Genomic DNA, 57,671 nt, shown 5'->3' with positions numbered 1-57,671 from the left:
CGCGTTTCTCAACGAAGGGCATTTTTTCCGTCATCTGAAAAAGATGCGCGCGCTCTATCAGACCCGCCGCGACTGGATGATTGCCGCCCTGCGTGAGGTCTATGGCGATCTGTTTTTCACCGAGCAAAACGACGGCGGGATGCATATTGTCGCGTTCCTCGCAAAGGGAAGCGCTGACCGGGAGATCGCCCGCTGCTGGCAGGAACAGCAATTGCAGGTCAATGCGCTTTCGGCGTGGTATCACGGATCAGGAAAACGCTACGGGCTGGTGATGGGCTATAACAATGTGCGGTCGTATCAGGAGGCGCTGGATTTGCTGGAAAGGCCGAAACGGCAGACGCTGGAACTGTTGAGCTGAAAACCACCGGGTGGCGGCTGCGCCTTCCCCGGCCTACGGTCTCCTGTAGGCCCGGTAAGCGTAGCGCCACCAGGCAACCCTATGCTCACACATCATATCGCGATAACCCGACGTCCTTGAGCTGCTCGTCGCTCATCTGGCTCAGAATACGGCGGGTACGGTTGATGCGATACCAGTTACGCAGCGTTTTCGCTACCCAGACAAACGCGATAAACGGACGTTTTGAACGATTCTCGTAGAATTCCATGATGCTCTCCTCGCTATGCCAGTGGGGTTATCATCATGGAAAACGGCCAGTACAATACAGATTCAAAAACTGCTTTTGTTTACCATACAGATCCGCTAAAACGGTATCTGCATGGTGGTTTATTCATCCATCTGTACTGGTTTAATGCTCTGTATGGTGAAAACAAAGGATACAGCATGACGCGCTATCAACATCTGGCCAACCTCCTGGCGGAACGCATTGAACAAGGGCTGTATCGCAGCGGCGAACGTCTGCCGTCGGTACGCACGCTGAGCCAGGAGCACGGCGTGAGCATCAGCACCATACAGCAGGCCTACCAGATCCTCGAAAACCTCCAGCTGATCACGCCTCAGCCGCGCTCCGGCTATTTCGTCTCGAAACGCAAAGCCCAGCCGCCCGTCCCGGCGATGACCCGTCCGGTGCAGCGCCCGGTGGACGTTACCCAGTGGGATGAGGTGATGATGCTGCTGGACGCCCGCGCCGACAAAGAGATGATCTCCTTTGGCGGCGGCTCGCCGGACATTAACCAGCCGAGCCTGAAGCCCCTGTGGCGCGAGATGAGCCGCATCGCGCAGCATAACCCCGGCGAGATGCTGAGCTATGACGTGCTCGACGGGCGCCTGGAGCTGCGCGAGCAAATCGCCCGCCTGATGCTGGACGGCGGCTCCACCGTCGCGGCAAACGAAATTGTCATTACCAACGGCTGCCACGGCGCGCTGTCGATCGCCCTGCTCTCGGTGTGCAAACCGGGGGATATCGTGGCGGTGGAATCGCCGTCGTTTCACGGCACCATGCAGATGCTGCGCGGCTTTGACATCAAGGCCATTGAAATTCCCACCGATCCTGAAACCGGGATCAGCATCGAAGCGTTGGAGCTGGCGCTGGAGCAGTGGCCGATCAAGGCGGTGATCCTGGTGCCAAACTGCAATAACCCGCTCGGGTTTATCATGCCGGAGGCGCGGAAGAAGCAGGTCTTAGCCCTGGCACAGCGGCACGATATCGTGATTGTTGAGGATGATATCTACGGCGAGCTGGCGGCGGAGTATCCGCGTCCGCGCACCATTCATTCTATGGACATTGATGGTCGCGTGCTGTTATGCAGTTCGTTTACCAAGACCGTGGCGCCGGGCCTGCGCGTCGGCTGGATTGTGCCGGGGCGCTATTACGATCGGGTGATGCACATGAAGTACGCCGCGGGCGGGTTTAACGTGCCGGGCACGCAGATGGCGGTGGCGGCGTTTATCCGCGACGGCCATTACCATCGCCACGTGCGGCGTATGCGCCAGATTTATCAGCAGAATATGGAGACCTACACCTGCTGGGTGCGGCAGTATTTTCCGGCAGAGATATGCGTCACCCGCCCGCAGGGCAGCTTCCTGCTGTGGGTTGAGCTGCCGGAGACGGTCGATATGGTGTGCGTCAGCAAGCAGCTGTGCCGGCTGAAGATCCAGGCCGCGGCCGGGTCGCTGTTTTCCGCCTCCGGGAAGTACCGCAACTGCCTGCGGATCAACGTAGCGCTGCCGCCGACAGACAAAAATCGCGAGGCATTAAAAAAGATGGGTGAAGCGATTGTGATTGCGATGGAGGAGTAGTGCGGCATTTTGCCCTCACCCCGCCCCTCTCCCACAGGGAGAGGGAGAAAACCGCTCCCGCCCCCCGGCAAAATCAACAACTCAGAACTTCCACGAAACGCTGCCCACAATGCTGCGTTCTGCACCGAAGTAGCAGTAAGAGAGAGAGTTACAGGCCGCGACGTAGCTTCTGTCCGTCAGGTTATTGACGTTCAACTGCGCGCTCACGCCCGTGAGCCCCACTTTCGACAGGTCATACCCCACGGTCATATCCACCAGCGTGTACGACGGAAGCGTATGGGTGTTCTGGCGATCGCTGGCGATCCCGTTGACATAGCGCACGCCGGAGCCGACGGTCAGGCCGTCCAGCAGGCCGGTTTTGACGTCGTAGCTCAGCCAGGCGCTGGCCATGTTACGCGGGGCATAAACGGCGCGCTTGCCCTCCTCTTCCGGGCTGCTCTTCTTGTAGCGAATATCCGTGTAGGTGTACGCCGCCTGCATACGCAGGCTGTCGGTCAGCTGACCAATCGCCTCCAGCTCAACGCCTTCGGATTCGATTTCACCAATGGAACGGTACGGATCGGTCGGCTCCTCTTTAGTGGCAATGTTCTTCTGGTTGATGCGGAACACCGAGGCGCTGAACTGGCTGTTCATCCCCTCTGGCTCATACTTTACGCCCGCTTCCCACTGCTTGCCCTTCATCGGATCCAGGATATTGCCCTGCTCGTCGGCAAAGCTGGTCGGCGTAAAGGCGGTAGAGTAACTGACGTACGGCGCAACGCCGTTATCAAACAGATACAGCAGCGCCGCGCGGCTGCTGAAGTTGTTTTTATCCAGATCGCTGCGGGTGTGGTTAAAGTTGTCGACGTTCGACACGCTCACCTGGTCGTAACGCCCGCCCAGCGTCAGGCGCCAGCGGTCAATGGACATCTGATCCTGTAGGTAGTAGCCGGTCTGGCGCAGCTTGTGTTTTTCCCTGCTGTACTGGGTGATGTAGTCCGGCTTCGCGCCGTAAACAGGATGGAAAGCGTCAATCGGCGGGAAGCCGCCGTAGTAGCCGGTGACGTTGTTGGTGCGGTCCTGATAGTCCATGCCGATCAGCACGCGGTGGTTCACCTCCCCGGTGTCGAAGCTGCCGTCGACCTGGTTATCCAGGGTGATGGCGTTCATCTTCTCGTCAGAGCCGGAATAGCCGCGATTCAGCTCGGTGTCATTCAGCCAGCCTGCGGCATACACCTGGTTCAGCTCGACTTTGGTGTGCAGGTAGCGCAGCTTCTGGCGCACAGACCAGCCGCTGTCAAACAGGTGCTCGATGTTATAGCCGACCATGTTTTCCCGACGATCGTACTTGTCGTAATCGTCCTCGCCCTCGAAGAAGGTGTTGGAGATTTTCTTACCGCTGTGCGGTACAACGGTGCCCTCATATGGCAGGCCGGAGTGGCTGCCGCCTTCCGGATCGCGGTGCAGGTAGGCCATCAGATCCAGACGGGTGTTGTCGGTGATACGCCAGGTCAGGCTCGGCATCAGGGCGTAACGCTCTTCTTTGAGCGGATCGAACTGGGAATCAGCATAGCGGGTCATCCCGCTGAGGCGCACCGCCACGCGGTCGTTATCATCAACCGGGCCGGTCACGTCGAACATCGCCCCACGCTGGTTATTGTTACCGGCGAAGAGCTTAATCTCCCCGCCAGGATCGAACGATGGCTTACGGGAGGTGAGCGCCACAATCCCGCCCGGCGATGAGCGGCCATAGAGCACGGAGGCCGGACCGCGCACGACTTCGATACTGTCCAGGAACCACGGGTCAACCACCAGCGAGCTGTGGGAATTGGTGTCGCCCATCATCTTCAGGCCGTCGAGGTAGACGTTGTCCAGACTGCCGTCCGAGAAGCCGCGCAGCACCATGTAGTCAAAGCGGTTTGACGCCCCGATCTGGTTGCTGTAGACCCCCGGCGTGTAGCTCACGGCCTGACGCACGCTGGTTGCGCCCTGCTCTTCGAACTGCTCGCGCGTGACGATAGAGACCGACTGCGGGGTTTCAATATCCGGTGTTTCAAGCTTGGTGGCCGCAGACTGCATCTGCGAGGTCACCACCACGGTGTCAGTTTTTTGGGCATCCTGCGCCAGTAAAGGAAAAGCGACGCTACCGGTAACCCATCCCACCAGCAGTGCCAGACGCGATTTAGCAAACATAACCCTCTCCAGAGATATTTCTTATTGTTAATAAGAATTATTACCTTTTTGAGAGTGCAAACGGCTATGCGTACAGCCAGGTTACGTATGCGCGATGCTAAACCGCACGGGATGCATTCGCGCGACAGGAGAAATTACGTTAGCGGAGTTTGCGCACGTCACCCGGTGAAATCCCGTAATGACGACGAAACGCGGTGGCGAAGTTGGTGGCATGCTGATACCCGCACATCCACGCCGCCTGCTGCACGCTGTGGCCTTCCAGCAGATAGCGGCGCGCCAGCGCAAGGCGACAGTTGCGGAGATAGTCGAAGAGGGTGCAGCCATAGCGCTGACGGAACTTGCTACGCAGGCTGCTTGGGCTCATTGCAGCCAGGGCTGCCAGCTGCGCGAGAGTATGATCCCGTTCAGGAGACTGTTCCAGCAGGCTCCGCACGCGTTCAAGACGCGCATGCTCAGGGCGGCTTGGGCAAGGCTGCTGGCGCTGGTTGAGGCCATGGCCGAGCAGCTGATACATCAGCCCCTCAAGCAACAGCTTGCGTGAGAGCACGCTTCCCCCCTGCCGCTGCGCATGCAGAATACCTGACATCACAAACTCGGGAACCTGCCAGACAAACGCGGGTGCATTCAGGCTTTGCCATTCCAGAAGCAATGACTCAAGCAAGGCTTCACGTCCGGCATCGTGCGGGTACACGCCAAACGAGAGCGTTTTCAGCGTGCTGTCGGCATCGTGACGCGCGCTCATTACCTGATCTTCACTCAGACGTGAGCTGAACGCCATGCCCGGGCGGACGGGATAATTGATACCATTGAGCGTGAGCGTCACGCACCCTTCCAGCACCACCAGCATATAGAGCGGGCTGCTGTGGCGAGAGGTGGTTTCATAGGGCTGTAATACACGTACGTCGGAATGGGTCAGCGAAATGCCGGACGAGAGCATCATCTCTTCAACATTCCCCTGCAACACGGGGCTACCGCTGACCTGAGCCTCTTTTAACTGGGGGAAACGGTAGTCGATGCCATAGCGCTCGCCGAATACCTGAAAATCTTCAACAAAAAATATGCGTTTCGCTGATCTATTTTCACTCTGGAGCATCATTCGGGGCCTGCATCGGGAAAGGACAGGCAAAACAGTACCATCCATTTGCAATGGCAGCAATCACCGGGCGCAGACACTATTACGCTCCGGACAAAGCCGGAGCGAAGGCATATATTTCCTTGCGAGAGATATATTTATGCTTCCTGCCACTCAGCAAAAACCTCTTTATGGTTTTTGGTCAGGACAACTTTATTATCTTCGACTTTATCAACCCAGCCGAGAGGAATAAAATGGTGCTTGCCGCCCGATTCCGGATCGCTCTTCGCAAGCTTGATACGCTCACCATCAAGATGGTCCACAACCCCGACGTGCGTTCCGCAGCTGGCGACAACCTGAGTGTGATCCTTAATTGCGCTTTTATCTACCATAATTATTCTCCTGTTTCGGTTATTTGCCTGTTGCACGAAATTAACTGTAGCGCATAAATTAAGGCTTAAACGCCCTATTAGCATTTTGAAACATCATTGACAGAACCGAATATTCATTCTACTTAACGCCGAAATGAAAAAATAAGAATGAGATGAATTATTACCGACTGATTATTTCCCGTTCATAATTAACTTATCGCAACCAACGAGGAGGTATTTATGACGATTCGCAACAATCGGACAGAAATTTCGCTGGCTCTTGGTGAAGCGGTTTTAGACATCGTGCAAAAAGGCCATGAAGTATCGCGAGAAAATCTCGCCCAGGCGATGAAAATCAAAGCGGAGAAAGAGCGCGACGATGAGCGGCTTCTTAACTACTGGAAGGCGTGTAATATGCTGGTTTGAACGTAGCGGCGTTTAGGCTGACTAAACGCCGCCTCATGTTACTCGTCGAAGTACCAGTACCCCTGGTTAATCAGCCCGGTGAGTTCGTCCACAAACGCCGGATTATTCAGCGCCTCGCCCAGCTCGGCCTGGCCGAGCTCGGTGTAGCGGCACAGCGCGTCTGCCCCGTTCACATCCGCCGTTTCCAGCTGTTCACTGTTGATAAAGAAGCTGCCGTTAACGTTCAGCACGCGCAGGCCGCTCAGGCGCGACAGCGTTTCGCCGCCCTGAAGCGCGTCCAGCACCTCTTCTGCGGAATACGGCGGCTCGGCGGCGGCAATATCCAGCTCGTGACGTGGCGTGGAGACGAAGCTGCCAAACCATTTCGTGAAATCATCCGGCTTGCTAATCATGTCGATCATCATCTCGCGAATGCGATCAAGCTCGTACTGCTCCACGCGGCCCGGGTGTTCGCGGCAGGTCAGATCCGGATCGCTGTAGTGTTCGCCGCCCAGATCGTTCTCCAGCGCATAGTCGGCAAAGCTGCTGATCAGATCGCGACCGTTCGGCCCGCGAAAACCGACAGAGTAGTTGAGCGCGGTTTCATGGGTGAAGCCGTCATGCGGGAATCCAGGCGGAATGTAGAGGATATCGCCCGGCGCCAGATCTTCGTCGATGATCGGCTCAAAAGGATCGACATGTAGCAGAGCCGGATGCGGGCAGAACTGACGCATCGGCAGCTTGTCACCCACGCGCCAGCGGCGGCTGCCCATCCCCTGGATGATAAACACATCGTACTGATCGATATGCGGCCCAACGCCGCCGCCCGGGACAGAAAAGGAGATCATCAGGTCATCGAGACGCCAGTCCGGCAGGACGCGGAACGGACGCACCAGCTCTGCGGCGGGCTTATGCCAGTGGTTCACCGCCTGCGCCAGCAGGGACCAGCCGGTTTCACCGAGGTTATCGAAATGCTCAAACGGGCCATTGCTCGCCTGCCACTTGCCGTTAGCGTGGCTTACCAGGCGGCTATCGACTTCCGGCTCCATCGCCAGACCCGCCAGTTCATCAGGGGTAATGGGGTCGACAAAATTCGGGAAGGCATTTTTCAGTACAACGGGTTGTTTTTGCCAGTATTTTTCAAGAAATTCCGGCCAGTTCAGGTTCAGTTGATACGCCATGGTTAGCACCAGTGAGAGGGTAAACAGGCGCGATTATAGGTAAGAAAGCAGAGGGGGAACTTGTCATGGGTCAATCGAGCGCGTGTAGGTCGGGTAAGGCGAAGCCGTCACCCGACGCACACGCGGGCTAAAACTTAATCCAGGTTCAGCTCGTCATAATGGGTGATCAGTTTGCCCACGATGCCGTAGTCCAGCGCTTCCGCCGGTGACATCCAGAAGTTACGGTCGGTGTCTTTCTTCACTTTCTCCAGCGGCTGGCCGGTGGCGTCGGCAATCAGCTTGTTCACGCGTTCCAGCATGCGGATGATCTCCCGCGCTTCGATCTCAATATCCGTTGCCTGACCGCGCACGCCGCCCAGCGGCTGGTGGATCATAAAGCGGGTATTAGGCAGCGAGTAGCGGTGCTCTTTTTTCGCCGCCAGGAAGATGGTGATCCCGGCGCTTGCCACCCAGCCGGTGCCAATAACGTGTACTTCCGGACGGATAAACTTAATGAAGTCGTGGATGGTATCGCCCGCTTCTACATGGCCGCCCTGGCTGTTGATGTACAGCTTGATCGGATCGTTACTGACGCTTTGCAGCAGGATCATCTGAGTGATGACTTTCTGGGCCAGCTCCTGGTTGATTTCACCGGAGATGACAATCGAACGGGATTCCAGCAGTTTTTGCTGTAGAGCGCCCGCGCCGTTTGTTCCTTCCGCTTTTTCTTTATCGTCACTGCTTTTCAGTGTGTAGTGCATCGTTATGTCCTCAGCTTGTCGCGCTCAAAATCAGAGTGTAGCCTGTTTTACCCGTCGGCGTCCTCACACAAAACATCGCGTGTCGTGCGCTGGCTCCGCCCCCGGAAAGGTCTCTAAAAACAGCGCTCCACTCCTAACTAATTCGCCACATTTTTATTACACTTTCATATCATCTTCATATTGGTAAATGATAATAATAATTAATGTGTTAGTATGAATGAGGATAGCAAACAGTCGCTTACGTTCAAAAAGGCGCTATTTTATTGTCGATGATTTACTGATCACACACCGGGGCGGTGAATGGAACACATTGTTTATGTGGTTGATGACGATGACACAGTCAGACAGTCCGTTGTCAGGCTGCTGGAATCCGCGGATATGCACGCCCTTGGCTTTTCCTCAGCAGAAGCCTTTCTCAGCCATCCCTTTGAGGATCTGCCCTCCTGCGTGATCCTCGATATGCAGATGCCCACGATAACCGGATTTGATGTCGCAGATGCGCTGAAAGCCAGCGGGCGGGAAATACCGATCATCTTTCTCACCGGTCACGGCACCATCCCTATGTCCGTCCGGGCGATCAAAGGCGGAGCCTACGAATTTCTCACTAAGCCCGTTGAATCCAGCGCGCTCATCGGCTCCATCGAATCCGCGCTCAGACTGGCACAGCACAACGCCGCCCGCGTCAAAGAGCACTACGCCCTGAAGCAGCGCCACATGTCCCTCACGCCGCGCGAGCATGAGGTGCTTGAGCTGGCCATCAGCGGCAAGCTCAACAAGCAGATCGCCGCCGAGCTGGGCGTCAGTGAGATCACGGTGAAAGTGCACCGCCGCCGGGTAATGGAGAAAATGCAGGTCCGCTCCGTGGCCGAACTGGTCAGGGCCGTCGAGCGCCTGACCAAACATCAACCAGTGGAATAACCGTTACTCCTCCTGTCCGGCAAGCGGCAACGCGAAGGTAAATACCGTGCCGTACGGCTCTCTGCGGCGCGCGCTCAGTTTCCCCCGGTGCCGTTCAATGATGCTGGCGCTGATGGTCAGCCCCATCCCCATTCCCTGCGCTTTGGTCGAATAGAACGAGTCAAAGATCCGCTCGGTGAGCTCCGGCTCAATGCCGCTGCCGGTATCGGCGATCTCAAAGATCACCTTCCCCTCGCCGCAGTTCGCGGTGGAGATCGTGATGCTGCACGGGCGATCCGTCACTTCCGCCATCGCTTCCATCGCATTCATCACCAGGTTAAGCAGCACCTGCTGGATCTGCACGCTGTCGCCGATGATAAAGCTGTCGTCAGCGTTCAGAAGATAATCAACGCTTATGTGTCGCAGCTCAAGTTCGCTGCGTGAAAGCATAATGATGTGGTGGATCAGGAAGTGCAGATCAATACGCGTAAACGTGGGGTCCTGCTTGCGCGTCAGAGACTGAATGCTGCGAATGATCTCCCCTGCCCGCTCGCCCTCGGCGGCGATCTCCTCCAGCCCCTCGCGCACTTTGTCCAGCCGCGCCGGATCGCGGTTGAGCCAGCGCAGGCTCGCGCCGGCGTTCGAGACAATCGACATCAGCGGCTGGTTGATCTCGTGCGCGATCGAGGAGGTCAGTTGCCCGACGGTGGTGGCCCGTGAGACTCGCGCCAGATCCGCCTGCGCCACCCGCATCGCATCTTCCGCCGCCCGCTGGCTGGTGATGTCGGTAATGATGCCGTAATACTCATTCACTTCGCTGCCGACGCCGACCGGATCGCCAATCCCGAGGATGTAGCGAACGGAGCCGTCGGTGCGGATAATGCGAAACTCCGCGCGCATCGACAGCCCGTCGCGCACGCTCTGGTTAACGAGGGTGCTGATCCGGCCATAATCGTCCTCATGCACGAAGGTTAAAAACTCCGCCATTGAGATCATCTTTTGCTGCTCCGGCAGGCCAAGGATACGGGCGTACTCTTCAGACATAAACATCAGATCCTGCACCAGCTCCCAGCGCCAACTGCCGGTATGGCTGATCTGCTCGCCCAGCATCAGTGAGGTCTGGCTGGCGCGCAGCTCTTTCTCCACCCGTCGGCGCTGGATGTTTTCCGCCAGCAGCTCGGCGTAAAGCCGCGCCGTCTCCAGCGAAACCGCCGCCTGCGCGCCCAGCAGGCTGACCACGCGCGAATGTTCGGCGGTAAACACTTCCGGCATCAGGCGGTTTTCCAGATACAGCACCCCCACCAGCCGCGCCTGTTTGAACATCGGGACACACATCACGGCGGCGCCGGACGTCACCAGATACGGATCCTGGCTGAACGGGTGGAACTCCTCCGGTTTGCCGGTGCGGATCTCCTGCCCGGTGCGGATCACTGCGGCCAGCACCGACAGCGGCATGTCCGTCGCCATCGGTGACGCCTTCAGGATGCGCACCCGCACCCCGTCGGTACTGGTCCAGGCACTGGCCTCGATCTCCGGGATGTGATTATCGCTAACGCGCAGCAGCAGGCCACGCTGCGCCCCGGCCCGTTCAAGCAGCAGCGTCATCAGGTTTTCAATTAAACGCTCGAGGTTAATTTCTTCGGACAAGGCGCGTGAGGCTTTGATGACGCTCTGTAAATCGCGGATCACCTCGTTCTGGGCGAAGGCCGCCGTGTCATACGCGCGGCTCTGCCCGGAGGCCAGCAGATGCGGGAAATCCTGCTCCAGCTGGCGCACCTTGGCCTGCGCCCCGGCGCGCCCCCAGGCGGCAATCGCGCCGCGGAAATGGGCGTCGGAGGCGGTCGGGTAGCCGCAGGCCAGCGAGAAACGCCCTGCCAGCTCGTGCGCCAGGGCATTGATCGGGTTAAAGCCACCCTCCCGCGAGAGCCGCACCGCTTTTTCATACTGCTCCAGCGCGATGCTGTTCATGCCGTCCAGACGGACGATTTCGGCGTAAATCAGCGCTTCTTTATCGGCAAACGTGCCCGAATTGATCCGCGCCCAGAGGGCAATTTTGTCGTAATGGTGATGAATACTGCGGCGATAATCCGCCGAGAAGGTCTCCGGCGTGAGCTGACGGGAGAGCGCCAGCGCGCTGTAAAAATGGTAATCCAGCAGATGAATATGACCCGGCGCGGACCACGCATACCAGCCCGCCCTCTCTAAATCCGCCTGTGCGTCGGCGTATTCGCCGCAGGAAAAGTGCGCCATCCCGCGATAGAGCCAGTACCAGAACAGCATAGTCGAGGTCTGCTCGGGCGCCTGCTCCGGCGGCGCGGGCAGCAGATCGTCAGGCAGCGCCTGGGCGGCGCTCCATGGGCCCGTCACCGGCGTGCGTAAAAACTCCACGTAGCGGCGCTGAATGTGCAGAACGGTTTCAATGTCCTGATAATCCGTTTTGCGTACAAAGGCCAGACCGCGATCGATGCTGGTCAGCACGCCATCCAGATGATCGCCCCGGGAGAGGAAGTTAATGATCTGATGACAGGCCGCGAAACAGGCCATCGTCATGTCGCCGTGGGTCACCGCCGAGGTAAAGCAGGCCTTTGCGCACTCGATAGTGTACGACAGCGGCTGGGTCCAGACGCTGAGCTGGTCGAGCGGCAGCAGAGTTTTGGCTTCATAGGCATCATAGCCGTGGCGGTTCACCAGCTCACGAGCCAGCGTGCCGTACTCAAATCCGAGACGGTATTCGGCGTAGCGGTGACCAATCAGCACGCCAAACCAGGCCATCGCCGTGGTGGAGGCGCCGGTGATGCCGTGATCGAGCGTGAGGTGCATCATCCGGCACAGGAGTAAAAAGTGCAGGCGCGGGCAGGTAAAGCTGGCGAAAATACTGGCGCTGTAAAGCAGGTTCATCACCGCTTCGGTCTCTGCGTTCTCCATCAGCTTAAGCTGAGAAAACGGGTTCAGCGGCGCGTCGGCGGTGCGTTGACAGAACTGCTGCCAGGCCTCGTCACATTCGGCATTTTCCGGGTAGCGGCTGATCTGGATCCCGAACACGCCCAGCCAGCATAACGACGCCTCCAGCGCCAGTCGGATCTCCGACTGGCGCATATACACTTCCGCCAGCAGGTTGGCGGCCAGCGCTTTCTCCGTCAGCCCGCCCGGTGAACCGAGGATCGCATCGCACAGCGCACGCGTACGCTCCAGGTGCCCGAGCGCAAACTCACAGCCCGCCTCTTCGATATCCAGCATAAAGTCCGAGACCGGGCCCGCATTCCCCAGCGCTCTGGCGGTCTGGATATAGCTTAAGGCGGAAAGGTAATCGCCGGTACGCTTCGCACGCCGCGCGGCCTGAAGGCTCAGCTCCCGGAATCGCTGCCGCTGGGGTGCAGGCTGGATGCAGTCCAGCGCGGCGCTGACGTGGTGAACCGCGCGGAACAGCAGTTCGTTGCCCGCCGTCTGCCGTGCGGCATCCGCCAGCAGGCTGGCGGTGGTCAGGTGCAGATGGCTTTTCTCGCCCTCATCCAGCAGGGCAAAGGCGGCTTCCTGCACCCGATCGTGAGTAAAAGCGTACTCTTTCTCCGTCAGCACAATCAGCTGAGCAGTAACCGCCGGGTGAAGCGCGTAGCGGATTTCCGCCGCCGACCGCCCCACCACGCGGCACAGCATCTCCAGCTCGCCCGTGCAGCCGAGGCAGGCGATGCAGCCCAGCAGGCGGCGCGTCTCGACGGGCATCTCCTTGAGCTGTTCAAGTACCAGCGTCACCACGTTTTCGGTGTAGTGCCGGGCGCGGATGGCCTGGAGATCGTAATGCCATTTCCCCTGATATTTGTTGTGCACCACCAGTCCGTCATCGACGATGCGACGGAAAAACTCCTGCACGAACAGCGGGTTGCCGCCGGTTTTTTCATGGATCAGCGTGGCAAGATCGGCGGTGCCCGTACTGCGGGCATGAAAAATCCCCCCGAGCCAGCGCGCCACGGCCTTCACCGACAGCGGCTGCGGCACAATCGTCGTGGCGTATTGCGCCGCCTCCGGCAGGCTCGCCAGCGCGGTCTGCAAGGTGGGATCGGAAAGCGAACTGAGATCGCGGTGCGCCACCACCACCAGCAGCGGGATGGCGCCGCAGGCGCGCAGCAGGTGATCGAGCGTTTGCAGGCTGGCGGCGTCGATCCACTGCACATCATCCAGCAGCAGCACCAGCGGCGCGCCCTGGGTGGCGAAGGTTTTCACCAGCGCCAGCACCATATGGCTGAAGCGCGCCCGCGCGTCGATGGAAAAGGTATCCGCGGAGAAACGCGGTTTGTTCTCAAGGAGTAAATTCAGCTCCGGCACCAGGCTGACGGCCAGCTCCTCGAAGCCTTCCAGCGCGCGCGACAGACGGATTTTCCACGTCGCCACCTCCCCGGCTGGCAGCCCGAGCAGGTGCAGCGTGAGCGTCCGAAACGCCGAACTCAGCACGCCGTAGGGCAGCGTGGGAGAATATTGATCGACCTTGCCCACCGCCAGCAGCACCTTGCGCTGTTGCAGCGATTTCAGCGTGGTGGCGATCACGGAAGATTTGCCGATCCCCGAAGGCCCCCCAATCGTCACCAGTTCCGGCGCACCGCTCTGGCTGACCCGCTCAAACGCGGCGATGACGTCGCTGGCCTGCGGATGCGCAGAGAAAAGCGAATCGGCAAGATGGATCGCCGGAGAGCGATCCTGCTGGCCGGGAATAAAGTCGACGATCTCACCTTCGGCGGTCAGCGTCGCCTGGCAGCGCCTGAGGTCGGCAATCAGCCCGTCGACGGTCTGATAGCGATTCTCCGGATTCTTCTCCAGCAGCTTAAGGATAATGGTCGACAGCATGCCGGGTACGTCCGGGCGCACCCGCCCCGGCGCAAGCGGCTCAGAGGCAATGTGGTAATGCGCCCAGTTGGTCTGGTCATCAGCGCTCAGTTCAAACGGCAATCGCCCGGTCAGAAGTTCATAAAGCACGATACCCAGACTGTAGAGATCGCTCCGGCTGTCGACGGCGCGCCGGGTACGCGTGGTGTGTTCCGGTGACATGTAGGCGGGCGTGCCGCCAGACGCGGCAAGCCGGGACTGGGAGAACGCGTCGGAGGTGCCGCAGGAAAGACCGAAGCTGCAAAGACGGCAGGTGGCGTCGTGATGAACGAAGAACGCCCCGGGTTTGATATCGCCGTGGATCAGGTTGTGCAGATGCATCTGGCGCAGGGGACCGCAGATGCGGATCGCCATTTCGATAAAGCGGGCGATCCCGGAAATCGCCTTACCTGCCCGGCACGCCAGCAGTTCAAAGCAGAACGGCGCGTAGACCAGCGCAAAACGTCCGCGGTACTGGGTTGAAGCGACGGGCCGGATAGCCCAGCCGTCATGAAGCCGGTCGCGCAGGGCAAACTCGTTTTTCAGCAGCCGCGTTGCCCGCTCCTCTTCTTCATCGCTGACCGCGGTGGCAATAATAAACGAACCGCCGGACTGGGGATGCCGCCCGTTCATCCAGGAGATGCCGCCCTCCTGCGCCAGCACGGTAAAAATGACATCCTCTTTCAGAACAAAAGCCCGCCCTTCATGGAGACTTCCCCGGGCGGGCCAAAATGCAGGCGACGTATGTTCGTTCATCCGCGATCCTTATTGTCGGCGGGTCAGCTCCCGATGAATATGATCCAGCAGAATATCGATGTTAATCGGCTTACGCAAAAATGCAGCGGCGCCCAGACTGAGTGCATACCGCTGCATATTTTCATCAGCATGACCGGAGATAAACAGTATTGGCGGTGGCGGCGTGGCCAGCAACCGCAGCTTCTCAAACAGCTCGATGCCGTTCATGCCGCGTAGCTTGATGTCGGTGATCACCAGCGACGCGCCGGACAGGGCGAGAGGGTGGCTCAAAAACACCTCTGCCGAATCGAAGGTATCGGTAGCATACCCTTCCGATTGCAGCAGGTTACTGAGCCCGCTGCGAACAGAGCGTTCGTCATCAATGATGGCAATGCGCCACGGCAGCGTCATGCTGTCTTTCCTCAAACAAATCGTTACGCGTCGCGGCTTTCCTTCGCGGGCGCGGGGGGCGCAGTACCGCTGATTTTCGGTACGCATTCATGACGAAACCAGGCCAGGGTCAGCGGTTCGCGGCTCACCAGACGACGCCCGATGGGGATCAGCTGTTCACCCACCAGCATGCCGAACAGGCCTAGCAGCGCGACGACCGGCGGCGCCGGGGAATGTACGTCGAGCAGGGCGTAAAGTACCCCAGCCGCGGCCCCGCACACCAGCGAAATAATCCAGGCCTTCATGATGACGCTCCGGTCGGGTGTTGAACGTGGGGAACCGTCACCTGCACGGCAGCCGGATTATCGCGGGATAAAAGATGACGCATCGCCTGTTCACCCGCCAGCATCCCCAGCAGGCCAATCAGCGCCAGCGCTGGCGGCGCGGGGGAGCGCACCTTCAGCACGGCATACATCAGGCCAATCAACACGCCTGCCGCAAGGGATATCAGCCCAGTACTCATTGTGAACTCCAGAGAAAGAGGCAGCGGCGAGCCGGATGAGGGACCAGCCCGCCGACGGGACTTAGCGAGCCGGAACCGGCGCTAAGGTGCGGTGCTCGCTCTTCTGGCGAGACGGCGCTTTGTGCACCATGGTGTAGGCGTAATCCACGCCCATGCCGTAGGCGCCGGAGTGCTCGCGCACGATATCCATCACCGCGGTGTAGGTCTCTTTGCGCGCCCAGTCACGCTGCCACTCCAGCATCACCTGCTGCCAGGTCACCGGGATCACGCCCGCCTGGATCATGCGCTGCATCGCGAAGTCGTGGGCTTCTTTGGAGGTGCCGCCGGAGGCGTCCGCCACCATATAAATTTCGTAGTCGCCTTCCAGCATCGCGCACAGGGCAAAGCTGTTGTTGCACACTTCGGTCCACAGACCGGCGACAACCACTTTCTTCTTGCCGTTGGCCTTCAGCGCGTCACGCACTTTCTGGTCGTCCCAGGAGTTCATGGAGGTACGCTCCAGAATGTCCTGGCCCGGGAACACGTCCAGCAGTTCCGGATAGGTATTGCCGGAGAAGCTTTCAGTCTCAACGGTGGTGATGATGGTTGGGATGTTGAACACCTTAGCCGCTTTCGCCAGCGCCACGGTGTTGTTTTTCAGCACCTGGCGGTCAATCGACTGCACGCCAAACGCCATCTGAGGCTGGTGGTCGATGAAAATGATCTGACAGTTGGCAGGGGTTAAGACTTCGAGCTTAGAAGTGGTCATAAGATTATCCAGTGAGGTTAAAGGTTAAAATCGCCGCGAACAGCACGCCGATAAAATCGCGTTCATCCTATGACCCACAGCGCTGTGGTGTAATTATCTCTTCGTATAGTTAACCTTAGGTATAGTTATACTTTGGTATACCTATCCTATTGTATAACTGGATCTTTGCCGAAACCGGTTCCCATAATCCTGACCATTCCCCTCTTAGTCTGGAGCTCTTATGGTTACCCTCGGTAAAGCCGATCTCATTCTGGTTAACGGCCAGTTTCACACCGTCGATCGCGAGAATCCTCTCGCAGAAGCCGTTGCCGTGCGCGACGGAAAATTTCTGGAAGTGGGTACCGTCGCCGAGGTGATGCAACACCACTGCGACGGCACTAAGGTGGTCGACTTAAAAGGCCACACCGCCATCCCCGGCCTGAACGACTCGCACCTGCACCTGATCCGCGGCGGGCTGAACTACAACCTCGAGCTGCGCTGGGAAGGCGTGCCGTCGCTCGCCGACGCCCTGCGGATGCTGAAAGAGCAGGCGCTGCGCACCCCGTCGCCGCAGTGGGTGCGCGTGGTGGGCGGCTGGACCGAGTTCCAGTTTGCCGAGCGCCGCATGCCGACGCTGGACGAGATTAACGACGCCGCGCCGGACACCCCGGTCTTCATTCTGCACCTGTACGACCGCGCTCTGCTCAACCGCGCCGCGCTGAAGGTGGTCGGCTACACCAAAGAGACGCCAAACCCGCCGGGCGGCGAGATCCAGCGCGACGCCAACGGTAACCCGACCGGGATGCTGATTGCCCGTCCGAACGCCATGATCCTCTACGCCACGCTGGCCAAAGGGCCGAAGCTGCCGCTGGAGCAGCAGGTGAACTCCACCCGCCAGTTCATGCGTGAGCTGAACCGTCTGGGGCTGACCAGCGCCATCGACGCGGGCGGCGGCTTCCAGAACTACCCGGAAGATTACGAGGTGATTGCCGAGCTGCACGAGAAAAAGCAGATGACCATCCGCATCGCCTACAACCTGTTTACCCAGCGCCCGAGCCACGAGCTGGAAGACTTTGAAAAATGGACCGACATGCTCACGCCGGGCCAGGGCAGCGACTTCTTCCGCCACAACGGCGCGGGCGAGATGCTGGTCTTCTCCGCCGCCGATTTTGAAGACTTCCTCGAGCCGCGCCCGGACCTTGCGCCGGGCATGGAGGACGAGCTGGAGCGCGTGGTGCGCCATCTGGTGGAGCACCGCTGGCCGTTCCGCCTGCACGCCACCTATAACGAATCCATCAGCCGCATGCTGGACGTCTTCGAGAAGGTGAACCGCGACATTCCGTTCAACGGCCTGCACTGGTTCTTCGACCATGCGGAAACCGTCACCCAGGCCAACATCGACCGCATCAAAGCGCTCGGCGGCGGCATTGCCGTCCAGCACCGCATGGCCTTCCAGGGCGAGTATTTTGCCGAGCGTTACGGCATCGAAGCCACCCGCCACACGCCGCCGGTGGCAAAAATGCTCGAGACCGGCGTGCCGGTGGGATTAGGCACCGATGCCACCCGCGTGGCGAGTTACAATCCGTGGACCGCGCTCTACTGGCTGGTCTCCGGCCGCACCGTCGGCGGGATGCAGATGTACGACCACAGCGCCCGCCTGGGTCGCGATACCGCCCTGATGCTCTGGACCCAGGGCAGCGCGTGGTTCTCCAGCGAGCAGAACCAGAAGGGGCAGATCAAGGTCGGCCAGCTCGCCGACCTGGCGGTGCTCAGCAAAGATTACTTCCGCGTGCCGGAGGAGGAGATCAAGAGCATCGAGTCCGTACTCACCGTGGTGAACGGCGATATCGTCTATGCCGCAGGCACCTTTGGCCCGCTCGCGCCGCCGGCCATTCCGGTCCTGCCCGAGTGGTCCCCGGTGGTGAAGGTGCCGGGCCACTACCGCAGCGCGCCGCCGCAGGCCGCACGAGTGGGTATGAGTGTGGTTCACCACTGTAGCGGCCCGTGCGGGGTTCACAGCCACCAGCATGACTTTGCCCGCACGTCAGCGATGCCGGTATCCGACGATAACGCTTTCTGGGGGGCGCTGGGTTGCAGCTGCTTTGCATTCTGATGAAACAAAATGACGCTTCGTCCCGGATCGATCCGGGGCTGTTCTTTCTGCGCCTGACCGGCAGCCTGCTGCTGCTTTACGTGCACGGCCTGCCGAAGGTGCTGCACTTCAGCGAAGAGCTGACGCGCATCGAAGATCCGTTTGGTTTCGGGCCGTATGCCAGTCTGATCCCGGCGATCGTCGCCGAGGTGATCTGCCCGCTGTTTATCATTGCGGGGGTTTACACCCGCCTGGCGTGCCTGCCGATTATCGCCGTGCTGCTGGTGGCGATGCTGGCGGTTCATCCGAACTGGTCGATTGCCGAAGGGCAGTTTGGCTGGCTGCTGCTGATTATCTTCACCACCCTTGCCCTCACCGGGCCGGGCCAGTGGCGAGTGCAGCGTAAAACAACGGAGAGGTTCGCATGACCCAGGTAAACGACGTTCGCGACGCACACGTCGAGACGACGCCCGCCCCGGCGGTTTCACCCTGGCAGCCGCTGAGCCAGCCGGTGTTCCGCATGCTGTGGATCGCCACGGTGGTCTCTAACGTCGGCTCATGGATGAGCGACGTCGGCATCAACTGGAGCATGCTGACGCTCAGCGCCGATCCGCTGGATATCGCGCTGGTGCAGGCGGCGAGCAGCCTGCCGATGTTCCTTTTCGCCCTGCCGTCCGGGGTGATGGCGGACATCGTTGACCGACGTAAATACCTGCTCTTCTCCCAGCTGTGGGTGTTCATCGCCGCCGCCGGGCTGACGCTGCTCTCCTTCACCGGACACGTCACCCCTACCGTTCTGCTGGTGGCGACGTTTCTGCTGAGCGTGGGCGCGGCGATGAGCTCGCCGCCGTTCCAGGCCGTGGTGCCCGATCTGGTGAGCAAGCCGGAACTGGGCGCCGCCGTGGCGCTGAACTCGCTCGGGGTGAACATCAGCCGGGCGATTGGCCCTGCGCTGGGCGGTTTTCTGCTCTCGCTCGCCGGGCCGTGGATGGTGTTTGCCCTGAACGCGCTCTCCGTGGTCGGCGTGGCGTGGGTGCTGTGGCGCTGGCGTCCGGCGCCGTCCGTGCAGCGTTTGCCACCAGAGCACTTCTTCTCCGCGGTGCGCTCCGGCATTCGCTACGTGCACGCCGCGCCGGTGCTGCGCAACGTGCTGGTGCGCACCGTGGCGTTCTTCGTTTTCGGCAGCGCGGGCTGGGCATTACTGCCGCTGGTGGCGCGCCGCGAGCTGGGCTTAGGCCCGGCGGGCTATGGCGTGATGCTGGCGTGCATTGGCCTGGGCGCTATTGCCGGGGCCATCCTGCTGCCGCGCCTGCGCCAGCGGCTGAATGCCGACCGTCTGATGGTAGCCGCGAGCCTGGTCTTTGCCCTCACCATGCTGGCGCTGGCGTTCGTGCGCCACGTCTGGCTGCTCAACCTGTTTGAGTTTTTTACCGGCTTCGCGTGGATTGCGGTGCTCTCGACGCTGAACCTCGGCGCGCAGCGCAGCGCCGCCCGCTGGGTTAAGGCCCGCGCACTGGCGGTCTACCTGACGGTGTTCTTCGGCTCGATGACCGCAGGCAGCGCCATCTGGGGGCAGATTGCCTCTCAGTTCGGCACCCCGACCTCGCTGGTGGTCGCCACGCTGGGGATGGTGCTGGCAAGCGCCACCGTGTTCCGCTGGAAGCTGGAGAAAGATCCTGATTTAAACCTCGACCTGAGCGGCCAGCCGCTGGACGGCGAGGAGATCGACCTGCCGAACGAGCGCGGCCCGGTGCTGGTCTCGCACGAGTACATCATTGACCCGCACAACGCGAAAGCGTTTTTGCAGGCGGTCCACGAGCTGCGCCGGGTGCGACGCCGCGCCGGGGCGATGAGCTGGGCGGTGTACGAGGATATCGAGCGCCCCGGCCTGTTTATCGAGACCTTCCTGATGGGCTCGTGGATTGAGCATCTGCGCCAGCAGGAGCGCCACACCATGAATGACCTCCTGCTGCAGAGCCGCGTTCTGGCTTTTCATCAGGGCACAACATCACCGGCCATTCGCTACCTGGTCGCGCCGGTATAACCCTAACCATCACCTGTACAGGAACACACTATGGCAACGTTTAAGGCAAAAGACGGCACGCAGATTTACTACAAAGACTGCGGCGCGGGCAAACCGGTTCTCTTCAGCCACGGCTGGCCGCTGGACGGCGACATGTGGGACAGCCAGCTGAACTACCTGGCCGAGCGCGGCTTCCGCGCCATCGCCTTTGACCGTCGCGGCTTTGGCCGCTCGGATCAGCCGTGGAACGGCTACGACTACGACACCTTTGCGTCCGACATTAACGACCTGATCACCACCCTGGACCTCCAGGACGTGACGCTGGTGGGCTTCTCCATGGGGGGCGGCGACGTGACCCGCTACATCAACAACTACGGCAGCGCGCGCGTGGCCGGTCTGGCGCTGCTGGGCGCGGTCACTCCGATCTTTGGTAAATCTGAGACCTTCCCGCAGGGTGTGGATCAGAGCGTGTTCGACGGCATTCGCGACGGGCTGCGTAAAGATCGCGCCCAGTTCATCAGCGACTTCGCCACCCCGTTCTACGGCATCAACGCCGGGCAGACCGTTTCCGCCGGTGCCCTGACCCAGACGCTGAACATCGCCCTGCTGGCGTCCCTGAAGGGCACCATCGACTGCGTGACCGCGTTCGGCGAAACAGACTTCCGCCCGGATATGGCGAAAATCGACGTGCCGACGCTGGTGATCCACGGCAGCAACGACCAGATCGTGCCGTTTGAAAGCACCGGCAAGCTGGCGGCAGAGATGATCAAAAACGCCACGCTGAAGGTGTACGACAACGCGCCGCACGGCTTCGCGCTGACCCACCAGGATCAGCTCAACGAAGATCTGCTGGCGTTTGTGAAGGTGCTGTAATGTCGTCCAGGGGCATGTTGATCCGGCATGCCCTTATAGATCACTGTTTTAGGTAGTTATTCACTCAGGCTTACAATCCCGTAAAATTCATTCGCCAGGTTACTGAAGCCTGTAATTTTACTGGAGAGCATATGGACGCAGTTGAGCAAGACGTCAGATTCGAATGGGCAGACTTTTATCAGGATTTTGCCTCTCAGCTACTGACCTGGCGAAATCGAAGAGAGGAGTTGGTGGCGGGTATTCACCGCATTGCTGCTGAGATTGGTAGTATGTCACACCTACAGGACAAGCCCGCTAATGGCGTCCCCCATCCTTTGAAAGACATTTGTCCTTTCACCACTATGGGCTTGTTTAATCGCTCGCTTACCGTTACCAACCGAAGAAATATCGCAGCCAGCCTGGCAAAACTGATAGGCGTACGCGAAAAGGTTCCTGAATCGTTCGACGGTATTCCGCTACTGAACAATCAGAAATCATGGTTCTTTGGCTATGAGAAATCACGTAAGCCTGAAGACATCGATACGCTGTGGGAAATGTTTTCTCAGGCAATCTCCTTCGCCGACACCCCAAACGCCGATCCCGCTGACTTCCTCTTTTCTTATGACGCCGCATCTAACGTGCGCAATGTGGGCTGGAACCTGACGATGGGATTGTACTGGCTACGCCCCTGGTTCTACCCTACGCTGGATAGCCAGTCTCAGTACTACATCCAGAAAGTCCTGAACATTAAAATCATTAAAAAAGGTGCCAAAGGGCGCTGTAGCGGACACAACTATCAGACCGTAGCCCTGGCGCTCAAAAAGGCTTTTACCCAGCCAAACTATCCGGTTCACTCCTTCCCTGAACTCTCTCTGGCGGCATGGAATATCGATTTGCAACAGTCAAATGATGAAGTCGAGCGGCTGACATGGAAAGCGTATTTGCTCAATAAGATCAAGGTGCTGTGCTTACGAAAAGACAGCCCCTTTTTCTCTTTGAGGGAGTTAAAAGAGGCCTATCTGGATGAGATTAAGGCGGATTATCCCAATAACAATACTATTGAATCATCCATTTCATATTATCTGCAAAAACTACGTGACGATGATGAACTGGAGTTTCAGACCCCCGGCAATTATGAATACCTCAACTTCGATAAAGGTGAATTGCAGAGCATCACCGAGGAAACGGTTGAAGAGAACGTGCCCGCGGAAATCCCCCACAAGCCTTACACGATAAGCAATTTGATCGATGAGGGCTGCTTTTTAGAAGAGGAAAAAATCCAATTCATCCTTCAGCGGTTACAGGCCAAAAAAAACCTGATCCTTCAGGGCCCGCCGGGAACCGGTAAAACCTGGCTTGCGCGCCGTCTGGCGTATTGTCTGATGGGCGAGGAAACCTCTAAGCGCATCAGCGCGGTGCAGTTCCACCCTACCCTCTCCTACGAAGACTTTATTCGAGGCTGGCGTCCTAACAATGAAGGACGTTTAGCACTGGTAGACGGGCCTTTTCTCCATGCAATCGACAAAGCAGTAAACGATCCGACAACTAAGTACGTGGTCATTATTGAGGAGATTAACCGGGGCAATCCTGCGCAAATTTTTGGCGAAACGCTGACGCTGATGGAGGCGGATAAACGTACGCCGAACGAGGCGCTTGAGCTCTCATATCGATCTGATATGGATGAAAAAACCTACATTCCTGAAAACCTGTATATCATCGGGACGATGAATATCGCTGACCGCTCGCTTGCTCTGCTAGACCTGGCATTACGGCGCCGCTTTGCGTTTATTGATCTAAAGCCCGAGTTTAACGACGCGTGGAAAAAATGGGTTAACCAACGGTTTAATGTGAGCCTGGAAACATTAGCCCTTATCGAATCCAAATTAACCGCGTTAAATGAAAAATTGTCCAGGGATGCGGCCCTGGGACCTCAATTTTGTATCGGGCATAGCTATGTTACCCCACCTGCGGGGTTGAAAATTGACGACGGGATGGCCTGGTACGAGCAGGTTGTCGAAACCGAAATCTGCCCTTTACTTGCCGAATACTGGTTTGATGCGCCGGAGAAAGTCCAGGATTCCAGAAAGGAACTTCTCAGCGTATGACCGATCTTGCTGAACGTGACGATACGCAGGCTCGGGCAGCTGTTTCGCGTATTCCTTTGCGGAATATCTGGCTATTGATGCTGTACGCCTCCAGTCTGTTTCGCCACCACGGGCGCAGCATGGTTGCCGCTGAAAACAACCCGGAGGAGATCCCGGCGCTGGTGGCCAGGATCCTGCTTCACGAAGTGGAGCAGCGGCTGTTAAGGCATTTAAGTATGGGATACCAAACTCGCCGCGCCACGCTTAACAGGGTAAGGGGACGCATTGATGTTCTGCGCACAACCAGTCGACAATTGCTTGAGCGGGCACAGGTAGCCTGCCAGTTTCAGGAAATGACGCTGGACACACCACGAAATCGCTATGTTCGCTCTGCGTTAGAGCACCTTGTTCCGCTGCTCAGCAACGGCCCGCTGGCTGCGCAATGTCGCGCAATGGCAATCAATTTGCGTCGTCGTGGTATTGAGGGGGGTATTCCCAGTAAAGGTGAACTGCCGTCAATCACACGTTTTGGCCGCCACGATGCGGCGGATAAAGCCATGGTCGATGCCGCGAAGCTGGCATTTGAATTATGGCTACCAACCCAAACTGCGGGGCAAAAACTGTTGCCAACGCCGTCTAATGATCCTTACTGGATGCGCAAGCTGTTCGAGAAAAGTATGGCGGGTTTCTATCACTTCCATCTTCCCAAAAAAGACTGGACAGTCGCTGCCGGAAAAGAGTTGAAATGGGGATTAACGTCTCAAAGTGCAGGGAGCGAAAGTATTTTCCCAACCATGAACTCGGACATTATTCTTGAGCACAAGCAACCTGCACAGCGCGTCATCATCGACACCAAATTCAATAACATTCTGACTAAAGGCTGGTATCGCGATAAGAGCTTGCGCAGCGGTTATATCTACCAGATTTATACCTATCTGCGAACTCAGGAGAACCGAACAGATCCATTATCTCTCCGTTCAGCTGGATTATTACTTCATCCAGCCGTCGATGTAATGCTCTACGAATTCGTTGAGGTACAGGGGCATAAAATCCACTTTGCCACCGTAGATTTAGCAGCAGATGCCGCCACAATGACTCAGCAATTATTGAAATTAGCGCGTGATTGCTGTGGGATAACTGACGTGAATTAAGTTCTGAAGTGGACGCCTGCATGACAGGCGCCCATTTCTCTTAGTTCGCCGGAGCCGGACGCTCCAGCCGCTCATTCTCTGCACGGCTATTTTCTACATGATGCCGACGCTCCGCCAGCAGCCGACAAACCTCCGCATGCTTCTCCTCGGTAAAGGTAAAGCGCGACATAAACCCCATTCGGATCAGCGAGCCTATCGCCGGTAACAAACAAATGCCGAAGAACAGCCCCGACAGCACGCTATCGCTCTGGGCCTGCGCCTGCGGCACATAGTCGATCATCGTCAGAAACACGCCGATTAACCCGCCGCCCACCGCCACCGACATCTTGCCGGTAAAGGTCTGCCCGGAGAAAGTGATCGCCGCGCAGCGCTTGTTAGTGTGGTACTCCGCGTACTCGATGGTGTCGGCAATCATCGACGAGGTGAGGATGTTGGTCATCATCACGAACAGCGTGCTCAGGCCAAGCAGAATGAACAGCATCGTCACCTGCTGATAACCGACAAACCACATCACCACGCGCACCGCCACGTCCAGCCCGCAGAGGATCATAAACAGCTTCCGCTTCTGCATCCGGCGCGTCAGCATCGGGGCGACCAGGCACAGCACCGCCGCGACAATCCCCATCACGCCAATCGCCATTTGCAGGCTGCCGTCGCCCATATTGTTGATAAAGAAGTAGATATAAAGACCGCCCGCCACGTTATGGAACACGCAGAAAAAGAACGACAGCAGGACGATAAACAGCGGCTTGTTCTGGCGCAGGTTGTGGAAGGTGTCGCGGATGGTCACCTTTTCCGGGCTCGGCGGCACGCGCTCTTTGATCTGCATAAAGCCGTTAAGCATCAGCGGCAGGCCCACCAGCATCATCACCAGCGCCGCCATAAAGTAGCCTTTATCGCTGCTGTACTGGGCGAAGAACGCCGCCAGCTTCGGGAAGAAGATATTGGCGCAGGCAATGCCCGCGTTCACCCCGAGCATCGCCGCCGTCACCGCGCGGGTGCGCTGCCCGGAGTCGTTGGTCATCACCGACGACATCGACCAGAACGGGATATCGGAGATGGCGTACAGCGTCCCCCACAGGATGTAGGTCACCCCGGCGTAGAGGATTTTGGTGGTCATGTCCGCTTCGATTTTATAGAACGACAGCAGCGTGACGCCGGTGATCAGCAGCGGGGCGATCAGCAAAAAGTGGCGAAACTTGCCGAACCGGCTGTTAATGGTGTCCATAATGCTGGCAAACAGCGGATCGTGAACTGCGTCCCATGCACGGGCAATCAGGAAGATGGTGCTCGCCGCCAGCGCCGAGATCCCCAGCACGTCGGTGTAAAAATAGTTAATAAACGAACCCACTAAACCAAAGCTAAAACACTGACCTAAACCATAGCCAAAGTAGGACCATAACTCGCGAGACGGTATTTTCATTGTCGTTGCCATAGTGCGTACCTGGTTGCCCGGCGACAGCGCGCCGGGTCGTTATTATTAGCCCTGCGGATCCGGGGCGATTTTGCGCAGCTTCTTCATCAGCGCGATTTCAGCGCGTGAAAACGGGATACCGTTCTCCTCGAACACGTCGTGGAACCAGAGGCGGCAGTAGTCCGTGGACTCCTTCATCACCACCGGCCACGGCAGCCAGGTCTGGGTTTTGCCGCGCACCAGCCCCCACTGATACGGCGCGACCTTTGCCATGTACATCAGCGGGAGCTGCTCTTCAATGGTGCTGCCCACGTGGCGCGCCAGCCATTCGGTACAGAACAGCGGGCGACCGAGCTTTTGCAGCTGCTGGATAATCGCCGTCATGCGCCCGGTGTGGGTGTAGGCGTGGAAGCTCACTACGTCCGAGAGCGCCAGCGCGGTCTGGTCCAGCGGATGCTGGAAGAACGTCTCGCCCTCCTCTTCCGGCGGCAGGCGCCACGCGCAGACGGTGAGCGGCTGGGTTGGGTCTTCTTCGCGCACCCACTGGAATGCGAGCTTCATCAACTCGTGCGCGCAGGTCTCCAGCTTCGCGTCGTACTGCACCTCCTGCGTGCCCGTCGCGAAAATGCCGCGGTTGCCCGGCTCGTTGTAGAGATCCCACAGCAGCACGCGCTTATCGTCGCGGAACTGGCGGACAACGTCGCGGATATAGCGCTCAATGTCTGCCCAGCAGTCCGGATCGCACACCTTGTCGCGCCCCGGGCTCGCCGCCGCCTGGCTGTTGTGCTTGCCCGGCACCGGCGGCTTTTGCGGGCCGAGGTACGGCTCGTCGCCGGAGAAGCCGCAGTCGTCCATCAGAGTCAGCATGGTGCTGAACCCGTGGCCGTCGGCAATCGTCAAAAAGCGGTCGATGCGCGCCATCAGCCCGTCGCGGTCGTGCTCCCACACGATAAACGGCAGGTTGATGCGCAGGGTGTTATAGCCCGCGTCCGCCGCCCAGCCCAGCTCGCGCTCGATGGTGGCGGCATCGAAGGTCTTTTCCTGCCAGATATCGGTCCAGTTCACCGCCGTCGACGGCAGATAGTTAAACCCGCACAGCCAGCCTTTTTGCTGATACCACGCCTGTGCCTGCTCCCTGCTCCACTGCTCTTTCATTACGCGTCCTCTTACTGATAATATTTAGCTAATAAATATTAGTTGCAGGATAAATGCGCAAATCACGGCGTTTAGAAAAGCGATGCCCCTCACAAAGTTCACGCTTCGATGAATGAGAAACGTGATCGACGGCGCTAAAGCGTGCGGTTAGGGTATGATGCGAAATCGCGAAAGGGAGAGGACGGATGAAGCGAAAAACGAAAGTGACGATGAACGATATTGCGCGGGCGGCAGGGGTGTCGCAGGCGACGGTATCGCTGGTGCTTAACCAGTCCCGCAACATCAAGCTCAGCGACGACACCCGCCAGCGGGTGATTAACGTCGCTACCGAGCTTGGCTACGACCGCCTCCCCGCCGTTCACGCCCCGCGCAACCAGGAAGAGATCGCCCTGCTGGTGAGCTCCATGCAGAGCTTCGACCCGTTTATCGACGCCATCAGCCAGGCGCGGGAAGCGGCGTGGCGCAACGAGACTCTGCTCACCGTCTACGACTACGGCGACGACATTGAGCTGGCGCTGAACATCATCCGCCAGCTGGAGAAGCGCAACTGCATCGGGATTGTCCTCGCCTCACCGGTCACCACGCTGGTGGACATGACGGCCTTCCAGGACTGCACCCGCATCCCGCTGGTGCTGCTCAACCAGCGCGACCCTGGCTCGCCGCTGCTGCCGTCGTTTATCCCGGACGACTACGCCAACGCCTTCCAGGTGACTAAACACCTCATCGCCTGCGGGGCCACGCGCATCGCCCACATTACCGGCGAGAGCTGGATGGAGGCATCCCGCCAGCGTCTGGCGGGCTACCAGGCCGCGCTGCAGCAGGCCGGACTCGCGTGCGACGACGGCCTGGTGCGCCAGACCAACTGGCAGTTCAGCGAGTCCTTTACCGCGACAGCTTCGCTGCTGGAGCTGACCGAGCGCCCGGACGCCATCTTCTGCGCCAGCGACTGGCTGGCGATTGGCTGCTATCAGGCGCTGGCGGTGAACGGCGTGCGCATCCCGCAGGACATGCTGCTGGCGGGCTACGACGACCAGAAGATCTCCGAGCAGCTCACCCCGCCGCTGACCAGTATCCAGCTGCCCTACAGCGAGCTGGGACGGCTGGCGGTGGAGTACCTGTGCAATCAGGAAGATGCCGCCACGCACGTGACGCTGGCGGGCAGGCTGAAGGTGCGCGCCTCAAGCCTCGTCTGAGGTAAACACCATGCCCGAATAGGGCTTCTCGCGACACGCCGCCAGCCGCGCGGCGAGGCTGCCCACGTGCAGCTCCAGCTTGTGGCCGTCCGGGTCGAGAAAATAGAACGACGCCCCCTCGCTTTTGTTCTGCTTCCAGACGGTGACGCCCGCCTGCTCCAGCCTGTGCGAGAACGGTTCAAAATCTTCTTCCGTGACGGTAAACGCGTAGTGGGTGTAGTCGCTCTCCTGCGGCGGCACGTACTGGCGCGCCTCGTCGAACGACAGGCAGACCCACAGATCGCCGCAGGTGAGATAGGCCCCGGTATTCCAGCGGGCGTGCAGGGGCAGCCCCAGCAGCTCGTGCCAGAAGGTGACGCTTTTTTGCAGGTCGCTGACCGCGAGGGTCAGGTGGTTGAGAGATTGCAGCATGACGAGCCCTTTTGTTTTTCGCGCCGGACGTGGTACGGTAAAGAGATGAACATAAACCACGCCGTGCTCACCGTAAACCGCTGGTGGCTGCCTTCTTAAAGGCGGCACGGAGTAGTTTTCCCCATTTTCAGATAGCCGCCGAAAGGCGGCTTTCTCACATCTCAGACCCCTTTCGGCAACTGCACATTAAGGAGTCTTTATGAACACGCAAACCATCCTCACCGGCGACCGCCCAACCGGCCCGCTGCACCTCGGCCACTTCGTCGGATCGCTGCGCCAGCGCGTGGCGCTCCAGCACACGCACAACCAGTTTGTGCTAATTGCCGACCTGCAGGGGCTGACCGACAACGGCAGCAACCCGCAGAAGATCCGCGATAACATCCCCGAAGTGCTGGCCGACTACCTCGCCGCCGGCATCGACCCGAGCCTGACCACGATCTGCCTGCAGTCCGCCCTGCCCGCCCTCGCCGAGCTGACGATGCTGTATATGAACATCGTCACCGTCGCCCGCGTGGAGCGTAACCCGACGGTGAAAAACGAGATTGCGCAGAAGGGCTTCGCCCGCTCGCTGCCGGTCGGGTTTATGGCCTACCCCATCAGCCAGGCGGCGGATATCACCGCGTTTAAGGCCGAGTGCGTGCCCGTCGGCGACGACCAGCTGCCGATGATTGAGCAGACCAACGAGATCGTCCACAAGATGAACAGCCTGCTGCACGCCCCGGTGCTGCGCCACTGCAAGGCGATGCTGAGCGACACCAGCCGCCTCCCCGGCATCGACGGCAGCGCCAAGATGTCGAAATCGCTGGGCAACACGCTGCACCTTTCGGCCAGCGAAGAGACCATTCACCGTGCGGTCAGCGCCATGTACACCGACCCGAACCACCTGAAGGTGAGCGACCCGGGGCAAATTGAGGGGAACGTGGTGTTTACCTATCTCGACGCGTTTCACCCGGACAAGGAGAAAGTGGCGGCGATGAAGGCGCACTATCAGGCGGGCGGGCTGGGGGACCGGGCGTGCAAGAACGAGCTGGAGGCGTGTTTGCAGGAACTGATTGCGCCGATGCGGGAGCGGAGGGCGATGTATATGCGGGATAAGGGGGAACTGATGGCGATGCTGAAGCGCGGGACGGAACGGGCGCAGGGGGTGACGCAGGAGACGTTGCGGGAGGTGAAAGTGGGGTTGGGGGTGCCGGTGTTTAGTTAAAGTCGATTTAGCGGTGGAATGCGGGGGGGTTAGCATGAAGCCGCTGATTATCTCATTAAAGATAAAATTCATACCTATAACAATTCTTAATTTCTTGTTTAGATAAAATAAATTGCTTCAGTCACATTAATATTACATTGATAAATCCTTTATTGCGCATTTAAAGGATTATTATGGCCGATGTAGAGGATATAGCCCGGAGATTATGCAACATAATAGCTTCTCCTGATACAGTTACTGGGCTTATAAATGGAGGGCTATCTGTACCGCTAGATTATGGATATCTAGTTTATGGTATCTTTGACACGGATACCAGGTATGCTCGTGAAACTCAACGAATACGAATGCTCACTGCCATAAAAAACGACATTTTGAATTACGAGAACATTGTCAATGCAGTTAAAGCCATATTCGAAGCGTTCAACAGATATTTAACTGAGGCGGAGCAGGATAAAATATACAGATCTGTAATGACTTCAATCGCAGGTAGAGTATCAACCAATATTATTGCATCTACTATCGCGAAACATGTTATTGAAAGAACGTCCTTCACGTTTCATGTTTTTAAAGGGAAAGGCAACCCAATCACGGCACTGAGCACGCTCCTTTTGTTTGGGGGAATGGCTGAACGATCAATCAGAACATCTGACAGACTCAAAGCCGAAGCCCCAGAGGTATATCAACTACTAAGACCCAGAGACTACGACCTACTTTATTTTCTGTTCGCTGATGCCGTACAGCCTTTCGTAGATGCTATCCATGTAGGTTATTCAGAAGGAAAATCTGTATTTAATCAGATCATGAAGAAAGTTAATGAAAAACTAACTGCACACACTACGGCAGGCGCGTATGAGTAAGTTTATCATCCCCATTATAAACCTGCTTCTTTGCTCACATTTAGTTTTAGCCTATATCCTTAGCTGGGTTGAATTCGAAACCTGGCATGATAAAACAATCGCCTTTTGCATCATTACCCTAAGCGCTTACATTATTTCATTAGTAATGAATAAATTACTGCCAGGAAAGATACATATTTTTGGCGGGATCCTGGATGTGTTATCAGGACCCTTACTGATCATCGGTGCATTTGCTTGTATAGCTGTACTTGAACCATGGCCGCTGAAAATTATTGGCTTATTCATATGGGTCGTGGCGATGTTGCACCTACCTTCTTTTGTAAATATAGATGAGGAATAATCATGTCAAATCCAGCATATCTTTGGTTAACCGATACTAATGGCTCACCCGTCGTAGGAGGTTCCATGGTGTCCGGTCGGTTAGGCGCTATTGAATTAAAGGCGGTCGCTCATCACCTCACCATTCCTGTGAGTGAACATACAGGCCGACTAACAGGTACCCGCGTACATACACCGATTGCCGTTCAGAAAGAGTTTGATAAAACAACACCGGTTCTCATCAGGGCACTGTGTGAAAACCAAACACTAAAATCGGCTACGATAAAAATGTACCAAATTGATGATGCAGGAATCGAGAGAGAATATTTCAACATTATCCTGGAGAATGTAAAAATCACGGGTATCACGCCAAATCTGTTCCCTGGTTCTGGAACAGGAACGCATACAGAGACGATCGAGTTAAGATATGAGGCAATAACCTGGAAACACTGTGACGGGAATATAGTTTACAGAGATGCCTGGAATCATATGGCGATAGCTTAAATCGACTCATAATTTCGTGGGCCGATATAACTTTGTTCTTGTTGGTCCGCACAAGCGGAGCGCTGCCGGGAAGAGCTAGCGATTATTTCCATCGCTTTAAAGGAGAACATCTTTATGGAACCCACTCTCTCACAAGTCATTGAGGTTGTTCGAAACTCCTCAGGTGAGCATCGTAAACCTATTGATAGCAATACGTTGATTGAGGCCGATTTGCATATTTGCGGTATCGACGGCGAAGACCTACTGGAAGACTGCGAAGAAGCGTTTGGCGTTCAGCTTGCCACGGAAGAAGATGGCTACAGGAAAACGTTCTCTCTCGCAGAAAATGAGTATCTGTTTACGGGTGAAGGCATAGACTTTTTTGGCATCTGTCGGTTTATCCGCTGGATACGTGGCATACCCGAACCTGTGATATGTGATTTAACCGTCGGCGAACTTCACGCTGCGCTGGTTAACGCGGTGAAAGAGCAGGTTAAGCACGATTGATTTTTACTTACAACGGGCATGGGATGACATGCCCGTTTTATTGCTTCAAGGGTTAAATTAGATGGGAAGCAGGTTACTCAGACATCGCCTGCCCTGTTCCACGCTTAACAACCGGTATATCGCCGGTATCATTCAACGCTCCCGGAAACGTCTTCAACCACTGCGCCACTTTCTTTTTATTTATATTCACCACGCTCATACCTTCCAGGCATCCCCATAATTCTCTTGTATGCTGTGGCGTAATCACAATGCAGTCTTTCATGGCGCGGATTTTTACCGGCATGCCGTCGATAAAGCCCGCTCGGGTTAACCACTCGCCGCCCAGAAGAAGGTATTTCATATCTATGCGGGAATAAAGTTCACAGCAAGCGGCACTGTCCTGCGGCGTCTCCGCGCGGGGATGGACGGGGGCCGCGTTGAGCTGGTTGCCGTGTAAACGGCGGGCGCTGTTTTTGCGTACCAGCTCGCGGTTTTCAATCATGCCGGTGAAAGCGTCTGATTCTGTTTTGCAAACAGTAAACTCTGGCTTAAAATTCGTCGCAGCCATTTTCAACTCCTGATTAGTTGTTAGTGGTTAGCGGTATGGGGGTGTTGCAGCACCTTCATATCGCGAATTCTTCTTTAAATACTCTTCGTTACTTCCTTTGCCGTTCGGCGTAATTTCTGGTGCTCATTATACAGGGCTGAATATAAACACAGCGGTTTGGTGTGTGGAAAATTTTAAAAATGCGAGGGGGATTCAGGAAATAACAGTAGGTATTTTTTAATTCGAGAAACGGCATAGCGTCGGACTGAAAATCACTTCAACTCAACTCTTCCAGATATCAGTTCGTTCGCAAACCTGGCGCTAATGCCGCATCGGTTGCCGCCACACCTTTCTCAAACCTCTCAAAAATTCATCAAAGCTATAGATTAACGATTTACATCACCCTGATTTTGTTATGTGATCCTGTTACAGGCTTAAGTAACGCCCTGCCCAGCCAACCGTAACAGGACTTCATCGATGGAATTTTATCAGGCCGATCCGACGCTTGAGAACTACTGGCGTGGAGTGATCCTCTTTGGAAGGAACGTCGCATCTTACAAATTTGCGCTGGCGTCAGCGTTGTATGAAGTGGATAAAACGGGCAGCGATTTGATTACGCTCGACCAGCTTGCCGTGCCGTTCAGCCGCTATCTTTGCGAGCACCTGAAGCATGCGCCAAAACAGATCACCTCCCGCAGCAGTCAATTTCTGGAAACCTGCCTGAAGTTTAACAGAGGTGAAATCACCCATGCCCAACTCATTGAAGCGACGGTGCGCCTTGGCTTTAACAATGTGATTGATGCCTTTCATTACGTGAACCAGGGCGAGATCGATAAACGTTTTTTCCTTGATGAGCGTAAAACCCACAACGGGATCCGCCTGACGGATAACTTCTATTTACTGGGCGAGCGCCTGCAGTATAAAAACCTCGCCTTTGAAACCAATGCCCGCTGGAACCTGGTGGAACAGGCATGGTCGATGGGGATATCGCGTAACCTTGTGGGCGTGGAGTTTGACGAAGATAATCAGCTGTTGTTTACGAGGGTGAACTCGCGTCGCGTAGACATCACCAGCTGTCGCGACAGCCTGAATGGTTACCAGAAAGGACGATGTTTTTACTGCTTTAAACCCATAAGTCTGGTACCGGGAGACGCAGAACTGGCGGACGTCGACCACTTTATTCCCTGGGCTGCCCGCCAAGAAGTGAGCAATATTAACGGCGTATGGAACTTAGTGCTGGCCTGCCGGTGCTGTAACCGTGGCGTTGAAGGCAAGTCGGCACGCATTCCCGAACTCAGGCTCCTGCAGCGGTTACACACCCGCAATGAGTATTTTATTCAGAGCAAACTGCCGTTACATGAGACGATTGTTCTACAGACAGGGCAGCGTCCTGAAGCACGGAAAAGCTTTCTTCAGCGTAACTGGCAGGCCGCGCTGGACAAACTTATCCATACCTGGAAACCCAATGCGGAAGGCGAGGCAACGTTTTAATGACACTTCACTACTATCAGAACCACGCACAGGATTTCTTCGATGGCACGGTCAATGTCGATATGACCACGCTCTACGACGCCTTCACGCAACATCTGCCTCATGGTGCCCGGGTTCTGGATGCGGGCTGCGGTTCTGGCCGGGACGCAAAAGCCTTTCATGAGATGGGTTATCAGGTGGACGCTTTTGATGCCTCTTCCGCGATGGTGGAACTGGCAAGGCAACATACCGGGTTACCCGTGCAGTTGATGACGTTTTCAGAGATCGACGGTAAAGCGCAGTACGATGGGATCTGGTGCTGTGCCTCTTTGCTGCATGTCCCCTCTTCTGAGTTGCTTGCGGTGATGCAGAAGCTTGCGGATGCGCTTAAACCTGGTGGCGTCTGGTACTTGTCGTTTAAGTATGGCAACGGTGAGCGGGTGCAGGGTGAAAGACGGTTTACGGACCTGGATGAAGAGGGGTTGCGGGAGTTGCTGAAGACGGTTCCGGGGATGGAGAGCGCTTCGCTGTGGGCGACGCAGGATAACCGACCGGACAGAGATGAGACATGGCTGAATGGAATATTACGAAAAAACGCCGCTTGATTATCAGGCGGTGCTAATCGATACGGAGTAAATTAACTCAGTCATTTATCACCTTGGTCAGCTCAACTTCACCCGTGGTGGCATTGAAGTACAGATAGAAAATGTCCCCTTTTACCTGATAGGGTTTAGACCAGACCTCCTTTTCCCAGGGTCAGTAAAGTCGGCTGGTAATGCTCACAATATGCAGCCGATTACATGGTGAACGTTACTTCCTGAGTTGATGTACTTGAGCCGCCAGCCAACTAGCAACTGTGACCATTTGAAAATCTTGAGGTTTTTCCTTTCCACCATTTTAACACCATTAAGAGGGCATCAAATAAAGTGTTCAACGTTCGGCTGTGGCTACCGATAACCCACAATTTAGCGTCATGCCCATCCCGCCTAAAGGCTCACAATCGAAAACAGTCCGGTATAGCCAGACCGGACTGTTTTTGTCTATCAAAAGAGTAGTGGCAGCTAACTCAGAAATGCTAGGAGATCTTGGTTCTTATTGTTACTGTATAACAAAAAAATGAGGTCACTATGAAAACTACGTTATACAAAGATTTCACCTTTGAAGCCGCACACCGTCTTCCGAATGTTCCGGAAGGCCACAAATGCGGTCGCTTACACGGACATTCCTTTGTCGTGCGACTCGAGATAACCGGTGATGTGGATAAGCACACTGGTTGGATTATTGATTTCGCCGAACTAAAAGCGATTTTTAAACCTACTTTGGATAGGCTGGACCATTACTATCTCAATGACATTCCAGGCCTGGAAAACCCTACCAGCGAAGTGCTTGCTGAATGGATTTGGAATCAGATTAAACCTCAACTCCCGATCCTTAGCGCAGTCGTCGTGAAAGAGACATGCTCTGCAGGCTGCATTTATCGCGGCATAAAATAACTTATCTAGATAGCCAAAATTATATTGGCTATCTATTCTTTTAAAATCCCATTGTTATATGTAAGTACTACAGCAAGAATATTTCATATATTGCAATTGATTAATCACCTAGTTCAGATCAATTTAATGAGTCTTAAGTTAAACTCGATACTACTAATACGAAAAATAGTAGTTGGAAATGGGGTTTTACGTATAGAAATCAATCACTACAAAGAAAGCTATTCACTTACTGTGTTATTTGTGAATCTACTAAGAACTTTGATTTTTTTCACTTGAATATGGGATTCATCTCAGTATCCTGTCAGTATCGACTGAACTTTTGCTTCTCAATGTGTGTCGTTCAGGCATGGAAACCCCTTACTTCATCCCATGACTGTTCATTTTTCGCACAAATCATACATGCGAAGATAATTTCAAGGATTGTGATGATGAACATATTACCTATAGGGTCGTTGGTTGCTTCCGAGAGTTTTGACGGTATCGGAAAAGTTATCAGCATTGATATTGACGAAAACAATGCAGCAGTTGCTTTTTTTGAGTCACCTGCACACCCCTATACACGTCAGGTTACAATTAGCCTTGAGAAGTTAACGCCGACGATTCCTCATGAAGAGGCTGTCGTCTACTGCCTTGAACCACAAAGTCAACGCTGGACGCGCGCTCGATTTGGTGGGTCGCGACCTAATGGTGATTATTTGGTCATTTTTCGCGAAGATGACGCAACGACGCTGCCTATCGATAAGATCTTTATACTGAACAAATCACCCGATAAACCTATTAATCCTGCACATTTTCTGGCTTACCAGGCCAATGACGCCCCCTTCTTCTTTCCTCGCCGACACTCCTTCATCAAGACCTACATCCAACAACGCGCTTCCTGCAGGGGTCTAGCATCCATTTCCAGCAGCGCCGTCGAACTGGAACCGCATCAACTGGCCGTTGTACGGCGAGTATTACAAGATAAAACGCCGAAATATATTCTGGCGGATGAAGTGGGTCTTGGGAAAACCATTGAAGCAGGTATGGTTATCCGTGAACATGCCTTGGAAGAAGCGGGGCATGTCAGTATGCTTATCGCCGTGCCAGGCCAACTCGTCAGCCAGTGGCGGGAAGAATTAGGTGAACGTTTTCAGCTAAAACAGTTGCTCGTTGGTGTCTCGGCGATGCTCTCCTTGTTAAAGCAAGATGGCTCTGCACAGGGGATTGTTATCTGTAGTTATTCTGAGGCATGCCTCCTGCTGAGCAGAGGATTCTCACCATCCCTGATTACCATTGATGAAGTCCATCAAATTGCAGACTGGCCGTGGTCTACGGACGAAGACCAGCGTGATGATTTCAAACTGATATCACAAACATGTCAGAAAGCGCATTACGCATTGCTTCTCACTGGTACGCCGCTGCATGGCCATGAGCGCAACTTCCTGTCGATGCTGCACTGCATCAACCCGGAAGCATTCCAGATTGATGAAAACCACCTGCATGCATTCACCGAACTAGTGAAAAACCGTGAAAGCCTTGGCGGTGTTTTCTCTTCTCTAGTTCCATCTGTGTCTAATATTAGTCTTCGCCGTAACCTTGAAGAGGTTCTGGTGCAATTCCCCGACGACCATCAGTTGGCAACGTTATGCCAAGGACTGTTTCCACTGATCGGGAGATTTTCTCAACCAACACCTGAACGTGAAGCGGGTATTAAAGCGATAAGACTACATCTTGGCGAGAATTACCGCATCCACCACCGTCTGCTGAGAAATCGCCGTCAGGTTGCACTGAGTCAGGATGAAAGCAAAAACCTGAATCTGGATCTTCTCTTCCCTGGTCTAAACGGCGTGAGGGAATCTCACTGGCAAACCGAAGGACTAACCTTGGATGAGTTGCTGGAAGAGTATCGCGCTATGGCCGTACTACCGCAAAACCAGCATTGGTCGTTAAAAGAAGCGAACTACATCGCCTGGATTGACGATCTCTTTTCCAGTCCGATTTGTGTTCTGCAGCGGGCAAAAGCCATTCTCACAGAGTCAACGGGACTGCCCAAGGATGAGCAAGCCTTACTGGAACATATCGTCTCGACGGCTAAAAATGAGCAACAAGCTATCGACAATATGTTGGCCGCATCGCTCAATGATTGGCTAAATCAATTTCCAGATGGCAAAGCGATTGTCTTCTGCGATCGTCCTGAACTAGCGCAGCACCTGTCAGTCAAAATGAGCATTCTGCTGGACTACCCAATAGAACGCTATCAGCCAGGCCAGTCACTACAGTTCACTCAAGCACAAAACCCCGTTCGGGTTCTATTGTGCGATAGAAGCGGCGAGGATGGGTTGAATCTCCACGGAGGACGTCGTCTGGCCGTTCATTATGGTTTGCCGCGATCCTGCAGTCGGATTGAGCAACGTCTGGGTCGTCTCAACCGCTATAGCGCCAACCTGCGTGGTATCAAACCGGTTCAAAGCATGATACTAAAAAACCATGTGACCGATAGCTTACGCAATCAGTGGGCCGATATTCTGGTGAACAGCATTGGCGTATTTAACAATACCATCGCCAGTCTGCAGTTCGTACTAGATGATTATATCAGTGATGCCTGGAACAGACTGTTCATCGAAGGCCCACAAGTGCTGGGAAACCTTACGGCAGAATTCTCTGGTGAAAATGGCGTTTTGGTCAGAGAGACCAACAAAATCAACATGCAGGAAAAATTGCTGGCAATGGATGAAGAAGTCTCGCAAGCGGCACTTTTCGCTCAGCAGCTTAGTAATGACGATCTCATTGCAGCAGAACAGTGTAAAGCACTTACGCCGTGGATCTCTCAAGGATTGCGTTTCCGTTCATCAGGAAATGCTGAAGAAGGGATGCGTTTTAGTTTTGAACTAGCTGAACGCAGTTCTGGGACGCTGGTAGATTTTAAAACTTTTCTGTCAACCTGCATGCTCAGCTTCGACAAAGAGGGAGGCAATCCACCGTCTACCCATCTAATGAGTGCAGAACGTATCCCTGCCATTGACGGGACAACGGTTTATCCCTTGCGTTACGGCCAACCTTTCGTCGATGCGATCTGGCGGTTACTGAATCAGGACGCGCGGGGCAGTTCGGTGGCGATGCTACGTATGATTAACGCAGAACTAAATGAACCTCGCTATTTCTTTCAGATGAGTTGGCTCATTACTGGCTGCGATCCGCTAAGCCCTTACGCCACTCTTCGTCAATGCGATGAACTGGAGCCGCCACGCATTGTTGAGGAGTGGGTAGCTGCAGACGGTTCCCAGGTGACAAATCCACAACTGCTTGGAATGCTGAACAGCGAGTACAGCAAGACCCCTTCTGCCACAAAAAGTTATGTGGACCTCAATCTGCGAGCCACTAGATGGCAAGAAATTGAAGAGCTGATTTCCGCTGATGCGTGGAAAGAACAGGTTGAGCAGGTATATGATAAAGCGCTGCAAAAACAGCGTGATTTGTCTCAAGCCAACGCTTATATCCAGCTGATGTCGGTAAAAGCGATCATTCTTTGCAGTAGCAATATTTTATCTGGAGTCGCCTGATGACGGAACAATGGTCACGTCTGCAGTTTGCGCTAACCACCTATTTTACCGATGACGTTACCTTCAAAGAGGGGATTGAAAATCCCTTCTTCCTGCGGTTAATGAACATCATCATCGACCCTACTGCAGGCCTGAATGATATTTTTGCCGGCTATGCCGATGCCCTTCGCACTGCACAGGTGAACGGCATCGAAGATCCCTGGCTGCCTTCTCCACCGTCGCTGACGGAGACCCCAGACCCACTTTGGGGGCTGGAAAAATCCGTCGTGGGACAGATATTGTCACTCGCTGCTGAAGCGGACCTGACGAGCACCCGGGCCACTTACCAGAGCCGAACCCGACGTAACTTATTGCAGCCGGAAATGGATCCGGCGCTCAAGAACTTGCTGGTCGACACCCCCCATACGCACTACCGTGGCTTCGGACAGCAGGCGGCAATCCGCACGCTGCTCACCTCCGACGTCAACAGCACTCTGGTGGTGAATCTCCCCACCAGCTGCGGTAAAAGCCTTATCACGCAAATCCAGGCCATCAGTGCGCCGTTCGGTTCGTTAACGCTGGTGATTGTCCCAACGGTCGCCCTCGCCATAGAACAAGCGGATTTTATGCGGGACATGCTGCGGCAGGCTGAGCAGGATCACGGAGGAACCTATGCCTGGGTTGGCGGTCAGGATCACACAACGCGCCAGACGCTGAAAGAGCGGTTGAGAAACGGCTCACAGCGCGTGCTCTTTTGTTCGCCGGAGGCGGCAAAATCGTCGCTGGTTCCGGTACTGTTTGACCTGGCGAAAAATAACCTAATAGGTGCCGTCGTTATCGACGAAGCCCATCTAATAGACCAGTGGGGCGCTGAATTCCGCCCTGATTTTCAGCTGATTGCGCCGCTGATTCGTTCATTAAAAGCCCAGCCCGGATGCCGTTTTCGCACCCTGCTGCTCTCCGCCACCTGGAGCCAGAACACCCGTGATGTGATTGTTGAGCAGTTCCGCTCAGATGACAGCGAACTGATTGAGATTACAGCGAACTTCCTGCGCCCCGAACCCGAATACTTCGTACATGCTGAGCCCACCCCTGGTGCGCATCAGCAGCGCGTGGAGCAGTTGCTAATGACGCTCCCACGCCCGCTCATCCTCTATTGCACCACGAAGGAAGAAGCGGAAAACTGGCATCTCCGACTTCAGCAACAGCAATACCAGCGTGTTGGCCTGTTCCATGGCGACACGGAAACCCTAGCTCGCAAAAAACTGATTTCACAATGGGCAAGCGACCAACTGGACATCATGGTTGCCACCTCGGCGTTTGGGGTAGGAATGAATAAAAGCAACGTCCGTTCGGTCATTCATGCCGCCATTCCGGAAAATATCGATCGCTATTATCAGGAATGTGGACGCGCCGGGCGTGATGGCAAAGCCTGCCAGGCGCATCTGGTCTGGCATAGTGCGCAAATGGAGACGGCAGAAAGCCTTTCGGTTGAAAAACTTATCAGCGTCGAAAAAGGCTACCAGCGTTGGATGGCCATGTTTAAGCGGTACCAGCCCAGCGACATCGCCAGTTACAGCATCTCACTGGATACTAAACCCGATCATATCGACTATCAGGGCGATCGAAATCAAGCCTGGAATCGCAGAACCTTACTATTGATGCAGCGCACCGGGCTGATTGAGCTGGTGTTCGCAGCCCCTGAGCTGCCAGAAAACCTGCGTAAAGATGAAGAAGAAAACGCTCAGGCAGTTCACGACTGGTTTGCCCAGTATTACAACAAAGTGCATATTCGCCACTGCAACGACTCGCACCACTCTGAAGAGTATTGGAACACCTTTGTTGATAGGGCCCGCCAAGAAGAACTAGCTAAGCGCCGCGCGGCATTTACCTTGTTAAAAACGTGGATCCTCGACCCTCGACCTCCCCTGTGCCAGATACTAAGAAAATTTTATATTTATCAGCACCATGCGCCAGAAATCACTTGCGGCGGATGCCCGGGGTGTCGGGCTCAGGGTAAAGGCGCGTTCTCCCCAACAGTTGGGGCCGATGTGGAAATTATACGAGCGACGCCGAAGAAACGAGCGCGCTTCGCTGGTGCCGTCAGGAAAGTGTATTACACCGATGAACTGGAAATGAGGGCTCTTCTATCAGAACTCCGCGTACCGCTTCGTCAGTTGATCGGCTCTGGCGATTACGAGACCATCCGAGCAGATAAGGCCGATTTCAGGCATCTGGAACGCGCCTTGGATTCCATCTCTCGCTTCTGGTGCGTGCAAAAACTTGCTGCACCCACTTCGGACAGTGCGGAAATTGTGATTGTGTCTAACACTGCCACTGCGCTACCGGACCTACCGGCCTCGCGATATGAACGCATCATCATCGCCCCGCAGCACCTGGCCGATCCGCAGCATCCTTACAGAAAATGGTGGGAAAGCGCAGGCAACGCGCAACCCCTGGACACTTTTATCAGGCAACTACAGCATGTCAATCATCAATAACGCAAACCCAGGAAGCAGCCTGGTGCTGATCCCCTTATTTGATCGCATTGTACAAAATGCCCAGGCACCGCTTTCCCCGGAAGCGGTTGTGGCTCGCTATCGGCCCAATAACCTGCCCGCTAACGATAACGCTTGGGGAAAAATCAGAGAGAACCTCGCCTTTTGGTGCCGACTGGGACTCTGGCCTATGGAAGAAGAGAGGATTCTGCCGCAGCCCAATGAGACTCGTCCGCTCTATCAGCGCGTGCTGCAATGCACCATTGATGCCTGCAAAGAAAAAGGTATCGCTGAAGGTAAGGAATGTGAACCATTGTGGCGAGTGCTAACCTGTTTGATGAATCTTCAGCAGCACTCATTAGGCGGCAAGGAACCGCTGGCCCCAAATATCATCACTGAAAAACTGCAAAGATGGCTTCCAACCGAAACCGTTAACTCCAATACCGAAAAGCTGGTCAGGGAATATGGACGCTATTTGGGCTTTCTGGAACTAGCGCCGGACCAGAACTACTATACCGATCCAACCCGGGCGATTCAGTGCTTTTTGCCGCAGATTTTTGGCGAACAAAATAGCCTCTCCATTAAAACCTTCATGGCCAATATGGCTGAAGTGATGCCAATGATGGACGGCGGTGAATTCCGGGTAAAAATGCAGGAGATCATGAGCGAACGCAACTGGTCTGCTCCGGAAGGTAAAAATATCAGCACCAGCACATCACTTGCGCTGCGTCGCTTGGAAATCGACCAGAAAATTCAGCTGATCGTTGGGAGCGATGACGCCGCATCATTATCGCTACAATTGCCCAATGGTGAGATTCGCCCAGTCAGCCAGGTCCGTCTCAGGGAGGCCGCACAATGAGTATCATGAACTACTGGCCGTCACTTGAAAATATCGAGCAGTGCATCCGTAACGAAGCCGAAGAGTTGCAGGATGATGTACTACTAGCGGTACATGAGCCAATGGTGCTTACCCGTCGTGATGTTAACAACAATCAGGTAGCCCTCCGCGACGAAGACATGTTTACACAGCTGCTCACCACCGAGCGGGCTATCCCACTCATCGGCCGTTCAGGGATGGGGAAATCACATCTGGTGCGCTGGCTTGACTGTCGTCTAAAAAGCCATCTGCATGCAAACGGCGAACTGGCACAGTGGGAAATTGTCCGTATTCCGAAAAACGCCAGCCTGCGTCAGGTTCTGCTGCTGATCCTGAAAAATCTGCACGGTGGAATTTTTGATGACGCGCGTAAGCGTGTTGATGATGTGGCTGAACAACACTCCGCTAAAGATCTCGCTGATCTGATGCTGACCATGATGTCTCATCAATTAGAAAGCATGTATAACGAAGCGATGAAGATCGGCCAAGATTACGAATCGCAAGGGAAAGAGATCCCGGCAGATCTTCTGAACCGACTCGAAGCCATCATTGAAGAAGTCGAAAACGGCATTGGCAACCTGATTACTGACCCTAACTTTAAGCTGAATCTGCTCAAACAAGATCATTGCCTCTATAAACGCGCCAGTCGAATGAGCGATGGGCTTAAAGAGGAGGATGAGGATCACGATAATTACGAACTGGCACCCGCCGATCTCTTTTTCCAAGACAACATAGATGACCTGTCGTCGCTTGCTCGTGAATATATTCGACACTCGCGTATTGATGAACATGATAATGAAAAAGCCCGCATTCAGGCTGTAAGCGTTCTGAATGAAGCGATGCATGCGGCGTTAAAATCACTATTTGCCAAACTCTTTACATTCAACGGCGGTAACTTCCAGGAGTTGTTCCAGCAGATTCGCCGTGAGTTGCTCGCACAAGATCGCCGCCTTGTGATCTTGGTGGAAGATATGGCAGCTATTTCGGCCATTGAAGATGTACTGATTGACAGTCTGATCGAAGAAGGCATGCGTGATGGAGTGAAAACACTATGCCCGGTGCATTCGGTTATTGCCGTTACCGATAACTATCCGGGCTACAAACGCCGTCAGGAAACGCTGATGACACGAGCGGGCTACGAGTGGATCATTGAGCACACCGACAGAGACAACAACGAAGGGCGTATTGTGTCACTGTGCGGTCGTTATCTGAATGCAGCGCGCCATGGCGCAACGGCGCTGAAGCAGTCGCGGGCGCAAAACCAGGCAAATTGGCCGACTGTCTGGCAAGACGAAGAAAAGCCGGAATGGTTGGCGGACTTTGGTATGACAGACAAACAGCAAGTTCCGCTGTTCCCGTTTAACCGCGAAGCTATCCGTGCGCTGGCTGATAAAAACTGCCGTGACAGCAGCGGCCAACTGACTTTTAACCCACGAATTGTGATTAACCGTATCCTGCTGGATATTTTGCGTGATTGCCGTGTTGAGGCAGAGCGCGGGCTATTTCCACCGCCGAACCTTGCAGGAATTGACGTTGGCACAGAAATACTTCACAACATCAATCAGTTAACCAGAAACAGAGTTACCAGTGCAGCGTCATTGACCGCACTTTGGAGCTATGGCTGCGACTCTTGGGAAAAAGTCTGCAATCAACTGCCGCCGGGAGTAGCAAAAGCTTTTGGTCTCACTGAGTTGGCCGAACGTATTAACGGTAAAATTTCTGCCCCACCAGCAGGAGGCAACGATGATGAAAAACTTAACAAACCAACCGGTATTACAGTTCCTGAACCTAAACCTGAACCGAAATCTGAGCTAGCTTTCATCAAACATCTCAAAGCCTGGGTCGATGAAAAAACCGTTTTACCTCAATTAATTGCCAGTGATCTGCGCGCAGGACTTAACAATTGCTATGAACTCTATGCCCAAGTGGAATTTTCCAGTATGGCAGAGCGACCTTCACTGATTGAGCGTAATCCTTTGATTAGCCTGCCACTGGCGGCTTCAGATCCCTCGAACGCTATTGTGAAATTCTATGAACTCAAAGACCTCAACGATCCGCTACGCAGGATAGAGATCTACAACGTGTCGCTGGCGATTTTGCGTATCCAGCATTACGCCAACTTAAGCGAAGGGCTTAGCTACCCTGAAGCTATGGAAGACTACGCCCACTATGAAAACTTTGCCAGTTGGTGGGTGCCGCAGACCGCGGAGATTGCAATCAACCATGCCCGGGCGCGGAAACTGAAGCCTGCGCTGCGTAATCATTACCAAAAAGCGCTGCTGTTGGGCCTGTTGACTGGCAAAGAAAATCCGACGGAGCTCATTGATGCACTTTGCCTGACGCAGAAAGGCGTCGGTCGAACTGAGGGTAAGAATCAAGGACGAACAATCAAAACAAGCCCATCCGATCTCTGTTTCTACGGACTCGAGGCCAACCAGAAACCACATTCCAGCATAAAAGTGGCTGAAGCCCGGCAGGCAGCACTTCAGGGGTGGGACGACGCCCGCGACGCATGGCTTTCTCTGGTTGCCGTCCCTGAATTAAGTTCCGGGCTCACCTCAGTCCGAGCACTTGAAGCCGAAGTGGTAACCTCCGCGTTGCGAGAGATCCAGAAGGAACCGCTTGGAGCGGATGTGCAGCGTGCGGCAGAGACAGCCCGCAAAGAGATCGCATCAACTATCGAAAATGCACAACTCTTTGAAAATATAAAAAATCAGGATGACTTCATTGCCCTTCTCGATGAGTGGCAGATGTTTATCGAAGCGGTACGTACCCAATATTACCCTTCGGAATCCGAGCAGATCAGAAACTCATCATGGTTGCTGGGTGAAATTGAAGCATTAAGAGTAGACGCAGAGGCCAGCCTGAACACGCTGCTCACGCTTAATTCCCTCGTCAGACAGAAAGATGCCTTCATGCTGTGGCATGACATTTCCCATCTGGATGGTGATTACGTCAGCCGTATCGGTAACCTTCTTGCGCAATGGCAGAATATTCAATCGAAAATCAGCTTTACGCTACAGCAGATAAACAGTAAGGGTGACGCACCGAAACTGAAAAATGCCTGCACGCTAGTTGAAGAGCGACTGAAAAATCTGGCGGCTGATATCAGCGCCTCTGGAGTGAATGAATGAGTACATTACGCCAACAGCTTGCAGAGATGCAGAAGCAACTGGATTTAAGCGTCCAAGCAAGTAAAGCCACGCAGATTATTGAGAAATGCGGCGTAGTGCTCTCAAAAACTGACACCGTCGCTGGGCATTATTGTCGCCTTAAATACCAGTACCCGGCCCTACAACTTCTGCCTCCTGAACTGAGGGTCAGTTGGAGAGAAGATCAACGAAATGAACTCAAAAATGTGGTTAACGGTGTCAATAACTTGCTGTCTCAGTGGAGACGCTGGCTGAATAATCAGACCCAAGTAGCTGCCGATACGCAAGCCTCGGATGAACCGCTGGATGGAGTGGTCGCAACGCAGGAACCTACAGCATATGACATCATTCAGAATGACTCCCTGACCAACTGCGTGAGCCAGGCGCTCAGCCTGCACCGCACTCTGAGCGACCAGCTGAAAAACGCATGGGAAGAGTGGCAACAAATCCTGCATCAGCAGATTCAGGTAGACAGCAAAACCCTCGATGCTCAGCAGAAACTCGAGAAACTGAAAGAGATTGCTGACGAATACCTAAGCCTGCGCGACAAGTTTGACACCTTGATCCAACCTTTGCCTGAGAACGGCGAGAGCGTGACAAAGATCCGGGCAATGGCGGAGCACCTGAACACCCTGCGCGGCATGATGAAAACTGACTGGCCAGAAGCGGTGCAGAACTTCCTTGATCGCATCAATGGCCCGCAGCGAAACAAACCAACGCTGAGCGCATTGACAACAGAAGTGTTTGAGTGGCTTCGAGATGAAGACATGTTGGAAGACTTTGTGATTACAAGGAAATAGTGACATGACTGTTGAGGATATAAGTCGTCTGCATGCGGCGCTGGACGTGCTCGAAGGGCGCGAAGCCGAGTTGCTAGTCTGGGGAGACACGGAAGGTGCCTTTACGGATGCGGATATTCTGTCCCTGTTTGCCCACCATTTTCCTGATGATAATGGCAAAGTGCTGATGCAGGATCTTCAAGACGCCGCGATGTTATTTAGCATCCCCAATACTCAGGGAATGAGGCTTTATCGCACTCGTATGGCGGAATCTGTTCATCTGTTTCGCCATCAGCGCCAGTGGTTTCGCGGCCAGCAGTTGAATCGCACGCGGTCGCTGGTGGCTGACTATCGCTTTATACGCCGCCCGCGCAGTTACCCGGCAAGGATACATCCGGCTGAAGAGGTACTGAATCAATGGTCCAACGTTGAGTGGATGAACGACATTAAACGTCAGGCCCTGCAAACGCTTATCGGTGATTTCTCCATAGCCGGTTTTCAGTCCAAGGCGACGGCGCGCATCCTGAGGGCATGGGATTTTCACAGCCGCCACCCACACGCCAAAGAAGCAACCGCCACCATCGTATGTGCTGGCACTGGCAGCGGTAAAACCCTGGCGTTTTATCTGCCTGCTCTAACGTCACTTATCAACGATCTGCAACGCGATTGCTCGGCGCGGGTTCGCTCACTGGCTCTTTATCCGCGTAAAGAGTTGCTTAAAGATCAGTTTATGGAGACTTGGGTAAAATGCCGTGAAGTGGATACCCAGGCACAGAAACTTTCAGGGCGAAAAATCCGCATTGGCTCATTCTTTGGCGATACGCCGTACAGCATCCAGTACGTTGATAAAGACAAAGATCTTCCTTTTGATCTGCTACGCTGCAGCACTCCAAAATGCCAAGGCGAAATGCGCTGGAAAGCGGAAGATATCCGTCAGGGCAAAGAGATCTTGCGCTGTACGCACTGCACGCACAGCGTGGGTGAAGATGAAGTGGTGCTCACCCGCGTCTCATTGATGAATAACCCACCGGATATTTTGTTTACCACCACTGAAATGCTCAACCAGCATCTAGGCAACAACAAGGCCAGCCATCTGTTCGGCGTCGGCATGAACGTAATTGCACCGCCGGTGGTTTTGCTCGATGAGGTCCATACCTATTCAGGCAACAGCGGCGCGCAAACTGCCTATCTACTTCGTCGCTGGATGCAACTGGCGCGCTGCCGCCCGCATTTTGTTGGCCTCTCGGCAACGTTGAGCGATGCTGAGCGGTTCTTCGCAGACTTGGTAGGAGCCAACAAAAAACATGTCATGCTCATTGAGCCCACTTTCCAGGAGATGGTAGACGAAGGGGCTGAATATCTATTGGCACTGCGGGGCGATCCCGTTTCGCAAACGGCTCTGCTCTCAACCACCATCCAAACCAGTATGCTGGCACGCCGGATTATGGATACCCGCAAAGCCGCGTCGCACGGCACCTGGGGTCGCAAAGCCTTCGTCTTTACCGACGATCTTGATATCAATAACCGCCTCTACCACCAGCTTTGCGATGCCGAAGGGTGGCGTACGCGCGGACAACAACTTCTGCCTAACGAAACTCCGCTCGCAGCTCAGCGTAACGAAAACAGTGGTGCTCTCGACGCATTGACCCTTGCCGGTCAAAATTGGCGAATGGTGATCGATATTGGGCATCCTCTTGATGGTCACGATCGTGCCATAGTGGCGCGGACATCCAGCCAGGACGCTGGAGTCAATCCTAAAGCCGACATTGTCGTAGCAACCGCCTCGCTGGAAGTCGGCTTTAACGATCCTTCAGTCGGGGTAGTGATTCAGCATAAAGCACCGCGCAATGTCGCCTCTTATCTGCAACGCAAAGGCCGTGCCGGGCGTTCAAGAACCATGCGCCCCTGGATGGTGGTCGTGCTGTCAGAATTCGGTCGCGATCGCGTGGTGTACCAACGTTATGAGGAGTTGGTGACACCGGAAATCAAGGGCCAGTCGCTTCCTCTAGGCAATATCCATATCCAGAAAATGCAGGCAGCGATGGCAACTCTGGACTGGCTAAGCATGAAGATTCCTGGCAGTAACATCTGGTCATTGTTGAACAATCCGCCCAAAAGCAAAGAGCAGCAAGGGCATCTAGAGCGCATACTCACTTTGATTTCCGCCGTGCTGGAAAAGAATGTCTCTCAGCAGGAACTGGAACAATACTTATTCTACGCGCTCAAAATAACCGAGCCGCAACTTCAGCGCGTTATGTGGTCTCCGCCGCGCTCTATCATGATGGAGATGCTCCCGACCTTGAAGCGCCAATTGACCACCCGGTGGTCGCTGATGGGTATTCCCGGCGCAGACAGATCGATGGGGCGTTCACCACTACCTTCGTTTATTCCAGCAGCCCTCTTCAGTGAGTTGAACTTGCCTGAACTGAGCATCCAGCTTGAACGCCGCTTTGCGAAATATGAAAATCTGCCATTTATTCAAGGCCTGAAGGAGTTTGCACCGGGCCGCATCTCCAAGCGCTACGCCATTTATTCGGATCTGGAAGCCGATTGGCTGGTGCCAAACAATTTTGTGCCGCAACTGAACCAGGTTTCAGACGTCGATTTCGAGATCAACGAGGCATTTGGTGATACCTGGCAGCCGGAGTGTCTGGTAACCCTTGCGGATGCATCGCAGCTAAAAGTCATTCGTCCTCTGCAAATTCTTACCCGAGCTCTTGATTTCAAACAGAATCTGACGGAGAAGAGTAATTCTCAGTTGACGTGGCACACTCACTTTTCCGCAGATGCCCATGCCGAAGCGATGGCGATCCCCGCGGGGCCATGGAGCACAGTGTTGCGGTCCGCCACGTTTTATACACATCAACATATGACCCCCCTTGAGCTGACGCGTTATGCCACCGCCGCCAGCGCTTCGCTGCGGAGTAAAAGCAAACAGCAGGCCTGGGTGAATTTTAGATGGGTCGAAAACGGTCACCCGGTCGCAGTTGGTGCCCGCCAGTGGGTGGATGGCATGAAGTTGAGTTTTACGCTGCCTTCCGCACTGCATCAGCAGGTCATGAATGATACAAAGTTAGCCGGGTCTCTCAGAACGCTCTATTTCCGCCACTGTATTAGCAGTGAAGCTCGTTTTGAATATGACAGTTTCACCGCGGACTGGATCTACGAGTGCTATATAGCGGCGCTGACCAAAGAAATTGTCAGCAGCACAGACCTCGCGGATGCAATTCACGCTCTGCGCACGCCGGAGGGCAGAGAGTCGCTGGCGACAATTGCCGATTCGCTGTTCCAGGCCGAAAATATTTTTGAAAACAACGAAGATGGAGAGGGCTCAGCAGAGCGCCAGGAGCTACAGCAGCAGTTGAGGAGCCTGTTCAACGAGCCGGAACTGCTTGCAATGCTTGATACGCATAGCGCCGTGTTAACTGACGACCTCAGCCAAAATGCCTCTTTTTGCCAGTGGCTCCAGACGTTGTTGATAAGCACCTTCTCAGGTGCCGTAAAACAGACCAGCCATATGTTGCTGCCTGAGGTGGACGACAGAGGATTGCTTGTTGACGCCGTTCTTGATGGGGAGCAACTCGATATCTGGCTCACCGAATCAGAGCCTGGGGGCTGCGGGATTATCACCCGCCTCGAAGAAGCGTTCCACGGCGATCCGGTCGCCCTGCTGAATCTGTTTATTCGTAGCTTTGCCGCCAGCGACTACGAGCAGATCGATGACGATCTCTTCGAACTGCTCTCGCGACTCCCTTCAAACACCACATTGCAGCAGACGCTGAACGATTTACGCTTGGCGGAGAGTCATCATGATCGTCGGGTTGCGAATGTAAACCTACGTACTGAGCTAAAAAAACAAGGATTTGCGCTTTCTCACAGCTTTATGTCTGTGCTGCATACCCGCATCCTTCGCCCTGGCAGCCAGCTTTCTCACGATCGGCGCTTGCTGGACTATCTGCGCGAATGGCGGGCGCTGGAGGCCAAAGCCGGTTATGAAATTAACCTGAACATTTTTGCCCATACTCAGGCAATTCAGGAACTTCCCGGAGCGAACGTCACAAAAATTTTCGAACGTTTTTGCCAGATTCAGGGCATGCTGTGGCAGCGTGGCAATACTATCCGCCAGTCGATACTCAGCTACTACAACCCCTTTGATAACGGGCCAAAACTCACGGAAAGGCTGCTGCTCAGCACCTTGTTCTGGCAACCTGCGACGCAGATTGATGTGACAGACAGCGACTGGCTTTCGCAGATCCACACGGCGATCTCTCGCGAAGGGTTTGCTGAATTACTGATCCCCCGGGAAGCCCGCCAACAGGTGGTACAGACCGTATCCGCGTTACAACTGGTACCTGTCGATTATTTCGGCCTGCACCTCTACCCGAGAATTGGGGCCGTCGACTATCGAGGCGGCAACATCGTGTTGCGAGTCGAACTGGCTGAAGCCCTGCAGTAAGGAGAACGATGAATGGAAGAGCAACGACAAATATTTCTCCATGGACCTCTCGGACAGCGACAACTGAGGGAAGTACTGAGTGCGCAGTTCAGTGGGCTTATCCTGTACCCTGAACTCATCTGGCTGATCTCGCCATGGATGAGCGATTTTGACGTCATTGATAATCGCGGGGGGCAATGGAGTTTTCTTGATCCGTCGTGGGGTGCCAGAATGGTCAGTTTCCAGGAGCTTCTGGCGACGGCAGTGAATAACGGCTGTCCACTCAGGATAGTCACTCGCCCGGACACGCTTAACAAAGTGTTCGTTGAGCGACTGCAGGCAAGACTTTCGCCGAATCATGATATGCAATGCTCCTATTATGAGAACTTACATGCCAAAGGCATGTTAACAAAGCACTTCTTTCTGAAAGGTTCGATGAACTATACCTGGAGCGGTGCGAACCTTAACGATGAGCATTTGCTGTTCTCCAGCAACAAAACCCTCATTTCTGACGCACTGATTGAATTCGGTGGACAATATACCTTCGGTGACAGTGATGAATAATATCCCCTCTTGGATTAGGGCCTTCTTTGGCGAAAGCAATTTGCTCAGCCTTGATAAACTGCTAAGCGACTCCCCCGGTGCTTACGCGCCTGAGCAGAAAAATGCGCTGTTGCCTCTTGTGGAGAGCGCGCTTGACGGTGAATGGCCCATTATTCTGCCTTGGTGCGACCGCCAACACTGGGTTTTCTTCGCGATGGCAGAAGATGAGCGCACCCTGCAGGAACTCACCAAAGTTATCAATGCCCGGCTTGGTTCAGCTGACGTTGAGCCCGACCGCCGAATTTACTTGAGTCCGACTTCTGGCCCGACTTTTACGGCAGAAACCGCATTGCTCGAACATAGCCCAGCAGGGTTTATTCGTATTGAGTTGCTGGAAGGTAAACGTGAGGATAAGCAGGCAAAAACGCGGGTTTTTGCCGCCCTGAAAGAGTTGATTGACCTGTTCCGAAAGCGTCCATCTCTCGTTCGCACCCGCAAGCGCCCGTTTGGTCGTATCCTTAGCGATTTCATGCTGGCAACAAATCAAAAAGAGGTGGAGGCCAGCAATGACTTTCTGCAAGAACTGCGTGATAACGGTCTGCTCTCCAAACGCAATCTATTGCTACTTGAGCTTCAGCAGGCCGGGAAATGGCAAAATTGGGATGCCCTGCTAAACCACCAAGACCTGCCAGATCTGATCAGAGGACGCATTCCCTCGTCGCTGACCAGAATGCTGCTTGCCGCTTATCAGCACCGCTATCTGGGCCATGATGCCCTTAGCTACACGCAGGAGACGCCATCGGCTTTGCGCCCAGCCTTCCTTGCCCTCCAACCGCTTTTTACGCAGGTTCCACTGCTAGGAAGCGAGGAAGGGGAAATTAACTCTTGGAGAAGTTGGGCGATTGGCGTGGCGCTGGTGGGTGAACAAAACCTGCTCAGCATGATACCTGACACGCTGAAATCAGGATGGCTTCAGGAATTACAGCACTGGGCCGAACTCAAGAGCACCGCGTACGATACTCCAGCCTCATCTCCTGTCTCGTTGTCGCTGCCGCCAACAACACTTGAATCTCTGGCCAGTTATCTACAAACGTCGTTGACAGCCACAGCCGAAACGCTGGGGAGCTATGCTGAGATGCTCAGCAAGATAGATCCACAACTGTATGAGCAAGCTCAGAAAACCCCTCTTCTAAAAACGCTGATTGAGAGCATCAACCGGCTTACTGCCGCGAGCATCACCGGCTGGGACAACTGGTTCTCGCGCCTGCGCGAACCCGATGCCGATAGAAACGCTCTGATGCAAATTGTCGCGCTGGAGAGCGAGCATTGGCCAGTCGACTCCTTCCAAGAATCGGCTTTTGTTCACCTGCTGGCGCAGGATTTTCCGCCGCATGCCTTTTCAACACTACGCAACGCCATGCCCGCCTTTATCGAGTGGCTGGGGAAAAACCAGCTGCAATTGCAGAGTACAACATGGCTGAAATGGATGGATGTTCTGGCGATGGAACAAAGCGTCAGTCCGGCGGACATCAAACTGGCGACCCTAGCAACCGAATATTTCCTGCAAGGTCCTCTCACCCTAGCTGAATACCAGAATTTTGTTGCTACATTGCAACTCATTATTGAGCGCTGCAGTTCACTTAAAAATCTGACCTCGCTTGAAGAGATGATCGAACTGTTTCTTGATGCACCGGAGCACGATAACGCCACACGAAACGCGCTATGGATGGATATTCAGACTTTTGCCGTTGGTGTATGGCCGCGCCTCGATCACTCAACCCGAGCCATCATGCGTAGTCTGGCCATCAACGTATTGGGCAATGGTGCTGATTCAGCGTTTCCTCCGGAACCGGCACGAAGCGATGATAGCGAGCCTGAAACACTTCCGGATCTCTCGGGCAAACGTGTCGCCATTTATACCCTGACAGAAGGAGCTGCTCGCCGGGCCAAGGGGATGATTGAAGTGTTGTTTCAGGGGATCAGAGTAGATGTGAATCATGACCATAACGCAACGGATAAGCTGGTCAATTTAGCAAAACAGGCTGATTACTTTATTTTTGCCGCTGCGAGCGCAAAACATCAGGCACTGTATGCGATAACGCCTCATCGTCGCGATCTCATTTATCCTGAAGGTAAAGGTGCTGGTTCGATTCTCAATGCCTTTGTTGCACGTCTTCAACAACCCATGAGTATTGACGTATAAAAAATAAGGGGCATTCGCCCCTTATTTTTTTAGATGTTTGCGTTTGCCGTCTTTATATAGCTGGTTACAAGATAATCAGTAACCAAAGATATATCTTTTGAAAGATTTTGCAGTTCATTCCATTTACGAACAATAGGCTGACCATCAACATCTGTGCCGAAGTTCCACACGCCACTACTCCATGCACAAAGCGGCTTAATACGGTTTAACTCTTCGACAAAACGAGTATAGGAAGGGATCTCAGTCCAGCCTGGTTCACCTTTATAGTCCTGATGAACCTGATCGATTTCATCCATCAAACTGCCAAGCGCAAGAATACCAACGCCATGTAGCAAGCGGGAATAACGAGGCTTTTTATCCCAGTCATCAGTAAACACAGTTTCCACAGCCGACCAGAAGTTATTCAGCAGTTTCACCATCTTCCCTTCATCCCCCAACCCTGTCGCAGGGTCACGAAAGCGATACAATGCTCCCTCACGAAGACTGGCATCGATCATTTTGATCATCGAGTTGTCAGCAATAACCCCATCAGGGTTGGTCGCCGTTTTGATGCGCCCTGCAAGTGGACCTTCGCCGAAGTTCAGTCGTTGAGTTAGCAGTGAAGGAAACTTACGCATTTGCAGATCGGATGGCAAACGACCGTGGGTATGCGGTGCCAGTTCGTATAACAACGTTTTGGGCAACGGTTTTGTGGAGTTAACCAGCATGAACTGTTCACGCTGTTCTTCTGCATCATTAGCGATAAATGCAGATACCGGCATCATAAACGAGTCTATTTCCGCATCCCGCAAAGCAGCGGTACGTTGTTGACCATCCACTATAAATCCTGGCTTCTCAAAATCCTTATCTTCGGAGAAAGGTATTACCAGATGCCCCATGTCGCCATTATCTGTAAGTGGTTCAAAACGCACACGCTTATCAAAAGCGATAATCACCGGGTTTGGTATCATCGGGTTTGAGCTCTCAATATAGCGCTGAATTTCGCGAATATGGTTACGTACTTCTGGACGCTGATAGCCAACCAAATTCTCTTCGCCGCGACGAATACGCGAAATCGCTGCAATTTTGCTGATCTGTTTACCTTCTATCGCAAGGCTATAGAGTTGCCTCTCCTCACCCTGTCGGATTCGCAGGGCGGGAACACGATATTCACTCATGACAGTTCCTCTGAGCGTAATGACAATGTGTGCTGTAAACGGTTGTACAACACCTGAATATTATGGAAACCGCGGCGACGGTTACGTTCTGCTCCGCGGAAAATGATGACGTTGATACCGATAGCCTGGCAAATATTGCATTGGCACTGTTTCCAAGGACGTTCAGCCAGTGTGCGTTCATAATCCGCACGGATTTTATCGGCCTCTTTTTCACCTGAATGCAGGCGTTCATAAGCCAGTACTGCCTCAAGAGTTTTCTCAAGGGACAAAGCCCCTTTATCGTATTCGAACAGGGCATTCATGGCATCCTTTTCCAGATGCCGAGCAATATCCTGATCGATCACACCAGATTTTATTTTGCGGCTTAAACTTGGATTCGCATCAAACTGAGGGACTCGCACAGCGGTATAGGCCGGGCCATCAGGCGTATGATAGTTATTTTTTCGATCTTTAAAGGCCTGCTGAAGCGGTGTAGTCGAGTCAATACTGGTCACACCAAACTTGATAAAGTCGGCGAAACTCTCTGGACGAGCAATACCTAACAAGTGAACACGTGTATCACTTTTCAGCAGTGGCTTAATCTCTTCGAGAGTCTCAAGGATCTGCGCCGTTTTCAACGGCACCATCCCCCCCATGGTGATATTTTTGTATCCCATGGCCAGCAGAGCCTCTACTGACTGACGGTAGGAGGTTTTGCTCCATCCATGTGCAACGCCAAAGGCGGTGAAACAGGACTTTTGAGACTTGTTTAAAAACTCTTGAGCCAAGGTCAGCGTGATATCCTGACGTCGACGACATTCAGCCAACACTTCTCCACTGAATATCTCACCAGGTTTCTCATAGCCAAAAACAATATGATCAAGAGAAACACCATGGTTAAATCGGGAGGTTTCGTAGAATTCAATGACCTCTTCCACTCGGTATGGCGGCACATCTTGGTTAACATAGGTGAAGGCTCCGCAATCACCCATAGTTTCCATACTTTCCGGCAAGCGGAAGAAGTGCTTCATGCCATTACGGAAGTAGCGTAAGCGCTGGGCTCGCGTATATTTACTTTCTCCACTGCCAAGGCCGTCAACTACTGCTTTCGAAACCAGCATGCCGTCATAAGGCCGAGAAAATACCTCATGTGGATAATGATCGTCACGCTGGCGAACGCGATGTTCGTTTCGCGTTTCATGGAAGAAGTCGAAACTAGGATCGATAAAATCCTGACTATCCGGGAAAAAATATTTAAGCTTCGACAACTTACTCTCCTGTGACGCCACTGCAAAGCCTCAAAAAACGGAAGATTCTATCATGAAAACCTGACCAGTGGCATCAAGCTTTACTACCCGTCAAACCCTTGAAAATCACACGGAACCGCTTTTCCTCGAATGAATTCCCTGAGTCACGAAACTCGCGCAGGGCCTGTGTTGCACTGATACTTGGTTGATGTTGCAAAATTTTCAAAATGTACAACTCAACTTCTTCAGAACTACGCCTAATTCCTTTTTTTACTTCTCGCGCAGGCAATTCGTTTAATTCTGTTGATAACCTCTGAGAAAAATCGCTTAAATTATCTAAGCCTCTTTCAGTAAACTCACGAATAATATGCTTTGCCATACTAACATTTAGCATGAGCATATTGCACTTTAACCATTGAGCCATATCATGGTTAGTTTTAAATAAATAACTCATCAGCCTGTCGTTAATTACCTTTGATGTAATAATTAGCAATTGCTTTTTAGAATCAACCAGATACTCAAGACCATTAATGATATCTAATTCAATGGCATTGATATAATCAGGAGAACCACAAATAATATAATAGTGATCCTTGTTTTTTTTCATCAAATTTTTAATTGATGAAGGATGCTCAGAAATGAATGGAGATCTCTCTGTTAATTCTTTCCACCATGTTCTATGGAAAGATTTCCCTACATATTCACGAGAGTATAGCGGTATTGATTCATCGTACCCAATCGCAAATGTTGCTTTATAGGGTACGACTTGATCAGTATAGTGAAGCAGGCCAAGACCAGCAGAAACAACCCATAAATCAATATGATAGGATTTTAATATTTCTTTAGCAGTAGCCCAGTGCCCCCCCTTATACAGATCTACTGCGCATACTGTAGCAGATGTTTTTAGGGATTCATTTAAAGCATTACACCAAGAGTTCACCAATACATTTGAAGGGGTCTGCCCAGAGGTATACTGGGCTAAACTCAATATAGCCTTGCCATCACTGTTTTTACCATTTGTGCAAGTTGTTATTAAATTGATGTTACTCACAATCGCTCTCCTGAAACTGTGCAGCCAAAGCTACCTCAGAAAAAGGGATGTTGCAAGAAACGAATTGCTACTCACCGTGATTTTTTTGGTTGGTTATTGTTAGTGAGCAACATACTCAAAGTATTCATCTTGTGAGTTAGTGCATTTATGGCATCGTCTCAAAATTCCTTTCTCTTCCAATGAAAGGCAAAAAGCCCTACAACTCTCGAGTAATTTTGTTGAGTCTTCACTTTTATCCATTGAAATCAATGCTCTAGCAAGGGTGTCATAGCTAAATCCGCCAGTCGAATGCGAAACAATGCTCATAGCAAGTTGGGTATCGAAAGTCTTCATAGTGCATCTCTTAAAAGGAAGCCTGATCTATTTATAAAAAACAATTGGAAACTATTCAAGAATACATTATCGATTCTTGTTTTGTTTACCAAACACTCTGAAGATTTATGATAAGGGCAATCAGACTAATTCTTCTCAACCAACATGCATTTAGGAAGAACTCTCAAATCGATTGATTCATCTTCAAAAGAACAGCTTTAAGGATATAAGCAGCCTACGCAACTGGATTCATCTACCCCTAGAACAAAATTGTAAGTTTTTCAAAGACAAAGAAACGGTAAAGCTTGTAGTAACTGGATTTCAGACACAAAAAAAGCCGCCCTTAAGCGACTTTGATTTGCATCTTTTGGTGCCGAAGGCCGGACTCGAACCGGCACGTATTTCTACGGTTGATTTTGAATC

At 54.1% G+C, this 57,671-nt stretch carries 45 protein-coding genes and 1 tRNA gene (2 of these 46 running past the window's edge); 27 read left to right on the top strand and 19 right to left on the bottom strand.

Translation table 11 applies throughout. The annotated features are described in order from the left end of the window. Positions 1-358: the end of a MocR-like pyridoxine biosynthesis transcription factor PdxR gene (locus SK47_RS02585; RefSeq protein ID WP_048243480.1), read on the top strand. The gene continues 1,031 nt to the left of window position 1, outside the view; the window shows 358 of its 1,389 coding nt (coding positions 1,032-1,389); its start codon lies beyond the left edge, outside the window; its stop codon occupies positions 356-358. A gap of 85 nt (positions 359-443) precedes the next feature. Here the strand turns inward: SK47_RS02585 and SK47_RS02580 are convergent, their stop codons facing one another. Beyond that, entirely contained in the window at positions 444-605 is a 162-nt protein-coding gene (locus SK47_RS02580; protein WP_003863073.1) for a DUF1127 domain-containing protein, read from the bottom strand. A gap of 176 nt (positions 606-781) precedes the next feature. On the opposite strand from SK47_RS02580, the gene SK47_RS02575 reads away from it, so the two are divergent. Further along, entirely contained in the window at positions 782-2,197 is a 1,416-nt protein-coding gene (locus tag SK47_RS02575; protein ID WP_003863072.1) for an aminotransferase-like domain-containing protein, read from the top strand. An 81-nt stretch (positions 2,198-2,278) separates the two neighbouring features. Here SK47_RS02575 and foxA read toward each other — a convergent pair whose 3' ends face one another. From foxA to SK47_RS02560, 3 genes are all read right to left on the bottom strand, one after another. Further along, on the bottom strand, positions 2,279-4,387 hold the full coding sequence (gene foxA, locus SK47_RS02570; protein ID WP_111947409.1) for a ferrioxamine B receptor FoxA: 2,109 nt from the start codon (positions 4,385-4,387) through the stop codon (positions 2,279-2,281). 121 nt (positions 4,388-4,508) lie between these two features. Further along, positions 4,509-5,465: a helix-turn-helix domain-containing protein gene (locus SK47_RS02565; protein ID WP_045342556.1), complete on the bottom strand. Its 957-nt coding sequence runs from the start codon at positions 5,463-5,465 to the stop codon at positions 4,509-4,511. A 134-nt stretch (positions 5,466-5,599) separates the two neighbouring features. Further along, entirely contained in the window at positions 5,600-5,833 is a 234-nt protein-coding gene (locus SK47_RS02560; RefSeq protein ID WP_003863067.1) for a DUF2171 domain-containing protein, read from the bottom strand. A gap of 219 nt (positions 5,834-6,052) precedes the next feature. Between SK47_RS02560 and SK47_RS02555 the strand changes: the two genes are divergently transcribed. Continuing rightward, positions 6,053-6,238 carry a hypothetical protein gene (locus SK47_RS02555; RefSeq protein ID WP_010427252.1) on the top strand — a complete coding sequence of 62 codons (186 nt, stop codon included), beginning with the start codon at positions 6,053-6,055 and terminating at the stop codon, positions 6,236-6,238. Between the two features lie 38 nt (positions 6,239-6,276). On the opposite strand, the gene SK47_RS02550 is transcribed toward SK47_RS02555, so the two are convergent. Together SK47_RS02550 and SK47_RS02545 are read right to left on the bottom strand one after the other, a co-directional pair. Further along, positions 6,277-7,398, bottom strand: coding sequence for a ribosomal protein uL16 3-hydroxylase (locus tag SK47_RS02550; RefSeq protein WP_048243478.1), 1,122 nt, complete (start codon positions 7,396-7,398; stop codon positions 6,277-6,279). Between the two features lie 134 nt (positions 7,399-7,532). Next, positions 7,533-8,138 carry an ATP-dependent Clp protease proteolytic subunit gene (locus SK47_RS02545; RefSeq protein WP_003863062.1) on the bottom strand — a complete coding sequence of 202 codons (606 nt, stop codon included), beginning with the start codon at positions 8,136-8,138 and terminating at the stop codon, positions 7,533-7,535. A 300-nt stretch (positions 8,139-8,438) separates the two neighbouring features. Between SK47_RS02545 and SK47_RS02540 the strand changes: the two genes are divergently transcribed. Next, complete coding sequence (locus SK47_RS02540; protein ID WP_003863061.1) at positions 8,439-9,056, top strand: response regulator transcription factor; 618 nt, start codon at positions 8,439-8,441, stop codon at positions 9,054-9,056. Positions 9,057-9,059: 3 nt separating this feature from the next. Here SK47_RS02540 and SK47_RS02535 read toward each other — a convergent pair whose 3' ends face one another. The 5 genes from SK47_RS02535 to SK47_RS02515 form a co-directional block, all read right to left on the bottom strand. Further along, complete coding sequence (locus SK47_RS02535) at positions 9,060-14,645, bottom strand: trifunctional serine/threonine-protein kinase/ATP-binding protein/sensor histidine kinase (RefSeq protein WP_048243477.1); 5,586 nt, start codon at positions 14,643-14,645, stop codon at positions 9,060-9,062. Between the two features lie 9 nt (positions 14,646-14,654). Then, entirely contained in the window at positions 14,655-15,035 is a 381-nt protein-coding gene (locus SK47_RS02530; RefSeq protein ID WP_048243475.1) for a response regulator transcription factor, read from the bottom strand. Positions 15,036-15,058: 23 nt separating this feature from the next. Then, positions 15,059-15,319, bottom strand: coding sequence for a XapX domain-containing protein (locus tag SK47_RS02525; protein WP_023324098.1), 261 nt, complete (start codon positions 15,317-15,319; stop codon positions 15,059-15,061). Continuing rightward, positions 15,316-15,537 (bottom strand): DUF1427 family protein, encoded by a 222-nt coding sequence (locus SK47_RS02520; RefSeq protein WP_003863054.1) that lies wholly within the window; start codon positions 15,535-15,537, stop codon positions 15,316-15,318. Before SK47_RS02520 ends, SK47_RS02525 begins: the two co-directional genes overlap by 4 nt. Positions 15,538-15,598: 61 nt before the next feature. After that, a complete protein-coding gene (locus SK47_RS02515) occupies positions 15,599-16,285 on the bottom strand; it encodes a hydrolase (RefSeq protein ID WP_003863053.1) in 687 nt (228 codons plus the stop codon). A 220-nt stretch (positions 16,286-16,505) separates the two neighbouring features. On the opposite strand from SK47_RS02515, the gene SK47_RS02510 reads away from it, so the two are divergent. From SK47_RS02510 to mcrC, 6 genes are all read left to right on the top strand, one after another. Then, positions 16,506-18,377: an amidohydrolase gene (locus SK47_RS02510; RefSeq protein WP_048243474.1), complete on the top strand. Its 1,872-nt coding sequence runs from the start codon at positions 16,506-16,508 to the stop codon at positions 18,375-18,377. Beyond that, on the top strand, positions 18,377-18,784 hold the full coding sequence (locus SK47_RS02505) for a DoxX family protein (RefSeq protein WP_023324096.1): 408 nt from the start codon (positions 18,377-18,379) through the stop codon (positions 18,782-18,784). Before SK47_RS02510 ends, SK47_RS02505 begins: the two co-directional genes overlap by 1 nt. Beyond that, on the top strand, positions 18,781-20,400 hold the full coding sequence (locus SK47_RS02500; protein WP_048243473.1) for an MFS transporter: 1,620 nt from the start codon (positions 18,781-18,783) through the stop codon (positions 20,398-20,400). The genes SK47_RS02505 and SK47_RS02500 overlap by 4 nt, the downstream gene beginning before the upstream one ends. Before the next feature lie 30 nt (positions 20,401-20,430). Then, positions 20,431-21,252 carry an alpha/beta fold hydrolase gene (locus SK47_RS02495; protein ID WP_048243472.1) on the top strand — a complete coding sequence of 274 codons (822 nt, stop codon included), beginning with the start codon at positions 20,431-20,433 and terminating at the stop codon, positions 21,250-21,252. Positions 21,253-21,383: 131 nt separating this feature from the next. Further along, on the top strand, positions 21,384-23,336 hold the full coding sequence (locus SK47_RS02490) for an AAA family ATPase (RefSeq protein WP_048243471.1): 1,953 nt from the start codon (positions 21,384-21,386) through the stop codon (positions 23,334-23,336). Next, positions 23,333-24,466 (top strand): 5-methylcytosine-specific restriction endonuclease system specificity protein McrC, encoded by a 1,134-nt coding sequence (gene mcrC, locus SK47_RS02485; RefSeq protein ID WP_048243469.1) that lies wholly within the window; start codon positions 23,333-23,335, stop codon positions 24,464-24,466. The genes SK47_RS02490 and mcrC overlap by 4 nt, the downstream gene beginning before the upstream one ends. Before the next feature lie 40 nt (positions 24,467-24,506). Here mcrC and SK47_RS02480 read toward each other — a convergent pair whose 3' ends face one another. Beyond that, complete coding sequence (locus tag SK47_RS02480) at positions 24,507-25,901, bottom strand: MFS transporter (protein WP_045345966.1); 1,395 nt, start codon at positions 25,899-25,901, stop codon at positions 24,507-24,509. Positions 25,902-25,946: 45 nt separating this feature from the next. Then, entirely contained in the window at positions 25,947-27,035 is a 1,089-nt protein-coding gene (locus SK47_RS02475; RefSeq protein ID WP_045345965.1) for a cellulase family glycosylhydrolase, read from the bottom strand. 185 nt (positions 27,036-27,220) lie between these two features. Between SK47_RS02475 and SK47_RS02470 the strand changes: the two genes are divergently transcribed. Continuing rightward, positions 27,221-28,228, top strand: coding sequence for a LacI family DNA-binding transcriptional regulator (locus tag SK47_RS02470; protein ID WP_045345964.1), 1,008 nt, complete (start codon positions 27,221-27,223; stop codon positions 28,226-28,228). Here SK47_RS02470 and fosA read toward each other — a convergent pair. Continuing rightward, positions 28,214-28,639 (bottom strand): FosA/FosA2 family fosfomycin resistance glutathione transferase, encoded by a 426-nt coding sequence (gene fosA / locus SK47_RS02465; protein WP_045345962.1) that lies wholly within the window; start codon positions 28,637-28,639, stop codon positions 28,214-28,216. The two genes, SK47_RS02470 and fosA, sit on opposite strands and share 15 nt — an antisense overlap. 199 nt (positions 28,640-28,838) lie before the next feature. On the opposite strand from fosA, the gene trpS reads away from it, so the two are divergent. From trpS to SK47_RS02440, 5 genes are all read left to right on the top strand, one after another. After that, positions 28,839-29,843, top strand: a complete 1,005-nt coding sequence (trpS, locus tag SK47_RS02460) for a tryptophan--tRNA ligase (protein ID WP_048243468.1) — start codon at positions 28,839-28,841, stop codon at positions 29,841-29,843. A 173-nt stretch (positions 29,844-30,016) separates the two neighbouring features. Beyond that, on the top strand, positions 30,017-30,700 hold the full coding sequence (locus SK47_RS02455) for a hypothetical protein (RefSeq protein ID WP_048243467.1): 684 nt from the start codon (positions 30,017-30,019) through the stop codon (positions 30,698-30,700). Further along, the gene (locus tag SK47_RS02450) at positions 30,693-31,040 is read left to right on the top strand and encodes a hypothetical protein (RefSeq protein ID WP_048243465.1); all 348 of its coding nucleotides are present in this window, start codon (positions 30,693-30,695) and stop codon (positions 31,038-31,040) included. Before SK47_RS02455 ends, SK47_RS02450 begins: the two co-directional genes overlap by 8 nt. A 2-nt stretch (positions 31,041-31,042) precedes the next feature. Continuing rightward, a complete protein-coding gene (locus tag SK47_RS02445) occupies positions 31,043-31,522 on the top strand; it encodes an Hcp family type VI secretion system effector (RefSeq protein ID WP_048243464.1) in 480 nt (159 codons plus the stop codon). Positions 31,523-31,636: 114 nt separating this feature from the next. Next, positions 31,637-32,008: a hypothetical protein gene (locus SK47_RS02440; protein ID WP_048243463.1), complete on the top strand. Its 372-nt coding sequence runs from the start codon at positions 31,637-31,639 to the stop codon at positions 32,006-32,008. A gap of 73 nt (positions 32,009-32,081) precedes the next feature. On the opposite strand, the gene SK47_RS22840 is transcribed toward SK47_RS02440, so the two are convergent. Further along, positions 32,082-32,555, bottom strand: coding sequence for a SymE family type I addiction module toxin (locus SK47_RS22840; protein ID WP_074180426.1), 474 nt, complete (start codon positions 32,553-32,555; stop codon positions 32,082-32,084). Positions 32,556-33,011: 456 nt separating this feature from the next. On the opposite strand from SK47_RS22840, the gene SK47_RS02430 reads away from it, so the two are divergent. From SK47_RS02430 to dpdD, 11 genes are all read left to right on the top strand, one after another. After that, entirely contained in the window at positions 33,012-34,025 is a 1,014-nt protein-coding gene (locus SK47_RS02430; protein ID WP_048243462.1) for an HNH endonuclease family protein, read from the top strand. Next, positions 34,025-34,609 (top strand): class I SAM-dependent methyltransferase, encoded by a 585-nt coding sequence (locus SK47_RS02425; RefSeq protein ID WP_048243461.1) that lies wholly within the window; start codon positions 34,025-34,027, stop codon positions 34,607-34,609. The genes SK47_RS02430 and SK47_RS02425 overlap by 1 nt, the downstream gene beginning before the upstream one ends. Before the next feature lie 522 nt (positions 34,610-35,131). Next, positions 35,132-35,497 carry a 6-carboxytetrahydropterin synthase QueD gene (gene queD / locus SK47_RS02420; protein WP_048243459.1) on the top strand — a complete coding sequence of 122 codons (366 nt, stop codon included), beginning with the start codon at positions 35,132-35,134 and terminating at the stop codon, positions 35,495-35,497. A gap of 425 nt (positions 35,498-35,922) precedes the next feature. Further along, entirely contained in the window at positions 35,923-39,036 is a 3,114-nt protein-coding gene (gene dpdE, locus SK47_RS02415; protein WP_232926619.1) for a protein DpdE, read from the top strand. Next, complete coding sequence (gene dpdF / locus SK47_RS02410) at positions 39,036-41,516, top strand: protein DpdF (protein ID WP_023295843.1); 2,481 nt, start codon at positions 39,036-39,038, stop codon at positions 41,514-41,516. The genes dpdE and dpdF overlap by 1 nt, the downstream gene beginning before the upstream one ends. Next, a complete protein-coding gene (dpdG, locus tag SK47_RS02405) occupies positions 41,500-42,372 on the top strand; it encodes a protein DpdG (RefSeq protein ID WP_023295842.1) in 873 nt (290 codons plus the stop codon). Before dpdF ends, dpdG begins: the two co-directional genes overlap by 17 nt. Continuing rightward, positions 42,369-45,524: a protein DpdH gene (dpdH, locus tag SK47_RS02400; protein ID WP_023295841.1), complete on the top strand. Its 3,156-nt coding sequence runs from the start codon at positions 42,369-42,371 to the stop codon at positions 45,522-45,524. The genes dpdG and dpdH overlap by 4 nt, the downstream gene beginning before the upstream one ends. Then, positions 45,521-46,342 carry a hypothetical protein gene (locus tag SK47_RS02395; protein ID WP_023295840.1) on the top strand — a complete coding sequence of 274 codons (822 nt, stop codon included), beginning with the start codon at positions 45,521-45,523 and terminating at the stop codon, positions 46,340-46,342. Before dpdH ends, SK47_RS02395 begins: the two co-directional genes overlap by 4 nt. A gap of 4 nt (positions 46,343-46,346) precedes the next feature. Further along, positions 46,347-50,777: a protein DpdJ gene (dpdJ, locus tag SK47_RS02390; RefSeq protein ID WP_048243455.1), complete on the top strand. Its 4,431-nt coding sequence runs from the start codon at positions 46,347-46,349 to the stop codon at positions 50,775-50,777. 12 nt (positions 50,778-50,789) lie between these two features. Beyond that, the gene (gene dpdK / locus SK47_RS02385) at positions 50,790-51,320 is read left to right on the top strand and encodes a phospholipase D-like domain-containing protein DpdK (protein WP_016538299.1); all 531 of its coding nucleotides are present in this window, start codon (positions 50,790-50,792) and stop codon (positions 51,318-51,320) included. After that, positions 51,313-53,502: a protein DpdD gene (dpdD, locus tag SK47_RS02380; RefSeq protein ID WP_048243453.1), complete on the top strand. Its 2,190-nt coding sequence runs from the start codon at positions 51,313-51,315 to the stop codon at positions 53,500-53,502. Before dpdK ends, dpdD begins: the two co-directional genes overlap by 8 nt. Before the next feature lie 29 nt (positions 53,503-53,531). Here dpdD and dbpB read toward each other — a convergent pair whose 3' ends face one another. The 4 genes from dbpB to SK47_RS02355 all read right to left on the bottom strand — a co-directional run. Beyond that, positions 53,532-54,659, bottom strand: coding sequence for a DGQHR domain-containing protein DpdB (dbpB, locus tag SK47_RS02375; protein ID WP_023295837.1), 1,128 nt, complete (start codon positions 54,657-54,659; stop codon positions 53,532-53,534). Next, complete coding sequence (gene dpdA, locus SK47_RS02370; protein WP_048243451.1) at positions 54,656-55,906, bottom strand: tRNA-guanine transglycosylase DpdA; 1,251 nt, start codon at positions 55,904-55,906, stop codon at positions 54,656-54,658. Before dpdA ends, dbpB begins: the two co-directional genes overlap by 4 nt. A 73-nt stretch (positions 55,907-55,979) precedes the next feature. Beyond that, positions 55,980-56,936 carry a hypothetical protein gene (locus SK47_RS22835; RefSeq protein ID WP_023295835.1) on the bottom strand — a complete coding sequence of 319 codons (957 nt, stop codon included), beginning with the start codon at positions 56,934-56,936 and terminating at the stop codon, positions 55,980-55,982. 680 nt (positions 56,937-57,616) lie between these two features. Beyond that, positions 57,617-57,671 (bottom strand) — tRNA-Leu (locus tag SK47_RS02355) (it continues 30 nt past the right edge of the window).

The sequence above is a fragment of the Enterobacter sp. BWH52 genome (genome assembly GCF_001037565.1).
Taxonomy (GTDB): domain Bacteria; phylum Pseudomonadota; class Gammaproteobacteria; order Enterobacterales; family Enterobacteriaceae; genus Enterobacter; species Enterobacter hormaechei_C.
Note: the sequence above shows the minus strand (reverse complement) of the source record. Positions and strands in the feature narration are given on the sequence as shown.

What these genes read in the sequence shown, in the direction of transcription:
- SK47_RS02580 (WP_003863073.1), bottom strand. Translation starts at nt 605, where the DNA reads ATGGAATTCTACGAGAATCGTTCAAAACGTCCGTTTATCGCGTTTGTC.
- SK47_RS02575 (WP_003863072.1), top strand. Translation starts at nt 782, where the DNA reads ATGACGCGCTATCAACATCTGGCCAACCTCCTGGCGGAACGCATTGAA.
- SK47_RS02565 (WP_045342556.1), bottom strand. Translation starts at nt 5,465, where the DNA reads ATGATGCTCCAGAGTGAAAATAGATCAGCGAAACGCATATTTTTTGTT.
- SK47_RS02560 (WP_003863067.1), bottom strand. Translation starts at nt 5,833, where the DNA reads ATGGTAGATAAAAGCGCAATTAAGGATCACACTCAGGTTGTCGCCAGC.
- SK47_RS02555 (WP_010427252.1), top strand. Translation starts at nt 6,053, where the DNA reads ATGACGATTCGCAACAATCGGACAGAAATTTCGCTGGCTCTTGGTGAA.
- SK47_RS02550 (WP_048243478.1), bottom strand. Translation starts at nt 7,398, where the DNA reads ATGGCGTATCAACTGAACCTGAACTGGCCGGAATTTCTTGAAAAATAC.
- SK47_RS02545 (WP_003863062.1), bottom strand. Translation starts at nt 8,138, where the DNA reads ATGCACTACACACTGAAAAGCAGTGACGATAAAGAAAAAGCGGAAGGA.
- SK47_RS02540 (WP_003863061.1), top strand. Translation starts at nt 8,439, where the DNA reads ATGGAACACATTGTTTATGTGGTTGATGACGATGACACAGTCAGACAG.
- SK47_RS02535 (WP_048243477.1), bottom strand. Translation starts at nt 14,645, where the DNA reads ATGAACGAACATACGTCGCCTGCATTTTGGCCCGCCCGGGGAAGTCTC.
- SK47_RS02530 (WP_048243475.1), bottom strand. Translation starts at nt 15,035, where the DNA reads ATGACGCTGCCGTGGCGCATTGCCATCATTGATGACGAACGCTCTGTT.
- SK47_RS02525 (WP_023324098.1), bottom strand. Translation starts at nt 15,319, where the DNA reads ATGAAGGCCTGGATTATTTCGCTGGTGTGCGGGGCCGCGGCTGGGGTA.
- SK47_RS02520 (WP_003863054.1), bottom strand. Translation starts at nt 15,537, where the DNA reads ATGAGTACTGGGCTGATATCCCTTGCGGCAGGCGTGTTGATTGGCCTG.
- SK47_RS02515 (WP_003863053.1), bottom strand. Translation starts at nt 16,285, where the DNA reads ATGACCACTTCTAAGCTCGAAGTCTTAACCCCTGCCAACTGTCAGATC.
- SK47_RS02510 (WP_048243474.1), top strand. Translation starts at nt 16,506, where the DNA reads ATGGTTACCCTCGGTAAAGCCGATCTCATTCTGGTTAACGGCCAGTTT.
- SK47_RS02505 (WP_023324096.1), top strand. Translation starts at nt 18,377, where the DNA reads ATGAAACAAAATGACGCTTCGTCCCGGATCGATCCGGGGCTGTTCTTT.
- SK47_RS02500 (WP_048243473.1), top strand. Translation starts at nt 18,781, where the DNA reads ATGACCCAGGTAAACGACGTTCGCGACGCACACGTCGAGACGACGCCC.
- SK47_RS02495 (WP_048243472.1), top strand. Translation starts at nt 20,431, where the DNA reads ATGGCAACGTTTAAGGCAAAAGACGGCACGCAGATTTACTACAAAGAC.
- SK47_RS02490 (WP_048243471.1), top strand. Translation starts at nt 21,384, where the DNA reads ATGGACGCAGTTGAGCAAGACGTCAGATTCGAATGGGCAGACTTTTAT.
- mcrC (WP_048243469.1), top strand. Translation starts at nt 23,333, where the DNA reads ATGACCGATCTTGCTGAACGTGACGATACGCAGGCTCGGGCAGCTGTT.
- SK47_RS02480 (WP_045345966.1), bottom strand. Translation starts at nt 25,901, where the DNA reads ATGGCAACGACAATGAAAATACCGTCTCGCGAGTTATGGTCCTACTTT.
- SK47_RS02475 (WP_045345965.1), bottom strand. Translation starts at nt 27,035, where the DNA reads ATGAAAGAGCAGTGGAGCAGGGAGCAGGCACAGGCGTGGTATCAGCAA.
- SK47_RS02470 (WP_045345964.1), top strand. Translation starts at nt 27,221, where the DNA reads ATGAAGCGAAAAACGAAAGTGACGATGAACGATATTGCGCGGGCGGCA.
- fosA (WP_045345962.1), bottom strand. Translation starts at nt 28,639, where the DNA reads ATGCTGCAATCTCTCAACCACCTGACCCTCGCGGTCAGCGACCTGCAA.
- trpS (WP_048243468.1), top strand. Translation starts at nt 28,839, where the DNA reads ATGAACACGCAAACCATCCTCACCGGCGACCGCCCAACCGGCCCGCTG.
- SK47_RS02455 (WP_048243467.1), top strand. Translation starts at nt 30,017, where the DNA reads ATGGCCGATGTAGAGGATATAGCCCGGAGATTATGCAACATAATAGCT.
- SK47_RS02450 (WP_048243465.1), top strand. Translation starts at nt 30,693, where the DNA reads ATGAGTAAGTTTATCATCCCCATTATAAACCTGCTTCTTTGCTCACAT.
- SK47_RS02445 (WP_048243464.1), top strand. Translation starts at nt 31,043, where the DNA reads ATGTCAAATCCAGCATATCTTTGGTTAACCGATACTAATGGCTCACCC.
- SK47_RS02440 (WP_048243463.1), top strand. Translation starts at nt 31,637, where the DNA reads ATGGAACCCACTCTCTCACAAGTCATTGAGGTTGTTCGAAACTCCTCA.
- SK47_RS22840 (WP_074180426.1), bottom strand. Translation starts at nt 32,555, where the DNA reads ATGGCTGCGACGAATTTTAAGCCAGAGTTTACTGTTTGCAAAACAGAA.
- SK47_RS02430 (WP_048243462.1), top strand. Translation starts at nt 33,012, where the DNA reads ATGGAATTTTATCAGGCCGATCCGACGCTTGAGAACTACTGGCGTGGA.
- SK47_RS02425 (WP_048243461.1), top strand. Translation starts at nt 34,025, where the DNA reads ATGACACTTCACTACTATCAGAACCACGCACAGGATTTCTTCGATGGC.
- queD (WP_048243459.1), top strand. Translation starts at nt 35,132, where the DNA reads ATGAAAACTACGTTATACAAAGATTTCACCTTTGAAGCCGCACACCGT.
- dpdE (WP_232926619.1), top strand. Translation starts at nt 35,923, where the DNA reads ATGATGAACATATTACCTATAGGGTCGTTGGTTGCTTCCGAGAGTTTT.
- dpdF (WP_023295843.1), top strand. Translation starts at nt 39,036, where the DNA reads ATGACGGAACAATGGTCACGTCTGCAGTTTGCGCTAACCACCTATTTT.
- dpdG (WP_023295842.1), top strand. Translation starts at nt 41,500, where the DNA reads ATGTCAATCATCAATAACGCAAACCCAGGAAGCAGCCTGGTGCTGATC.
- dpdH (WP_023295841.1), top strand. Translation starts at nt 42,369, where the DNA reads ATGAGTATCATGAACTACTGGCCGTCACTTGAAAATATCGAGCAGTGC.
- SK47_RS02395 (WP_023295840.1), top strand. Translation starts at nt 45,521, where the DNA reads ATGAGTACATTACGCCAACAGCTTGCAGAGATGCAGAAGCAACTGGAT.
- dpdJ (WP_048243455.1), top strand. Translation starts at nt 46,347, where the DNA reads ATGACTGTTGAGGATATAAGTCGTCTGCATGCGGCGCTGGACGTGCTC.
- dpdK (WP_016538299.1), top strand. Translation starts at nt 50,790, where the DNA reads ATGGAAGAGCAACGACAAATATTTCTCCATGGACCTCTCGGACAGCGA.
- dpdD (WP_048243453.1), top strand. Translation starts at nt 51,313, where the DNA reads ATGAATAATATCCCCTCTTGGATTAGGGCCTTCTTTGGCGAAAGCAAT.
- dbpB (WP_023295837.1), bottom strand. Translation starts at nt 54,659, where the DNA reads ATGAGTGAATATCGTGTTCCCGCCCTGCGAATCCGACAGGGTGAGGAG.